At 62.0% G+C, this 54,103-nt stretch carries 59 protein-coding genes and 2 pseudogenes (2 of these 61 only partly in view); 30 read left to right on the plus strand and 31 right to left on the minus strand.

Annotated features, from left to right (window positions below; all coding sequences use genetic code 11):
• The 5 genes from AB3X98_RS15970 to AB3X98_RS15990 all read right to left on the minus strand — a co-directional run.
• Window positions 1–60, minus strand: the beginning of a protein-coding gene (locus AB3X98_RS15970; RefSeq protein WP_368602238.1) for a Gfo/Idh/MocA family protein. The gene continues 999 nt to the left of window position 1, outside the view; only the first 60 of its 1,059 coding nucleotides appear in the window; it begins with the start codon at window positions 58–60; its stop codon lies beyond the left edge, outside the window.
• Window positions 61–63: 3 nt separating this feature from the next.
• Window positions 64–1,131, minus strand: a complete 1,068-nt coding sequence (locus AB3X98_RS15975; protein WP_368602237.1) for an ABC transporter permease — start codon at window positions 1,129–1,131, stop codon at window positions 64–66.
• A gap of 63 nt (window positions 1,132–1,194) precedes the next feature.
• On the minus strand, window positions 1,195–2,757 hold the full coding sequence (locus tag AB3X98_RS15980; RefSeq protein WP_368610283.1) for a sugar ABC transporter ATP-binding protein: 1,563 nt from the start codon (window positions 2,755–2,757) through the stop codon (window positions 1,195–1,197).
• Window positions 2,754–3,422 carry a DUF2291 family protein gene (locus tag AB3X98_RS15985; RefSeq protein ID WP_368602235.1) on the minus strand — a complete coding sequence of 223 codons (669 nt, stop codon included), beginning with the start codon at window positions 3,420–3,422 and terminating at the stop codon, window positions 2,754–2,756. Before AB3X98_RS15985 ends, AB3X98_RS15980 begins: the two co-directional genes overlap by 4 nt.
• Before the next feature lie 82 nt (window positions 3,423–3,504).
• Window positions 3,505–4,443 carry a D-ribose ABC transporter substrate-binding protein gene (locus tag AB3X98_RS15990; protein ID WP_368602234.1) on the minus strand — a complete coding sequence of 313 codons (939 nt, stop codon included), beginning with the start codon at window positions 4,441–4,443 and terminating at the stop codon, window positions 3,505–3,507.
• 298 nt (window positions 4,444–4,741) lie between these two features.
• Here AB3X98_RS15990 and AB3X98_RS15995 point away from each other — a divergent pair, with 298 nt between their 5' ends.
• From AB3X98_RS15995 to AB3X98_RS16005, 3 genes are all read left to right on the plus strand, one after another.
• Window positions 4,742–5,830 carry a DMT family transporter gene (locus AB3X98_RS15995; RefSeq protein ID WP_368602233.1) on the plus strand — a complete coding sequence of 363 codons (1,089 nt, stop codon included), beginning with the start codon at window positions 4,742–4,744 and terminating at the stop codon, window positions 5,828–5,830.
• A 113-nt stretch (window positions 5,831–5,943) separates the two neighbouring features.
• The gene (locus AB3X98_RS16000) at window positions 5,944–6,345 is read left to right on the plus strand and encodes an SRPBCC family protein (RefSeq protein WP_368602232.1); all 402 of its coding nucleotides are present in this window, start codon (window positions 5,944–5,946) and stop codon (window positions 6,343–6,345) included.
• Between the two features lie 309 nt (window positions 6,346–6,654).
• Window positions 6,655–7,074, plus strand: a complete 420-nt coding sequence (locus tag AB3X98_RS16005; protein WP_368602231.1) for a hypothetical protein — start codon at window positions 6,655–6,657, stop codon at window positions 7,072–7,074.
• Window positions 7,075–7,249: 175 nt separating this feature from the next.
• Here AB3X98_RS16005 and AB3X98_RS16010 read toward each other — a convergent pair whose 3' ends face one another.
• Complete coding sequence (locus AB3X98_RS16010; protein ID WP_342947313.1) at window positions 7,250–7,561, minus strand: hypothetical protein; 312 nt, start codon at window positions 7,559–7,561, stop codon at window positions 7,250–7,252.
• Window positions 7,562–7,824: 263 nt separating this feature from the next.
• Here AB3X98_RS16010 and AB3X98_RS16015 point away from each other — a divergent pair, with 263 nt between their 5' ends.
• The 3 genes from AB3X98_RS16015 to AB3X98_RS16025 are packed head-to-tail and all read left to right on the plus strand — an operon-like array spanning window position 7,825 to window position 9,798.
• Complete coding sequence (locus AB3X98_RS16015; protein WP_368602230.1) at window positions 7,825–8,457, plus strand: TetR/AcrR family transcriptional regulator; 633 nt, start codon at window positions 7,825–7,827, stop codon at window positions 8,455–8,457.
• Between the two features lie 58 nt (window positions 8,458–8,515).
• A complete protein-coding gene (locus AB3X98_RS16020) occupies window positions 8,516–9,265 on the plus strand; it encodes a Pr6Pr family membrane protein (RefSeq protein WP_368602229.1) in 750 nt (249 codons plus the stop codon).
• A 23-nt stretch (window positions 9,266–9,288) separates the two neighbouring features.
• The gene (locus AB3X98_RS16025) at window positions 9,289–9,798 is read left to right on the plus strand and encodes a DUF1697 domain-containing protein (RefSeq protein ID WP_368602228.1); all 510 of its coding nucleotides are present in this window, start codon (window positions 9,289–9,291) and stop codon (window positions 9,796–9,798) included.
• 151 nt (window positions 9,799–9,949) lie between these two features.
• Here the strand turns inward: AB3X98_RS16025 and AB3X98_RS16030 are convergent, their stop codons facing one another.
• The 4 genes from AB3X98_RS16030 to AB3X98_RS16045 are packed head-to-tail and all read right to left on the minus strand — an operon-like array spanning window position 9,950 to window position 15,072.
• Window positions 9,950–11,242 (minus strand): MFS transporter, encoded by a 1,293-nt coding sequence (locus AB3X98_RS16030; RefSeq protein WP_069266543.1) that lies wholly within the window; start codon window positions 11,240–11,242, stop codon window positions 9,950–9,952.
• A 17-nt stretch (window positions 11,243–11,259) separates the two neighbouring features.
• Entirely contained in the window at window positions 11,260–11,811 is a 552-nt protein-coding gene (locus AB3X98_RS16035; protein WP_342947309.1) for a GAF domain-containing protein, read from the minus strand.
• A gap of 30 nt (window positions 11,812–11,841) precedes the next feature.
• Window positions 11,842–13,254: an MFS transporter gene (locus tag AB3X98_RS16040; protein WP_368602227.1), complete on the minus strand. Its 1,413-nt coding sequence runs from the start codon at window positions 13,252–13,254 to the stop codon at window positions 11,842–11,844.
• A gap of 33 nt (window positions 13,255–13,287) precedes the next feature.
• Window positions 13,288–15,072, minus strand: a complete 1,785-nt coding sequence (locus tag AB3X98_RS16045) for a gamma-glutamyltransferase family protein (RefSeq protein WP_368602343.1) — start codon at window positions 15,070–15,072, stop codon at window positions 13,288–13,290.
• Window positions 15,073–15,295: 223 nt separating this feature from the next.
• On the opposite strand from AB3X98_RS16045, the gene AB3X98_RS16050 reads away from it, so the two are divergent.
• The gene (locus AB3X98_RS16050) at window positions 15,296–15,946 is read left to right on the plus strand and encodes a FadR/GntR family transcriptional regulator (RefSeq protein WP_368602226.1); all 651 of its coding nucleotides are present in this window, start codon (window positions 15,296–15,298) and stop codon (window positions 15,944–15,946) included.
• Between the two features lie 27 nt (window positions 15,947–15,973).
• Here AB3X98_RS16050 and AB3X98_RS16055 read toward each other — a convergent pair whose 3' ends face one another.
• Complete coding sequence (locus AB3X98_RS16055; protein WP_368602225.1) at window positions 15,974–16,498, minus strand: heme-binding protein; 525 nt, start codon at window positions 16,496–16,498, stop codon at window positions 15,974–15,976.
• A 96-nt stretch (window positions 16,499–16,594) separates the two neighbouring features.
• Window positions 16,595–17,791, minus strand: coding sequence for an NnrS family protein (locus AB3X98_RS16060; RefSeq protein ID WP_368602224.1), 1,197 nt, complete (start codon window positions 17,789–17,791; stop codon window positions 16,595–16,597).
• Here AB3X98_RS16060 and AB3X98_RS16065 point away from each other — a divergent pair.
• From AB3X98_RS16065 to AB3X98_RS16095, 7 genes are all read left to right on the plus strand, one after another.
• The gene (locus AB3X98_RS16065) at window positions 17,790–17,942 is read left to right on the plus strand and encodes a hypothetical protein (protein WP_368602223.1); all 153 of its coding nucleotides are present in this window, start codon (window positions 17,790–17,792) and stop codon (window positions 17,940–17,942) included. The two genes, AB3X98_RS16060 and AB3X98_RS16065, sit on opposite strands and share 2 nt — an antisense overlap.
• A 336-nt stretch (window positions 17,943–18,278) precedes the next feature.
• Window positions 18,279–18,590, plus strand: coding sequence for a DUF2282 domain-containing protein (locus tag AB3X98_RS16070; RefSeq protein ID WP_069266451.1), 312 nt, complete (start codon window positions 18,279–18,281; stop codon window positions 18,588–18,590).
• A 79-nt stretch (window positions 18,591–18,669) separates the two neighbouring features.
• Window positions 18,670–19,563, plus strand: a complete 894-nt coding sequence (locus tag AB3X98_RS16075) for a DUF692 domain-containing protein (RefSeq protein WP_368602342.1) — start codon at window positions 18,670–18,672, stop codon at window positions 19,561–19,563.
• Window positions 19,553–20,332 carry a DNA-binding domain-containing protein gene (locus AB3X98_RS16080; protein WP_342947303.1) on the plus strand — a complete coding sequence of 260 codons (780 nt, stop codon included), beginning with the start codon at window positions 19,553–19,555 and terminating at the stop codon, window positions 20,330–20,332. Before AB3X98_RS16075 ends, AB3X98_RS16080 begins: the two co-directional genes overlap by 11 nt.
• 5 nt (window positions 20,333–20,337) lie before the next feature.
• A complete protein-coding gene (locus AB3X98_RS16085; RefSeq protein WP_368602222.1) occupies window positions 20,338–20,841 on the plus strand; it encodes a DoxX family protein in 504 nt (167 codons plus the stop codon).
• Window positions 20,838–21,479, plus strand: a complete 642-nt coding sequence (locus tag AB3X98_RS16090) for a DUF1109 domain-containing protein (protein WP_368602221.1) — start codon at window positions 20,838–20,840, stop codon at window positions 21,477–21,479. Before AB3X98_RS16085 ends, AB3X98_RS16090 begins: the two co-directional genes overlap by 4 nt.
• Window positions 21,480–21,531: 52 nt before the next feature.
• Window positions 21,532–23,610 (plus strand): NAD(P)/FAD-dependent oxidoreductase, encoded by a 2,079-nt coding sequence (locus AB3X98_RS16095; protein WP_368602220.1) that lies wholly within the window; start codon window positions 21,532–21,534, stop codon window positions 23,608–23,610.
• A 420-nt stretch (window positions 23,611–24,030) separates the two neighbouring features.
• Here the strand turns inward: AB3X98_RS16095 and AB3X98_RS16100 are convergent, their stop codons facing one another.
• Window positions 24,031–25,005, minus strand: coding sequence for an SDR family NAD(P)-dependent oxidoreductase (locus AB3X98_RS16100; RefSeq protein ID WP_368602219.1), 975 nt, complete (start codon window positions 25,003–25,005; stop codon window positions 24,031–24,033).
• Between the two features lie 127 nt (window positions 25,006–25,132).
• Here AB3X98_RS16100 and AB3X98_RS16105 point away from each other — a divergent pair, with 127 nt between their 5' ends.
• The 5 genes from AB3X98_RS16105 to AB3X98_RS16125 all read left to right on the plus strand — a co-directional run bounded on the left by AB3X98_RS16105 (window position 25,133) and on the right by AB3X98_RS16125 (window position 29,327).
• Complete coding sequence (locus AB3X98_RS16105) at window positions 25,133–25,747, plus strand: TetR/AcrR family transcriptional regulator (protein ID WP_368602218.1); 615 nt, start codon at window positions 25,133–25,135, stop codon at window positions 25,745–25,747.
• 275 nt (window positions 25,748–26,022) lie between these two features.
• Window positions 26,023–26,649 (plus strand): tyrosine-type recombinase/integrase, encoded by a 627-nt coding sequence (locus AB3X98_RS16110; protein ID WP_368602217.1) that lies wholly within the window; start codon window positions 26,023–26,025, stop codon window positions 26,647–26,649.
• 655 nt (window positions 26,650–27,304) lie between these two features.
• Window positions 27,305–28,168 (plus strand): SDR family NAD(P)-dependent oxidoreductase, encoded by an 864-nt coding sequence (locus tag AB3X98_RS16115; RefSeq protein WP_368602216.1) that lies wholly within the window; start codon window positions 27,305–27,307, stop codon window positions 28,166–28,168.
• A 48-nt stretch (window positions 28,169–28,216) separates the two neighbouring features.
• Window positions 28,217–28,654 (plus strand): iron-containing alcohol dehydrogenase, encoded by a 438-nt coding sequence (locus AB3X98_RS16120; protein WP_368602215.1) that lies wholly within the window; start codon window positions 28,217–28,219, stop codon window positions 28,652–28,654.
• 16 nt (window positions 28,655–28,670) lie between these two features.
• The gene (locus AB3X98_RS16125) at window positions 28,671–29,327 is read left to right on the plus strand and encodes an iron-containing alcohol dehydrogenase (protein WP_368602214.1); all 657 of its coding nucleotides are present in this window, start codon (window positions 28,671–28,673) and stop codon (window positions 29,325–29,327) included.
• Between the two features lie 247 nt (window positions 29,328–29,574).
• Here AB3X98_RS16125 and AB3X98_RS16130 read toward each other — a convergent pair whose 3' ends face one another.
• The 13 genes and pseudogenes from AB3X98_RS16130 to AB3X98_RS16190 form a co-directional block, all read right to left on the minus strand.
• Entirely contained in the window at window positions 29,575–29,880 is a 306-nt protein-coding gene (locus AB3X98_RS16130; protein ID WP_368602213.1) for a hypothetical protein, read from the minus strand.
• A gap of 248 nt (window positions 29,881–30,128) precedes the next feature.
• Window positions 30,129–30,605 (minus strand): DUF3788 domain-containing protein, encoded by a 477-nt coding sequence (locus AB3X98_RS16135; protein WP_368602212.1) that lies wholly within the window; start codon window positions 30,603–30,605, stop codon window positions 30,129–30,131.
• A 44-nt stretch (window positions 30,606–30,649) separates the two neighbouring features.
• The gene (locus AB3X98_RS16140) at window positions 30,650–31,153 is read right to left on the minus strand and encodes a YkgB family protein (protein ID WP_368602211.1); all 504 of its coding nucleotides are present in this window, start codon (window positions 31,151–31,153) and stop codon (window positions 30,650–30,652) included.
• A 202-nt stretch (window positions 31,154–31,355) separates the two neighbouring features.
• Window positions 31,356–31,804, minus strand: a pseudogene (locus tag AB3X98_RS16145) (GNAT family N-acetyltransferase).
• A gap of 167 nt (window positions 31,805–31,971) precedes the next feature.
• A complete protein-coding gene (locus AB3X98_RS16150; RefSeq protein WP_069269004.1) occupies window positions 31,972–32,442 on the minus strand; it encodes a pyridoxamine 5'-phosphate oxidase family protein in 471 nt (156 codons plus the stop codon).
• An 88-nt stretch (window positions 32,443–32,530) separates the two neighbouring features.
• Window positions 32,531–32,950: a cupin domain-containing protein gene (locus AB3X98_RS16155; RefSeq protein ID WP_342949712.1), complete on the minus strand. Its 420-nt coding sequence runs from the start codon at window positions 32,948–32,950 to the stop codon at window positions 32,531–32,533.
• A gap of 54 nt (window positions 32,951–33,004) precedes the next feature.
• Window positions 33,005–33,700: a glutathione S-transferase C-terminal domain-containing protein gene (locus tag AB3X98_RS16160; protein ID WP_342923972.1), complete on the minus strand. Its 696-nt coding sequence runs from the start codon at window positions 33,698–33,700 to the stop codon at window positions 33,005–33,007.
• Window positions 33,701–33,820: 120 nt separating this feature from the next.
• Window positions 33,821–34,366, minus strand: coding sequence for a carboxymuconolactone decarboxylase family protein (locus AB3X98_RS16165; RefSeq protein WP_368602210.1), 546 nt, complete (start codon window positions 34,364–34,366; stop codon window positions 33,821–33,823).
• A gap of 188 nt (window positions 34,367–34,554) precedes the next feature.
• Complete coding sequence (locus AB3X98_RS16170) at window positions 34,555–35,172, minus strand: nitroreductase family protein (protein WP_342949797.1); 618 nt, start codon at window positions 35,170–35,172, stop codon at window positions 34,555–34,557.
• 451 nt (window positions 35,173–35,623) lie between these two features.
• A complete protein-coding gene (locus AB3X98_RS16175; protein ID WP_368602209.1) occupies window positions 35,624–36,580 on the minus strand; it encodes an AraC family transcriptional regulator in 957 nt (318 codons plus the stop codon).
• A 116-nt stretch (window positions 36,581–36,696) separates the two neighbouring features.
• Window positions 36,697–37,407 carry an SDR family NAD(P)-dependent oxidoreductase gene (locus AB3X98_RS16180; RefSeq protein ID WP_368602208.1) on the minus strand — a complete coding sequence of 237 codons (711 nt, stop codon included), beginning with the start codon at window positions 37,405–37,407 and terminating at the stop codon, window positions 36,697–36,699.
• A gap of 13 nt (window positions 37,408–37,420) precedes the next feature.
• On the minus strand, window positions 37,421–37,705 hold the full coding sequence (locus tag AB3X98_RS16185) for a DUF3331 domain-containing protein (protein ID WP_342923969.1): 285 nt from the start codon (window positions 37,703–37,705) through the stop codon (window positions 37,421–37,423).
• A gap of 15 nt (window positions 37,706–37,720) precedes the next feature.
• Window positions 37,721–38,353, minus strand: coding sequence for an NAD(P)H-dependent oxidoreductase (locus AB3X98_RS16190; RefSeq protein WP_342923968.1), 633 nt, complete (start codon window positions 38,351–38,353; stop codon window positions 37,721–37,723).
• A gap of 383 nt (window positions 38,354–38,736) precedes the next feature.
• Here AB3X98_RS16190 and AB3X98_RS16195 point away from each other — a divergent pair, with 383 nt between their 5' ends.
• On the plus strand, window positions 38,737–40,134 hold the full coding sequence (locus AB3X98_RS16195; protein WP_368602207.1) for a PLP-dependent aminotransferase family protein: 1,398 nt from the start codon (window positions 38,737–38,739) through the stop codon (window positions 40,132–40,134).
• Between the two features lie 569 nt (window positions 40,135–40,703).
• Here the strand turns inward: AB3X98_RS16195 and AB3X98_RS16200 are convergent.
• Together AB3X98_RS16200 and AB3X98_RS16205 are read right to left on the minus strand one after the other, a co-directional pair.
• The gene (locus tag AB3X98_RS16200; RefSeq protein WP_218108684.1) at window positions 40,704–41,165 is read right to left on the minus strand and encodes a carboxymuconolactone decarboxylase family protein; all 462 of its coding nucleotides are present in this window, start codon (window positions 41,163–41,165) and stop codon (window positions 40,704–40,706) included.
• 5 nt (window positions 41,166–41,170) lie between these two features.
• Window positions 41,171–41,602 (minus strand): cupin domain-containing protein, encoded by a 432-nt coding sequence (locus AB3X98_RS16205; RefSeq protein WP_368602206.1) that lies wholly within the window; start codon window positions 41,600–41,602, stop codon window positions 41,171–41,173.
• An 87-nt stretch (window positions 41,603–41,689) separates the two neighbouring features.
• Between AB3X98_RS16205 and AB3X98_RS16210 the strand changes: the two genes are divergently transcribed.
• Window positions 41,690–43,105, plus strand: coding sequence for a PLP-dependent aminotransferase family protein (locus AB3X98_RS16210; RefSeq protein ID WP_368602205.1), 1,416 nt, complete (start codon window positions 41,690–41,692; stop codon window positions 43,103–43,105).
• A 178-nt stretch (window positions 43,106–43,283) separates the two neighbouring features.
• Window positions 43,284–43,910: an NAD-dependent epimerase/dehydratase family protein gene (locus AB3X98_RS16215; protein ID WP_368602204.1), complete on the plus strand. Its 627-nt coding sequence runs from the start codon at window positions 43,284–43,286 to the stop codon at window positions 43,908–43,910.
• A 28-nt stretch (window positions 43,911–43,938) separates the two neighbouring features.
• Here the strand turns inward: AB3X98_RS16215 and AB3X98_RS16220 are convergent.
• Both AB3X98_RS16220 and AB3X98_RS16225 read right to left on the minus strand, forming a co-directional pair.
• A pseudogene (locus AB3X98_RS16220) lies at window positions 43,939–44,946 on the minus strand (MFS transporter); the annotation flags it as partial.
• A 97-nt stretch (window positions 44,947–45,043) separates the two neighbouring features.
• Complete coding sequence (locus AB3X98_RS16225) at window positions 45,044–45,988, minus strand: ornithine cyclodeaminase family protein (RefSeq protein ID WP_368602203.1); 945 nt, start codon at window positions 45,986–45,988, stop codon at window positions 45,044–45,046.
• 178 nt (window positions 45,989–46,166) lie between these two features.
• Here AB3X98_RS16225 and AB3X98_RS16230 point away from each other — a divergent pair, with 178 nt between their 5' ends.
• A complete protein-coding gene (locus AB3X98_RS16230) occupies window positions 46,167–47,273 on the plus strand; it encodes a porin (protein ID WP_035513575.1) in 1,107 nt (368 codons plus the stop codon).
• 160 nt (window positions 47,274–47,433) lie between these two features.
• Here AB3X98_RS16230 and AB3X98_RS16235 read toward each other — a convergent pair whose 3' ends face one another.
• Window positions 47,434–48,978, minus strand: coding sequence for a hypothetical protein (locus AB3X98_RS16235; protein WP_368602341.1), 1,545 nt, complete (start codon window positions 48,976–48,978; stop codon window positions 47,434–47,436).
• Window positions 48,979–49,358: 380 nt separating this feature from the next.
• Here AB3X98_RS16235 and AB3X98_RS16240 point away from each other — a divergent pair, with 380 nt between their 5' ends.
• From AB3X98_RS16240 to AB3X98_RS16270, 7 genes are all read left to right on the plus strand, one after another.
• A complete protein-coding gene (locus tag AB3X98_RS16240) occupies window positions 49,359–50,090 on the plus strand; it encodes a TenA family transcriptional regulator (RefSeq protein ID WP_028205513.1) in 732 nt (243 codons plus the stop codon).
• A gap of 165 nt (window positions 50,091–50,255) precedes the next feature.
• Window positions 50,256–51,710, plus strand: a complete 1,455-nt coding sequence (locus AB3X98_RS16245; RefSeq protein WP_368602202.1) for an aldehyde dehydrogenase family protein — start codon at window positions 50,256–50,258, stop codon at window positions 51,708–51,710.
• A gap of 29 nt (window positions 51,711–51,739) precedes the next feature.
• Window positions 51,740–52,219: a heme-binding protein gene (locus tag AB3X98_RS16250; RefSeq protein ID WP_368602201.1), complete on the plus strand. Its 480-nt coding sequence runs from the start codon at window positions 51,740–51,742 to the stop codon at window positions 52,217–52,219.
• Between the two features lie 19 nt (window positions 52,220–52,238).
• Window positions 52,239–53,255, plus strand: coding sequence for a 2Fe-2S iron-sulfur cluster-binding protein (locus tag AB3X98_RS16255; RefSeq protein WP_368602200.1), 1,017 nt, complete (start codon window positions 52,239–52,241; stop codon window positions 53,253–53,255).
• A gap of 97 nt (window positions 53,256–53,352) precedes the next feature.
• A complete protein-coding gene (locus AB3X98_RS16260) occupies window positions 53,353–53,658 on the plus strand; it encodes a 2Fe-2S iron-sulfur cluster-binding protein (protein ID WP_368602199.1) in 306 nt (101 codons plus the stop codon).
• An 18-nt stretch (window positions 53,659–53,676) separates the two neighbouring features.
• Window positions 53,677–53,991, plus strand: a complete 315-nt coding sequence (locus AB3X98_RS16265; protein WP_368602198.1) for a hypothetical protein — start codon at window positions 53,677–53,679, stop codon at window positions 53,989–53,991.
• A gap of 4 nt (window positions 53,992–53,995) precedes the next feature.
• Window positions 53,996–54,103, plus strand: partial view of a 2Fe-2S iron-sulfur cluster-binding protein gene (locus tag AB3X98_RS16270; RefSeq protein ID WP_368602340.1) — the beginning only. The gene runs 180 nt beyond the window's last position; only the first 108 of its 288 coding nucleotides appear in the window; the start codon lies at window positions 53,996–53,998; the stop codon falls past the right edge of the window.

The raw sequence follows: 54,103 nt of genomic DNA on the forward strand, positions 1-54,103 counted from the left end.
TCCGCAGCCGATCAACGCGCCCTTCAATTGCGCAGGTGTTGCACTCGTGGTCACACTCATCGGTCACGCCCCCGTTGCTGCCTGCTTTTGTAGCGCGAAGCGCTGCTGCGCGCGCCGCTGGATCTGGTCGACGACCACCGCCGCCACGATGACGACGCCCTTGATCACCGTTTGCCAGAACGAACTCACGCCCATCATCACGAGCCCGTCCGAAAGCATGCCGATCACGAACGCACCGACGATGGTGCCGCCGATCTTGCCGCGTCCGCCCGACATCGACGTGCCGCCCAGCACGGCCGCCGCGATCGCGTTGAGTTCGAATGTCTCGCCGCTCATGGGGTGCGAAGCGACGAGTTCGGAAGAAATGATCAACCCGACGATCGCCGCGCAGAAACCGGAAAACATATACACGAACATCTTCACGCGATTCACGCGCACGCCCGAGAGCTGGGCGGCGCGCTCGTTGGCGCCAACCGCATAGATCTGCCGGCCGAGCGGCGTGCGCGCGGCAATGTACGCGGCGACCACGCCTACCACGACCAGCAACCATACCGTGAGCGGAATGCCGAGTATCGTCGCGCTGCCGAGAACCGGAAAGCCGCTGGTACCGTAGGCGGGATTGCCCGTGAGGTTCGGGAAGGTCTCGCCGCCCGAGGACAGCAACGCTGCGCCTCGCGCGATATAGAGCGTGCCGAGCGTCGCGATGAACGGCGCGACGTTCAGCCGGGTGATGAGCAAGCCGTTGATCGCGCCTACCAGCACGCCCACGATCAGCGCCACGACGATCACGGCGGGCACGCTCAGAAAGAGCGTGTACTCGCTGCCGATGGGAATGCCCTTGAGGATGAGCCCGCCCGCCACCATGCCCGTGAGCCCCACGACCGAGCCCACCGAAAGGTCGATGCCGCCCGCCACGATCACGAACGTCATGCCGATCGCGAGAAAGGCGTTGAGCGCGACGTGCCGGGACATGATGAGCAGGTTCTCGATGCTCAGAAAGTTATGGGCGGCGAACGAAAAGAAAACCATGACCGCGAACAATGCGATGAACGTACGCAGCTTCAGCAGCAGGAGCAGCGGCGCCTCGCTGAAGCTCGCTCCGGGTGCCGTGCTCTTGATGGCCAGCGACATGAATGCTCTCCAGATGAATGCAGGCTAAACGTTGGAACCGTGACGACCGTTGAACGCGCTTGCTCAGGCCGCCTGTTCGTGCGCAGCATGGGTGGCATGCGCCGTCCTGTGCCCGACTGCGGAGGCGGCGACGAGCGCGTCCTGCGTAGCGTCGGCGGCATCGAATTCAGCAGTGACACGGCCATTCGACATCACGAGAATGCGATCGGACAAGGCCATCACCTCTTCGAGATCGGACGTCACGAACAGCACGCCCAGTCCCCGGCCGGCCAGGTCGCGCATGACCTTGAAAATGTCCGCCTTCGCGCCGACGTCGATGCCGCGGCTGGGCTCGTCCATCAGCAGCACTTTTGGCGTGGTCATCAGCGCACGCGCGATGACCACCTTCTGCTGGTTGCCGCCGGAGAGCGAACTGACCGGCAGCCGCCAATCGGCGACCTTGATCGCGAGGTTGCGAATGTAATCGAGCACCGAGCGCTGCTCGCGCCGCGGATCGATGTGGAAACCTCGCGCATGTGCCGCGAGACTCGAGAGCGTCATGTTCTCGCCAATCGACATGATGGGCAGCAGCGCGTCGGCCTTGCGGTCCTCTGGAATGAGCGCAAGGCCCTGCACGACGCGTCCCGCGATCGGCTTGCCGTCGAGCGCCTTGCCGTCGAGCACCACGCTGCCGGTTGCGTGCGCATGCACGCCCAGAATGCATTCGAACAGCTCGGAGCGCCCCGCCCCCATCAGTCCGTAGATGCCGACGATCTCGCCCGCGTGAAGCGACAGCGAGACGTGATCCACGAGCAAGCCGCTGCCCTTGCGCGGCAGCGTGACGTCGCGCAGCGTCAGCACCTCGGCGCCGCGCGTGTGGCCGACGGGGCGCGAAAAGTCCTTCGTTTCGCGGCCCACCATTTGCCGCACGATCCACGGCACGTCGATCTGCGCCATCGGTTGATGGCCCGTGATGAGGCCGTCGCGCAGCACCGTGATGTAGTCGCCGATCCTGACCAGTTCTTCGAGCCGGTGCGAGATGTAGACGATCGACACGCCCTGCGCCTTCAGCTCCGCAATCACGCGAAACAGCACGGCCACTTCCGCCGCGCTGAGCGCCGAGGTGGGTTCGTCGAGGATCAGCACGCGCGCATCGTGGGCGAGCGCCTTCGCGATCTCCACGAGCTGCTGCTGCCCGATGCGCAGATCCTCGACCAGCGTGTCGGGGCTGAGGTCGAGTTCGAGCCGCGCGAGCAACGCGCGTACTTTCTCGCGCTGTGCGTCGGCGTCGATATCGATGCCGACACGCGTGATTTCGTGCGCGATGAAGATGTTCTCGGCGATCGTGAGGTTCGGAAACAGGTTGAGTTCCTGAAAGACGATGCCGATGCCGAGGCGTAGTGCCTCTGCGCTGCTAGCCGGTGCGACAGGCTTGCCGTCCAGCACGAGCTTCCCGCTGGTCGGCTGCTCCGCGCCCGCGATGATCTTCATGAGCGTGGATTTTCCCGCGCCGTTCTCGCCCACGAGCACATTGACTGCGCCCCGTCGCACCGAGAAGTTCACACCCTTCAGTGCAACCGTGCCGGGATAGACCTTGGAGACGTCCTCGACCTGGAGGATTACGTCGGCATTGCTGGCGTCGGTCATGACTTGCCCCCGACCGTGACCGCGAGCGGTACGATCTCCGGCTGGTCGCTCGACGAGTCGTACGAGAACGACCCCGTCACCGCAATCGGCTTGCCTTTCAGATCGCTGCGCGGCAGCGGCTTCATGACGTGATTCGCCGCGTAGGCATTGAGCGCCGTGCCAAACTGCGCATACTCGATCTGGTTGCGGAAATTGCTGAACGAAATGAAATCGAGCGAATCGCGCAGCGTGGTCCCGAGCACCGTCGGACCGATGTCGACAATCACGGTGGCCTGCCCGCTGCCATCAACGTCCACGCCCACGGTGCCCTGACTCGACTGTGTGTCCACGTCCACGATCGTGCCGTGCAGCGTGGTCGGAAAGTTCCACGGCGCGCCATCGTCCTTGCCCCGGTAGCCGTACTTGTGGCCGGCGGCGTCGGGGTCCGCCTTGATGGCATCGCGCAGCGTCCGATAGTCCACTGCGCGCTTTTCGATGTCGGGCACGATCTTCGTACTCCACATCGACGCCACCATGGCGTTCGGGTCGTAGCCCGCCGACGCATAGTTGTCGTGCGATCCACCCGAGCCCTGCAGGTCGCTGTTCTTCACCAGCTTGCAACCGTGCAGCGCGCCACCCAACACGGCGGCCACCACGGCAATGACCGCGTACCGAAGCACTCCCATGCATAACCCCATCTGGTTACGGATGTCGTTGCGGAGCGCGCCGCGCCCCGCTCGTGCATTGCTTGTGCTACCGATGCGCGCCTTAACGCAACGCGAACATGTCGAGCTTGCTGGCGTTCGTCTTCGTGATGAGCGAGCAGTTGATGAGCTGCTTTTCGGGCTTGCCCGTCGCGCCGGTCTTCAGATACTTGTCGGCCTGATCGACCGCGTCGTTGGCCGCTTCGGCCGCTGGCTGCAACACCGTCGCGCGGATCTCGCCATGCTTGATCGCGTCACGCACATCATTGCTGCCGTCGAAGCCCACCACGATGATGTCGTTGCGCTTCGCAGCTTTCAACGCGGCTGTTGCGCCCATCGCCATGGTGTCGTTGCCGGCTATCACGCCCTTGATGTCGGGGTGACTCTGCAGGATCGATTCCATTACCGAATAGGCTTCAGTCTGACTCCAGTTCGCCGATTGACGCTCGACCATCTTCATGTTCGAAAACTGGTCGATCACATCGTGATAGCCCTTCGAGCGGATGCCGGCATTGATATCCGCCTCACGGCCGACGAGCTCCACGTAGTTGCCTTTCTCGCCCATCGCCTTGACGAAGGCGCGCGCGCCGAGCTGCGCACCCTGGTAGTTATTCGAAACAATCTGTGAGATCGCGATGCCAGTCGCGTTGATTTCACGATCGATCAGGAACGCGGGAATTTTTGCGTCCTTCGCCTTCTTGACTGCGGCGATGGACGCCTCCGAGCCGGCGTTGTCGAGAATGATCGCCTTCGCCCCGCGGGCGATGGCGGTGTCGATGAGTTGTGATTGCTTATTGGCGTCGTCGTCGTGGACCAGCACGATGGTGTCGTAGCCGAGCGCCTTGGCGCGCGCGTTCGCCGTGTCGGCTTCCGCCTTGAAGAAGGGATTGTCGTGAGAGGGGGTGATGATGGCGATGAGATTGGCCGCTTGCGCGACGCCCGCCGTGCCGAGAACCGCAAATGACATCAACGTCGACGCAAGCCAACGCCTGGGTGCCTTCATGATGCTGTCTCCTGTCTGGTTAAACCCCTTTGTCTGACTACAACCAGCTGACGGTCGTGATTGCCTTTCAACACTCATCACTTATGCCGTCATGATGTCATCATACCAGTAAGCAGGAACTCCGCTATGTTTTTAGATCCAGGGTTTTCTCTCATCTCGCACAAGTGGCAGAATCGGCACTTATCTCCTGCCCAGGTTAAAGATTGATGGGTCCAGGGCCCGCTCGGCGCGCGGCCCGCTTGCGCGCCCATCGCGCGCCTTCTACGCTTTTTATTCCACTTCCCGCTTCCGGCCTGCAATGAAGTCCCATCGGCATACCATCTTCACGGCGCTCCTCGCGGCCGCCCTGTTCGGCATCACCACCCCGCTCGCCAAGGCGCTGCTCGGCAGCGTGTCGCCGTTCATGCTCGCGGGACTCTTCTATCTCGGCAGCGGCTCGGGGCTCGCGGCCGTCCTGGTGTTACGCCGCTTGTCGGCGCGCCGCAGCCACTCAGCCGCCACGCAGGAGCCCGCACAGAACCCGATGCGCCTGGCCGAATTGCCATGGCTTGCCGGTGCGATTGCCGCGGGCGGCGTGGCGGCGCCCGCCCTGCTCATGCTCGGCCTGAACACCACGCCCGCCGCCACGAGCGCGCTGCTGCTGAACCTCGAAGGCGTGCTGACGGCGCTCATCGCCTGGGTCTGTTTTCGCGAAAACTTCGACGCGCAGATCGCGCTAGGCATGCTGGCGATCGTGGCGGGCGGCGTGCTGCTCTCGTGGCCCGGCGCGCATGCCGGCGCCGTGTCCGGCATCGCGCCCGGCGCGCTGCTCGTCGCGCTCGCGTGCCTGTGCTGGGCCATCGACAACAACCTCACGCGCAAGGTCTCCACCAACGACGCGATGGTCGTGGCCTGCACCAAGGGGCTCGTGGCCGGGCCGGTGAATATCGGCATTGCGCTCGCCGCTGGCGCGCACTGGCCCGCCTGGCCGGCGGTCAGCGGCGCCATGGCCGTGGGTTTCGCGGGCTATGGCGTGAGCCTCGTGCTCTTCGTCGTCTCGCTGCGCCATCTCGGCACGGCGCGCACCGGCGCCTATTTCTCCGTGGCGCCGCTCTTCGGCGTGGCGCTGTCACTGCTGCTGTGGCCGGAGCGCCCGGCGCTGGCCTTCTGGCTCGCGCTCGCGTTGATGGCGTTCGGCGTGTGGCTGCACGTGCGCGAACGTCACGACCACCCGCATACGCACGAACCCCTCGAGCACACCCACGCGCACCGGCACGACGAACACCATCAGCACCAGCACGATTTCGCGTGGGACGGCTCGGAGCCGCACACGCATGCGCACCGTCACGCGCCGATCACGCATAGTCACGCGCACTATCCCGACGTGCACCATCGGCACGCGCATTGAGGGCGGCACGCGTCGCGGTGCTTCCCTCGAAAACGACGTCAAGATTTCCCAGGACCGCCGCGCGTGGCACGCGCACGATGCACTCGTCACACAAAACGAAGGAGACAAGTGCGATGGCTACCGTCTACCGGGACGTTCCCGTTGAAGCCTCGGCGCAAGACGTCTGGGACGCGCTGCGCGATCCCGCCAACGTCGACCGCGTGTTCGCCGGCGTGCTGACCGATGCGCGCATGGAAAACGACGTGCGATGGGTGACGTTCGTCGACGGCACCGTGATCGAGGAACGCGTGATCGGCGTCGACGATGCCCGCATGCGCCTCGCCTACACCGTGTGCGGCGGACGCTTCGAGCATCATCACGCGACGCTTCAGGTGATGCCGGACTCATCCGATTCGCCCCAACGTTGCCGCGTGGTCTGGATCAGCGACTTCAAGCCCGACGAGCGGATCCAGATGGTCGAGCCGCTCACGGATGCGGGCTGCGCGGCGCTCCAGCGCAATCTGGCCCGGAGTTGAGGGTGGCGGCCGGGCGGAAGTCGTCTACTGTCTGAAAAGACGCAGCACGCCCACCCGCGCTTCTGCGCCGCGCGTCCTGGAGGCCGGTATCGCTCATGGCAATGGTCGGATTCTTTTGCGGGCGCGCGGGCCAAATTCGATTGCGGTTGCCGGGCTTGACAGTTAGTTGCGCAAATAAGGCGCAGCCGGACTGACAAAAGGCACAACCCAGGCGCCGAGTTGCCGCGAAACACACTGTGCGACGGCGCCCATACCGGCACGCCAATTGCGGTCAGAATAGTGCCAGATGAGTCGACACCGGGAGCCGCAATGCGGGTAGGTAAATTAACGTTGGCCGTGCGCTGCATCGCCGTCTGCGCGGGCCTTGCTGGAACGCCCGCGGCACACGCCGCCGGCACCTTCGACGGCGACTGGAACGTGACGCTCACGTGCCCCAAGGGCGTCGGCGACACACCGGCTTACCGATATCAATTCCCCGTCGAAATCCAGCAAAACGTCCTCCACGGAGAACACGGCGAACGGGACGCGAGTGGCTGGCTCACGCTGGACGGCAAGCTCGAACCGGACGGTTCTGCCACACTCGTCGCCCAGGGCCTGACTGCCACATCGCCGCACGCCAACAATCGAGCGCCCTATTCGTATGAGGTCAGCGCGCAGTTCAACGCGACTTCAGGCAGCGGCTCGCGCACGACCGCACGCAAATGCGACTTTGTGTTCGTAAAGGAATGACTGGCGAGGATGGCTGGCGGCCTGAGCGAATTGGCGCCAGAAAAGAAAAAGCCCGCTGAGAGAGCGGGCTGAATCCATATCAGGAGGAGACATGGAGGAGACGGGTTAAGTATAGGGTTTTCCCCTAATCTGCGCAACTGCTTTTTTCACGAGCTTGCCGCGGCCTGTTTCGACCTCAATCGGCGCGCTTCTCCCGCTGAACCGCGCCGAAATGGAACGCAAGAAAAAGCCCGATGACGAGCGCGCCCGCGAGCAGCGCCGCGACGTCCTCGCGCGTTGCAGGTTGCTCGAGACGTCCAGCGCCCAGCGCGATTGCGATCGCGATATTCACAAAGCCCCAAACCACGTTCACGATGGGCGACGAGTCGCCCCGCCCTCGGGGACGGGCGAAGGGCGTGGGAAAAGGCAGCCCCTGCAGGCCGGAAGCCAGATGTGGAATCGCGTTGCAAAAGAACGCGCCAGCGAAAAAGAGCCACACGTACGGCATGTCATAACCTCGAACGTTCAAACGGGAAGGGGCAGCGTGATGGCGGCAACGGCGGGCGGCAACGGCGGCGATCGCCGCCGCGCCGAAATGCGAGGACAGCCTCGCAAATCATGGTAGTGGGTAGCCTCTCATAAGTCAATTGACCGGCGAGCGGTCGAGACGCACCCTCATTTACGCGTGTTCTTGCGTCCGGCCGACAAAGGCATCCCGCGTGCTAATATGCGAGGAATTCCTCTCATATCCTCGCATTTGAAGATAACGCCATGACGTCATCCACACCCGTTGCGCAAGCCGCTCGCGGCATCGAGCCCAAACGCGAAAGGGGCCGCCAGCGCGTGGCCGCGATCCAGGACGCCGCTGTCGCCGTTTTCACGGAGAAGGGTTACGACGCCGCCACCATGACCGAAATTGCGGCGCGCGCGTCGACGGCGATCGGTTCGCTGTATCGCTTCTTCCCGACCAAGGAGGCGCTGGCCGAAGCACTGTTGCTGCGTTACGCCCAACAGGCGAAGAACGGACTCGCCGAACTGGAGCAACAGGTTCCGGAGATGACGCTCGCGGCCGTCGCCGATGCGCTCGTCGATTTCATGCTGCTGTTGCAATCGCAACGCAGCTTTGCCGTTGCACTCGTCGACGCCCGCAGCGGCAGCGACGACCATCGCAGGCGCTTTCGCGAAGCGATGCGCGGCGGCGTTGCCGACATCCTGAGCCGCGCGATCGCGCATCTGAAGCCGGCCAAGGCAAAAGTCATGGCGATCGTGCTGATTCACATACTCAAGGGCGTCGCCAGCATCGCCAACGAAGAGCCATCGGCGCGCGCCGTGCTGATGGCCGAACTGCGCGATCTCGTGCGCCTGTATCTCGTTGCGGCTGCGCAGCGCGCCGACGGCAAATAGCCGCCACCGGGAAAAGCGGCTTCAGGCGCGCATGATCTTTGTGCGCTACCATCGCTGCATGTCCGAACCACCGCTATCCACACGCGCGGCTGCCGTGCCGCTTGCCGACACGGCGCAGGCGCAGCCCCCAGGCCTCTACGCCACCGCATTGGCGGCTGTGATCGCGCTGCTCGCGTGGGGGGCGCTCGCCGCGCAAACCGACATTACGATCCAGCGCATGGTGCTGCGCGGTTTCGACACGTTCGAGGCCATCGGCAGGCTTTCGGCCTACCTCACCAATCTCACGGTGCTGCTCGTTGCGCTCACCTTCACCTGCATCGCACTGCGCGTGCGCACGTGGCCGGCACGCTTGCTCCGCGCTCCGGGCAGCGTGAGCGCGGTTACGGTGTATATCGTCTTCGTTGGCATTGCTTATAATCTGCTGCTGCGGCATCTCTGGACGCCGCACGGTTATCGCGCGCTGCTCAACGAGAGCCTGCATAGCCTGATCCCGCTGCTATGCGCCGCGTATTGGCTCCTGTTCGTGCCGCGCTTCACCCTGACTGCTCGCGACCGCCTCGCCTGGCTCGTCTATCCGCTGGGCTACCTTGCCGTCACCTTCTGGCGCGGCAGCGAGACTGACTTCTACCCCTATCCATTCATCGACGTCGCTCAGCTCGGCTATGCACATGTGCTCGTCAACAGCGCCTTGCTGCTTGCCGCCTTCATGGTGCTGATGACGGTCTTCGTGACGATCAACGCACGCAGGCGCCCTGCCGTCGTCGCAAACGAGGCCCTCGCCGTCACCGACTTGCGGCGCCCTGACTAACTCCTGGCTTCCCGATCGAACCCATGCCCGTCTATATCGCCCTGCTACGCGCCGTGAATGTCGGCGGAACCGGCAAGCTTCCCATGCCAGAACTTCGCGGCATGTGCGAAGCGCTCGGGTTCGCGCAAGTGCGTACCTATATCGCGAGCGGCAACGTGGTGTTCGAGAGCTGGCTGGCCGAAGCATCGGTGAAAAAGAAGCTCGAGCAGAGCCTCGAGGCTTATGCAGGCAAACCCGTCGGCGTGGTGGTGCGTACGGCTGCCGAATTGGCCGCCGTATTGCATGACAACCCCTTTCCCGCTGGCGCGCCTGATCGCACTGTCGCGATCTTTCTCGACACGCCGCCGCCCTCGGACGCGTTCGACAACGTGAGCGGTCAGCAGGCGGAAGAATTCCAGCTGGGCGAGCGCGAAATCTACGTGTTTTACAAGGACGGTATCGGGCGCTCGAAGCTCAGGATCGCTGCGGCGAAGGCCGGAACCGCGCGCAACATGAATACCGTGGCGAAGCTTCTGGAGATGGCGCAAGCGTAGGCTGCCCTTTTAAGCACGGCCCAAGCCTCTACTTCAACGACCAAAAGAGCGTTGTATCGTGAGTTACGAGCGGAGTTTTTTCAGGCCGGTGTTAGCGTAGCGTAAATGCAGCGACGCATCGCAGTCGATACAATGTGTGTCCCACTACGCGTCACCCTTTGCCAGTCGCCGGCGTCAACGTCCCCTGCCGAGCCTCCCCACTCGCCTGCGCCGGATCGCCTTCGCTCGTATCGTGCAGGCGGTCCGGAATGAACAGCGCCATCACGCCGCTCAGGAAAAACACCGCGCCGACCACAAGAAAACCCATGCCGATCGAAAACTGCGTAGCGATATAGCCGATCACAATAGGCGCCGCGCCCGAACAGAAGCGTCCCACGTTATACGAGCCGCCCACCGCCGTGCCGCGAATGCGCGTTTCGAAGCTCTCCGACATGAACGTCCCGATCGTGCCCAGCGGCACGCCGTAGAGAAAACCGAATACGAGCATCAGCCACGCAATGTTCTCGCGGGTATGGAACAGCACGATCACGGGAAGAAAGACAGCAGCACCGATACAGCCCAGCACATACACGCCGCGCCGGCTCCAGATGTCACCCAGCCAGCCAGCCACGATCTTGCCGATGAACGCCACGACCCACGTCGCGGTCATGTACCCCGTCATCGAGCTGAATTTGATGTGCAATTCGCTTTCCAGATACGTGGGCAACCAGTTGTTCAAGCCATAGAACCCTGAAAGCGCAAACACGGACGCGAGCGACCAGAAAATGAACATCCTGCGTGCCTCGCGGTCCGCGAAAATCAACGCGTAGCGGTTGTCGTGCCAGCGGCGGCCGCTCGGGCGAGCCGCGGCCTCGCTCATGCGCCAGCTCGGCGGCTCGGGCACGAAGAAGTGAATCGCCAACGCGAGCAGCACGGGCGCCGCCGCCACATAAAACAACGTGCGCCAGCCGTAATGCGGCAGGATCCACGTGCTGAGCGCGATCACTGTGATATAGCCTGCGGAGATCGCCGTTTGGAGCACGCCGAGTATCAGCGAGCGTCGCGCCATGGGTACGTATTCGGCCACGAGCGTACTCACCAGCACCATGCAGCCAATGCCCATCGAGCTGAAGAAGCGCACGACCGCGAATTCCAGGAAGCTGTGCGTGAAACCGAGCAGCCCCGCGCCCACCGAGAACAGCACCATCGCCCAGACCACCACGCGCACGCGCCCGAGCGAGTCGCTCGCCCAGCCGCCAAGAATGCCGCCAATCGCCATGCCGAGCAGCGTCAGGCTGCCGAGCGCACCCGCCTCGACATTGGTCAAGCCGAATTCACTCTTGATACGCGAGAGCGTGAGGCCGTACATCATGACGTCGGCACCGTCGACCAGCAGCGCGAGATAGCCGAGCGCGAAGACAAGTAGCCAGCGATTGGCGGTTCCGGTGGATGTCGTTGTGTTCATCGACAAGGGTCCTGCGTTCAGAGACTTGCATGGGCCGCAAAAGACATGCCATGTGCGACGAGCGCAGGCGCGAGAAACGCGCCGAGCAGCAGGCCCGTTTCTTCGTGTTGCGCGGTGTACCAGCCCTCCACGTGCGTGAGGTTCATCGTCCCGACGCAGCGGCCGTCATAGGCAACCGGTATGTTCAGTATCGAGCCTAGCCCCATCGCCGTCATTACCGCGTGATCGTCGAAGGCTTCGCGCAGGCCCTCTGGCGTCGTGGCGCGAAACGGTTCGAGATCCGAAAGAATGCGCTGCGCCCAGGGCGTGCCGCTTTTCCGCTTGCGTCCGCCCGGCGGGTAGACGTCGGGCATGTTCGTGAACATGCGCTCCACCTCCTGGTTCCTGGCGTCGTAGGCCATGATCGTGAAGAGGCGAAAGCCGATGGCTTCGGCGGCGACGGCGCACACTTCGCGGAAAATCGCGTCCGGTTGCCCGGGCTGGCGAATGACGTGCGAAAGGCGCGCGAGCGCGGCAAGTTCGCGTTGGAGTGCGTAGGGTTCGTTCGCGAGGGAAAGGGGCGTTTGCATGGGGCGTACGAGAGTGAGAGTGGCGCGCGCTCAGCCTCGCAGCCCGTCGCGGACAAGCGGCTTGTGCGCATCGAACTCCGCCTGCGCGCCGCTCGCCTCGATGTCTTCGAGCGAGCGATTGCGGGTTTCGATGCCGAGGAAAAACACGACGCAAGCGCCCGCCAGCAGCACAGCGGTCGTCATGGCGAACACCCCGAAGAAGCCGAACGCCGGATACACGAGACCCACCAGAATGGGCGCGCTTACCGAGCCGATGCGACCGAACGAAGACGAAGATCCCGTGCCGGTCGTGCGTACGGCCGTCGGGAATACCTCCGGCGTATAGGCATAGACGCCCGCAAATGCGCCATTCATGAAGAACGAGAGGCACACGCCCGCCACCGTGATCTGCACGCCCGTATGCGAGAAAGCCAGCGCAATCGCGGCGAGCCCGCCAAGCGTCATGTAGGAGGCCACGACGCCCTTGCGCCCGATCCGCTCATTGAGCCACGCCGCCGAGAAGTAGCCTGGAATCTGCGCACCGTAGATGGCAATCGAATAGCCGAAGCTCCTGGTGAGCGTTAGGCCTTCTTTGACGAGCAGGCTAGGAATCCACGAGAAGAACGAGTAATACGCGAAGGCCACGGAGAACCACATCAGCCAGCTCACCGCCGTCGTGCCCACGAGCCGGCGCGAAAACAGTGTCAACACGTTTTGCAGCGCACTGCCGCTGCCCTGCGCGGCGGCGGGAATCGCGCCCACCGAGCCGAGCGGCGCCAGCGCAATGCCCTCCTGCTCGTAGCCCGACTCGATCGCCCGCACGATGCTGTCGGCTTCGGCGGAGCGTCCGCGGCTTTCGAGCCAGCGCGGCGACTCTGGCAACGTCCTGCGCCACCAGAGCAGCATCACGACCGGCAGCGAGGTCAGCACGGCGAGATAGCGCCAGCCGTCCGCGAAATTGCGCACGACGGTATAGCCAAGAATCGACGAGCTTAGATATCCGAACGACATGAATCCGACCAGCGCGCCGCAGAACATGCCGCGATAGCGTCGCGGCACGAATTCCGCGAGGAACGGTGCGATGACGACCGTTTCTGCGCCCGAACCAAACCCCGCGAGCATGCGCAGCGCGAAAAACGTATGCCAGTCGTGCGCCGTGGCGCTCGCCATGGATGCGGCGCAGTAGATGGCTAGCGCGCTCATCATGATGCGGCGGCGGCCAATTACGTCGGCCAGCACGCCCGAGAGAAACGCGCCGAAAAAATAGCCGATATACGTACTGCTGGCGACGAGTCCCGTTTCGGCGCTCGTCAAATGCCATAGCTTGCTCACGACCGGCAGCAAAAAGGCGAGCGACGAAGAGTCCAGCCCGTCGAACATATAGCCGAGCCCGCCGATCAACAGCAGTTTGCGATGGAAGCCCGCGAGCGGCAGTCGTTCGAGTCGGGCGGCGACGGTGGACATGGTGGGTCGGTTCCGGTTGAGCGTGGCGCGTGGTCAGCGGCCGATCGCATAGGCCTGCATCTGGCGCGGCGTGGCCGCGCCGCGCATGAGCCCGTTGCGCATGCCCACCGCGCACACGCGCCCGAGCCCCCATGGCTCGGCCACCGTGAGATCGTGGCCGCGCGCGCGCAATTCGGCGAGCGTGGCTTCGGGAAAGCGCGACTCGGCCGACATCTTGCCGAGCTGCATCGAGCGCGGATAAAACGAGCCGGGGAAATGCGCGGTCTGGAACGAGGGGGCATCCACGGCGGCCTGCAGGTTCATGCCCGCATGCACGTGCCGCAAGAACAGCTGCATCGACCATTGATCCTGCTGATCGCCGCCCGGCGTGCCGAACGCCGCATAGGGCTTGCCCTCGCGCGTGACGAGCGTGGGCGAGAGTGTCGTGCGTGGACGCCGGCCCGGCCCGAGCGACGAAGGCAAGCCCTCTTCCATCCAGAACATCTGCGCGCGGGTGGTGATGTTGAAACCGAGGCCGGGGACCGCCGGCGACGCCTGCAGCCAGCCGCCCGACGGCGTGGCCGAGACCATGTTGCCCCAGCGATCGACCACGTCGAGATGAACGGTATCGCCGCGCAATTCGGGCAGCGGTGCGAACGTCGGCTCGCCCTGCCCGAAGCCGCCCGGCTGCTGGCGCCCTGCGTTGGCGAGGATGCGCGCCGCGCGCGCTTCGCTGTCGAGAAGCGGCCCGGGGCGGAATTCGAACGAGGCCTTGTGCGGATCGACGAGACGGCGGCGCGCGTCGTTGTACGCGTCGCTCAGCAGCGTTTGCATCGGCACGTCGGCAAAGTGCGGGTCGCCATAGAACACGTCGCGGTCGGCAAACGCGAGCTTCGACGTTTCGATGACCGTGTGCACGAAATCCGCACCGAACGGATCCATCGCGTCCAGATCGAAGCCCTTGAGCAGCGCGAGTTGTTGCAGGAACATCGGCCCCTGGCCCCACGGTCCTGTCTTGTGCACGCGCAGGCCCGCGTAGTCGTACGAGAGCGCTTCCTCGTAGGTGGGCTCCCAGCGTGCGAGATCGTCCGCATCGAGCAGGCCGCGATTGCGAAGACCGGAGGTGTCGAGCACGTCGGTCGAGCGGAAATACTGGTCGATCGCGTCGGCCACGAAGCCGCGGTAGAACGCCGAGCGCGCGAGTTCGCACTGCTCCGCGCGGTCGCTTTTCGCGCTCGCCTCCCGCAGGATGCGGCGGTACGTGGCGGCAATGGCGGGATTGGCGAACAACGCGTTTGGAGCGGGGGCGTCGCCGTCGCGCAGCCATTGCTCGGCGGAGGTCGTCCATTCGCTGAGAAAAAAGTCCTTGATCGCGAGAATCGACGCGCACATGCGCGGCAGCACCGGATAGCCGTTCTCCGCGTAGCCGATCGCGTAGCTCAGCACGTCTTCGAGCGGCAGTTGCCCGTAGTCGCGCAGCATCATCATCCATGCGCCGAACGCGCCGGGCACCACGGCGGGCAGCAGGCCGGTGCCCGGCACGACTTCGAGCCCGAGCGCGCGCATGCGTTCGATCGTCATGGTCGCCGGCGTCACTCCCTGGCCGCACAGCACGCGCACACGGTCTTCCCTTGCGCTGTAGAACACGACGGGCAACTCGCCGCCGGGGCCGTTGAGATGCGGCTCGACGATCTGCAGCACGAAGCCGGCAGCAGCAGCCGCATCGAACGCGTTACCGCCCTTCTCGAGCACCGCCATCGCCGACGCGCTGGCGAGCCAATGCGTGGACGCCACCATCCCGAAGGTTCCGATCAGCTCCGGACGCGTTGTAAACGACATCATCCACTCCCTGGGTGAAAGGTTCGGCCTGTAGTCGAACCTTTCGAGATTGGTTCCAAAACCCTTCACGATCAGCATACGAAGGAAGATTTTTGGCTGCACCCCGTGTTAACCCTGTACATCTACGGAGAACCGTAGATTACGTCGATTTGACGAGCGCACGGTTGCGCGGCGCAGCACAACTGATAGAATCAAACCAATTCATATTGGTTCACGCTACATCATGGAAAGGTCCGTGCTCGACAGTCTGCTTGCCTACATCGCACAGCACCGCTTGAAAGACGGCGACGCGTTGCCTCCCGAACGCAAGCTCGCCGAGGACCTCGGCGTGAGCCGCCGCGAACTGCGCACGGCGCTCGCCTCGCTGGAGGCATCGGGCCGGATCTGGCGCGGCGTGGGCCGCGGCACGTATCTGGGCGCGCGGCCGCTGAAGTTCGCGCCCACGCTGCGCGGCCTGCGCTCGCGTACGAGCCCGGCCGACATCGCGGAGATGCGCCTCATGTTCGAGCCGGCATTAGCCGGGCTTGCCGCCGCCAAGGCCACGCCCGAGGATCTGGCTGAACTGGAGAAGTGCGCGAAACGGAACGCGACGGCAAAAAACGATGAGGAGTGGCAACTATGGGACCAGCGCTTTCATCTGCTGATCGCACAGGCCTCGCGCAATCCCGCGATCATTGCCCTCATGGAAGTGATCAACGGCATGCGGGTCAAGCCGACCCAACGTGAAAAGACCACGGATCAGGCCACGCGCCATCATTTCGCACAGCAGCACCAGGCCATCGTCGAGGCAATTCTCGCGCGCGACGGCGAAACCGCCGCGCGTTGCATGCGCGAGCATCTGCTGAAGGTCCAGGGGTACGGCTCGCCGCATTGACGGAAGAAGCTACGGCGTTCCGCGCGCTTACTTCACGGTCGAAGCCGCCGCCTTGCACGTGACGGCATCCTGTTCGCCCGTGCCGCCGCTGCAGCCGATCGCGCCGATCACCTTGCCGTCCTCGACGAGCGGAAAGCCGCCCGGCGAAGCCACGAGGTCCGGCACGAGCGTGGCAACGTAGGCATGACCGCTCTCGAACTGGTTATAGAAAACGCGGGTCTCGCGGCGAAAGCGTGCGGACGTGCGCGCCTTGTTCTGCGAAACCTCGACAGAGGCGTATTGCGCGCCATCCATACGCTCGAAGGCAACGAGATCGCCATGCGGATCGACCACGGCGATGTTCATTTTCCAGTCGTGCCTGCGTGCCTCGGCTTCAGCAAGCGCAAGCAGATGCTTCGCCGCATCAAGCCCGATAGGCGAACCGTAAGGAATGTCGTAAGGCATGCGCTCGGGCACGGCAGCCGCTGGCGGCGCGGAAGCTGACGTTTGAGCCTGCACCGAGGTTACAAAGATGAGACAGGCCGCGCCTGCGATCTGAACAGAGTGATGCATTGCACACCCTCCTTCATCGGCGGGCCAAGGCGTTACGCGCGCGCAGCCCTGCCAGTCAACATACTCGCGCGATACGCCTTGTGCAAGGCCGATGAATCAGCCCTCCTTACCATCGACACGCGGCGCCACCAGCCAGCCTGCGTAGCGATAACAATAGGCTGCGAACGCAACGACCCAGCACGCGCCCGACGCTTCGATCCAGAACGGGAGCCACTGCGGCGCGAGCCAGGGTCCCGCCACGCGAATCAGCGCGGCAAGCACGAGCAACACATAACAGGCGATATCGAAGCCGCCCGCCACCAGTTTGCGACCCGTGTGTCCGCGCGCCGTGCGTGTGATCATCGCCATGATCGCGCCACCGATAGCGCCCACCGTGAACGCGTGAATGGCGAGCGTATGCGCGACCGAACCCATTGCTGCGAGCGCGAGCAGCACAAAGCCGACGGGGATCCAGGCATAGGCGATGTGCAGGATAGTCAGGATCGGCCGGTTGCCGACGCGCCACGAACGCCAACCCCAGATTCGCGTACCTTGTGCGCACGCCGCCGCGAGCGCGGCGATCGCAACGAGCACGCCGGAGCCGAGCGCGGCGTCGAGCACGAACGCCAGCGCGCTGAGCGGCATCACCGCGCGCTCGACCGCGTTCCAGCGCTGTGCCGCGTAGCCGGGCACGGCATTGGCCGTGAACGACGGGATGATGCGCCCGCCGATGATCGTGATGAACAGCACCAGCATGCCCACGGCGAGATACGCGCTGTGCAGCGCCCAGTCCGCGCGGCCCGCCAGCATCGAAAGATGGAACGCCACATTCAGCGCGGCGAGCATGCCGAGCGCGACCGGCAAGAAGATGTTGTGGCTATTCCTGGCGCCGATGAGCACGCGCAGCAGCACGAGCGCGCATGCGGGGAGAAAGAGGCTGTCGACCACGGCGGCGACGCCGGACGGTGCGTAAGCAACGGTGATGCGCCCCGCGAGCCACAACAGCCACAGCGCCGCCAGCGACTTGCCCTGCGCCGGCGTGATCGACGTCCACGCGCGCACGGCGGTCAGCAGAAAACCCGCCACGATCGCCGCGCCGAAGCCGAAAATCATCTCGTGCGCGTGCCAGAACATGCCAGGCAGGTAGGAACTGAGACCCGGCAACGGATGGCCGGCATACGCGGCCATCCAGGCCAGCAGCGCCGCGCCGCCAAAGAGCGCGCCGCCAAGGTAGAACGGCCGGAAGCCGAGCGCCCACAGCGCGAAACCGCCGCGGGCCGCGGGGGTGGATTCTTCGATTCGAAAAACGGTCATGATCGCTCTCGCCAATACATTCATTTTAAATGCATCTTATATGGACTGGCTGAGAATTGCCGCCGGGAAATTGAATGGTGCGGCACAAAAGCAATTAAAAAGTCAGGCAAAAAACCCGAAAACCGGCGTCGGGCGTGGACAATCGACATGAAAATCTGAAAGAGCGGTGTAATGTCGCGCCCCATTCCCTCCTCAAAGACAGCCTGGATGTTCGTCTCCCATTTTTGTTACTCGCTGAACGCCTTCGCCCTAAAACGTCGACCGGGATCAGGTCATCCCACCCGATTCGGCGATTGCGCATCGCGGTTACAAGCTGAAGTTTTTTGCGCGATAAAGCTTGGCAGAGCTTGAAAGGGTTTTGCTTTCCCCCTCCCTTCGAAGCTTCGCGCAAAAATAAATCGATCGCTGTAACCGGCCCACTGCATTGCGCGAATTAGCTGGTGTATCCGCGACGGATACCTCAAATCTCAATCACTGGAGAACGTCCATGTCCGCAAAGACCACTGTTAGTTCCGCCCTGCTTGCAGGCGCCGTTGCCAGCCTGCTGGCTTCAGTCGCACATGCCGCACCGCTCACGAAGGAAGAGATGAACGCCGCCGTCGCCGCGCACAAGGAGAAGTGCTTCGGCGTCGCGCTGAAGGGGCAAAACGACTGCGCCGCCGGTCCCGGCACGACCTGTCAGGGAACCTCGACGGTCGACTTCCAGGGCAACTCGTGGAAGTTCGTTCAGGGTGGCACCTGCGCGAGCATCGTCGTGCCAGGCGGTGGCCACGGCTCGCTCACGCCGATCAAGTCCTGATCGCTACGACCACGAAAGAGAGGGGACGGTCATGAGCACTCCCATGCAATCAGCGGCGCGGCCCGGCCGTCCCCTTCGCATGGCGCCCGGCGCGGCTGCGCTAGCAGGCACCAGCTACAAGCATGAGCATCTCGCGGCGATTCTCGAAGACGGTCTGCAGGACGGCTTCTTCGAGGTGCACGCCGAGAACTATATGGGCGCAGGCGGTCCGCCGCACCGCGCATTGAGCGCGATCCGCGAGCGCTATCCGGTCTCGCTGCATGGCGTGTGCATGTCGATCGGCGGACCGGACCGGCTCGACGCCGGCCATCTCGCGCGCTTTGGCGAGCTGGTCGCGCGCTACGAACCCGCACTCGTTTCCGAACACCTCGCGTGGTCTTCGCACGGCGGCACGTTCTTCAACGATCTGCTGCCACTGCCTTACACGAAGGCGACACTCGATAAGGTCTGCGATCACATCGATCAGATGCAGGCAGCCATTGGACGTCCGATGCTGCTCGAGAATCCGTCGACGTACGTGGCATTCGCCTCGTCGACGATGAGCGAAACGGAATTCATCCGCGCAGTCGCGCAGCGCACGGGCTGCGGGCTGCTGCTCGACGTCAACAACGTTTTCGTTTCAGCGACCAATCACGGTTATCCGGCACACACGTACCTCGCGGACTTTCCTCTCGAATACGTCGGCGAGATTCACCTGGCCGGCTACAGCGAGCAGCACGACGACGAGCATGCGCCACTGCTCATCGACAGCCACGACCGCGCCGTCGCCGATCCGGTCTGGGCGCTCTACCGCGACGTGATCGCACGCACCGGACCCATACCGACACTGGTGGAATGGGACAGCCAGTTGCCTGCGTGGCCCGAACTGCGCGCACAAGCATTGGCGGCCCGGCGCATCGCTTCCGAATTTTTTCGCAACAATACATCGGAGTCCGATACATACCTCATGGAGCGTGCCAGCCATGAAGCCTGAGCCATCCGCGAGCGACTACGCGACGGCCTTCGCGCCGGGACTGACGAACCCCGACCTCGCCGCACCGAACGGTGTCGTGGCGGCGCACGGCAAGGGCGTCGTGAAGCGCTACAACGTCTATCGCAACAACGTCACGGTCAGCCTCATCGATGCGCTGGCCGCGATCTATCCCGCCGTGCAGCGCATCACGGGCGTCGAGTTCTTCCGCGCGATGGCGCGCTCTCACGTGCGCGCTACGCCACCGGCTTCGCCGCTCCTGTTCGAGTACGGACGCGATTTTCCGTCGTTCATCGAAACCTGGGAGTACGCGCGTGACATGCCGTGGCTTGCGGATACGGCACGCATCGAGCGCGCGTGGCTCGACGCCTATCACGCCGGGGACGCCACACCGCTTGCGGCCGACGCATTCGCGGGCGTCGATGCGGATTCGCTAGCGCAACTGCGCTTTGTCCCGCATCCGGCTACTCGCATCGTGCGCTCGCGCTACCCGGCCGCCGCGATCTTCGCGATGAACCGGACGCCCGGCCCCGTCACCCCGCTGCATTCGAGCGATGCGGAAGACGCGCTCGTCACGCGGCCCGATTACGACGTGATTGTCTCGCGCCTGCCCGCGGGCGGCGCTGCGTTTCTGCTCGCACTCATCGAGGGCATGCCGCTCGGCGCCGCCGCGCAGGCAGCCTTCGAGGAGAGCGCCGCCTTTGACCTGCCGGCCAGCCTGGCCGCAATGATTTCGGCGGGCGTGTTCGCCGCCGTTCAACCAGGAGCGTAACCATCATGCAAACTCGACAGGACTCCAGACCGTCTTTCGCGGGCAACGTCGCGCACGCGATCGGGTGCGCCCGGCGCTTCATCGAACGGCTCGCACAACCGTCGTTCGTGCAACTCGTGCTGCGCATTGCGCTTGCCGTGCCTTTCTGGAAATCGGGCATCCTCAAGTGGCACGGGTTCCTGCAGCTCAACGACACGGCCATCGATCTCTTCACCGACGAATTCAAGCTCCATCTGCCCGGCGGTCCGTATCCGTTTCCCGCGCCGGCCCTCTTCGCGTTCCTCTCCGCGTGCGGCGAGGTCGGTTTCCCGGTGCTGCTCGTGCTCGGGTTCGGCACGCGCTTCGCGGCCGCAGGATTGCTGCTGATGACCTGCATCATCGAGCTGACGGTGCCGGACGGCTGGCCGATCCACATCACGTGGGCCGCCATGGCGCTCGGCATCGCCGCCTGGGGCCCCGGCGCGATATCGATCGACTACCTGCTCGGAGACCGCGCGTACCGGTCATGAAAACGCGAGAGCTGGTCACCCGGCTCGCGAGCGACGTGTCGCCCATCGAGCGCAACGCCGGCCCAAGGCGGCTCACGCGCGCACTGCTGCACGGCCTCGCCGGTAGCGCGGCCCTGCTGGTTGCGCTGTACGGCGTGCGCAGCGACATGCCCGAGCTGATCCTCACGACGATGTTCTGGGTGCGCCTCGCGTTCCCGCTCGCGATCATCGCCGCGGCCGTGGCGCTCGCCGAGCGGCTGGGCCGCCCCGGCGCGCACCTCAGGCTCGCGGGGCTCGCGGCGGCGCTGCCGGTGGCCTCCATGCTGCTCGCCGCCGGCAGCGTTCTGCTGGCGACGCCGCCGGGCTACCGGCTCGAGTTGATGCTCGGCACGACATGGCGCACGGCGACGGCGAACGTCGTGCTGCTCTCGCTGCCCTCGCTCGCTGCGATATTGCGCGCGATGAAGCAGCTCGCGCCGACGCGCCTCGCCCTGGCCGGCGCAGGCGCGGGTCTGCTGGCAGGCGCGCAGGGCTTGCTCGTCTACTCGCTCTATTGCTCGGAGATGGCGGTCCCATTCTGGGGAGTCTGGTACGTGCTCGCCATCGTCATCACGACTGCAGTCGGCTCGGCCGTCGCGCCGCATTGTCTGCGCTGGTGAGATTCGCGTCGACGCCGCATGCGCCGTGATGGATCGTTCGAAAGGGTGCCGTATGTTCTGGAACGCCTTCAAACCGCTGATCCGCTTCGCGCCCAAACTACGTGCGCTTTGCATGCCTTGGCTGCTTCTTGCCACTCGCGTCTGGTTTGGGCAGGTCGTGCTCGTGGATCAGATCATGACCATGGCGCAAGGCAATCACAGCGGCTCAACCGCTGCCGGATTGCATGCGCCGTCCAGCGTGGAGGCAGCGCTGCACGGTATCGTGCCGCTCCTGCTCACCGCTGGCCTGCTGACCCGGCCCATCGCGCTTGCGTTGCTCGTTGGCGGCTACGGATCGATCGCCCTCGGCCCGGACGGCACAACGCTTGTTTTGCTCGCCTGGCTGGTCGTGCTGGGTCCGGGAACATTCTCCCTCGACGCGATGTTGGCGCGAGGCCTGGCGTGGGCGCCACTTGGCCCGGCCCGACAGGTCAGCAAATGCTATGAGCTGATCGAGCGGTATGTGTCACCTGTGCTCCTGCTCGTCTCGCGCGCAGGCATAGCGGCGTCGCTCAGTCTCGCCTCCGCATTGACGCCTACCCTTTTCGGGCAGGCTGCCCATCAAGGTCTGGCGGCACTGTTCACCTACCCCACATGGGTCGCTGCGCTGCTCGCATTCTGCATCGCCTTCGGCTGGTTGACGCGGCCGGCGATGTTCGTCTATGCCGCCATGGTTCCACTCGCTGGCATCGCCATGTCCATGGACGACCGGCTGGCCATGCTTCTCCTGCTGCTTACGTTTGTCGCCACGGGGCCCGGCGCCATCTCGGTGGATCATTGGCTCGCCCGCTGGGTGCTCGACCGCCCGGACAAAGAAGAAGGCACGCTGGACGAGTGTCCGCATGTCGTGGTGGTCGGCGGCGGCTTTGGCGGGATCGAGACCGTTCGCGGCCTGCGCAATTCGCGCTGCCGGATCACCCTCATCGACCAGCGGAATCATCATCTGTTTCAACCGTTGCTCTATCAGATCGCGACAGCAGCGTTGTCGCCCGGCGAAATCGCGACGCCGATCCGGAGCCTCTTTCGTGGCCAGCGAAATGTCCAGGTCCGTCTGGGAAGCGTCACAGGCATCGACACCGCCGCCCGCGAAGTGCTGATCGGCGCAGCCAGCCTCAAATTCGACTATCTCGTACTCGCGACCGGCGCGCGTCACAGTTACTTCGGCAACGATCACTGGGCGCCTTACGCGCCCGGGCTCAAGAGCATCGAGGACGCGACCTCGATCAGGAGCCGTCTGCTGCGGGCATTTGAAGAAGCGGAAACGGCCGCCGACGAAGCAGCCCGTGCCGCGTGGCTGACGTTCATCATCGTCGGCGGAGGACCGACGGGCATCGAGCTGGCCGGCGCCATCGCGGAACTGGCGCACCACGGGATGGATCAGGAATATCGCACGATCGATCCGTCGACCTCGCGCGTCATTCTGGTCCATGCCGGCCCTCGCGTTCTGCCGACGTTCCCGCCTTCCCTGTCTGCCGCCGCGGAACGTTCCCTTCGCAAGCTGGGGGTCACGATCTACCTCGATACCAGGGTGCTGGGCGTCGATCAGGAGGGCGCCGACCTCGGCAAGGATCGCATTGCATCCCGAACCATCTTGTGGGCTGCCGGAGTGGCAGCGTCTCCGGTCGCCAGATGGCTAAACCAGCCAGAGGACGCGTCTGGACGAATCAAGGTGAACGACGATCTCTCCGTTCCGGCCGCAGAAGGCATCTATGCGATTGGCGACGCCGCTGCGAGTCTGGGCTGGAACGGAGCAGCGGTGCCGGGGTTGGCGCCTGCCGCCAAACAGCAGGGAAGATATGCAGCGCGCGTGATCGACGCACAGCTTGCGGGTCGCCGTCCGCCTCCGCCGTTTCGATACAAGCATTTCGGCAGCCTGGCAACGATCGGGCGTCAGGCCGCGGTGGCAGAAATCGGCCCCATCCGCATGTGGGGTGCGCCAGCGTGGTGGTTCTGGGGCGCCGCACATATCGCGTTTCTCACCGGAGGGCCGAACAGGGTGAAGGTCATGCTGGATTGGCTCTGGGCCTATGTCACCTACCGACGCAGCACGCGACTCATTACCGAACCGGCTTCCGACAGACCGTCGAGTTGATATCCGCTGTGCGCCCACCTCGGGCAACTGGCAATCAAAGCGTCACTGGGTCGAGTGACGGTTGAGGGTAGCTGCGGGCAGCATATGGGTTAGGCCGTAGGCGGCCAGTTTCCGACACGCGCCGACGTACGCGCGCGGACACTCGAACGGCTGCTACGGCTTGCCACCAGCCGTCGAGGAGCATCTTCACTGTCGCGAGCCCCTTGCCGCTCGTGCCGCCGATAATCACCACCTCTTTATCTTGGTACCGGTTCATATGTGTTTCCCTTGAGAGGGTTACGGTTACTACTTTGGCGATACTTAGCTACTTTGCACTACTATTTATTCAAAAATACCGTATTGCCCGTGGGCGATCATGTAACTACCCAATCGCCCGCTGATTCTGGCAACTGCGACCATTTCGTCGCGACCGGCGCGCCTTCAGGACACCGCGCGTAAGGATTCCGCGTACGACCAGTTGACGCCAGAGACATTGGCAACCGCCTGCCACGCGGCTTCTTGATTAGCGCCATCGAGGAGGTGCGGCTGGCGCTGCGCCTGAATTGGGCCAGTGAATTTCCCTTTAGCCGACGCGAAGAATTGCCCTGAGACGTCGGTTCCAAACTTCGACGCCTGAAGGTACCGACGGGCCGCAGTCTCCGGCGTCTGATTCATGCCGGGAATGAGGTTCACGATTGGGATCATCAGATATTTCACCGCCCAGCCAGCGTTTCGCCCCACATTGGTGGCGGTCGCCGCACCGGGCGAGACAGCGAACACGGCCATGCCGGAGGGCAGCCGACGCGCGAGCGCAGCAGCCCACCAAGCAACAATGAGCTTCGCGTCGGCATACGCATTGTTGGGTACATACTTCACGTTAGGACCGTTGCGCAGCAGGGATTCCATAGCAGCGGTCAGGTCGCCTTGGTGGTATTTGGCGGCGAGTGCGTCCACGTCGGTGTACTTGAACATGGGTACGCCCCCTCGGGCGGGTTCCGCGCCGGCGATAACGATCCGCGCATTGGGGCTCAGCAGGTTGGCGCGGAGCAACCCGACAGTCAATTGGTGATGGCCGATGAGCGGAGCCTGAGAAGCCTCGACGCCCGCCGCAGTGATCACCCGCTGCTTACCTGGGACCATTCCGGCATTTAGCAGTAGAAAATGAATCGGCTGACCTCGCTTTTCCAACTCGGCGAGGGCGGATTGAACGCTGGTCGGCTCGTCCAGCTCCAGCTCCAGCGGCGAAAATACCTGTTTCCTGGTCTGAGCCGCGAGCTGAGCGGCGGTTTCTTGAACCCGGGCCAAGCTGCGCCCGGTGATGAAGACTTGGCGGTAGCCGTTGGCGGCGAGCAAGCGGGCTGCCTCATAACCGACCCCTGAAGTGGTGCCGGTGACGAGCGCGATTGAATGTTCCATGGGCGTCTCCGTGTTAAAGGGTGATGGTCGAGTCATAAGGCCCAGCAAGGCCAAGATCAGTTTGATAATTTAGAACTATTCGGTTATAAATTGGTGCGGAGGGAACTGTCAAGGAGTTTTAAACTAAATGATTCAAAATACCGCTAGGCCAGTAGGTCGACCGCGCAGCTTCGACGAAACGGGGGCGCTGGAAAAGGCGATTCAGGTGTTCTGGTCGAAGGGCTACGACGGAGTGACGATTGACGATCTCGTCACCGGGATGGGTGTGGGACGACCGAGTCTGTATGCCGTCTTTGGGGACAAGCGGGCGATATTCTTGCGCGTCCTTAAGGCGTACGCAGAACGGAAGGGCGCATCAGCCGCGAAGGCACTCCTCTCACCACAGGGTCTTCGCGACTCGATCTTGGGCTTTCTGAGGTACGCCGTCGAAAGTGCGACCGAGAAAGGGTCTGCCCGGGGCTGCCTTATGATATGCGTCGCCCCGCTCGTAAACGACGCTGAGGTTCAGCAATTCCTGCAGAGTGCGGTCGCGGGCGGGACGGCGCTGGTGGAACGTCGTTTTCAGGACGGGATCAGTGCCGGAGAAATCCCACCTGACTTTCCCGTCGCCGCGCGCGCAACCCAAGTCACAGATTTAGCGCGTGGGCTAACCATGCGTGCGCAGATGGGCGCGCCGCGCAAGATGCTCCTCAAAGATGCTGAGGAAGCGACCGACCTAGTGCTCCTGCCTAGGCGCGCCTGACGGGTTATCGGAAACCTTAACAAAAATGGTAACTGCCGCTCAGCTCGATCTCCTGGTGGGCAGCCGGTCCAGAACGTTGAATAGCTGTCAACATACGGCGGCGAGCGTCGGAAGTCCCGGCAGAACTGCTGTCTCTAAACGGTGGTCTGGATGACCGGACCGCTCCGCAAGCTGCCCTTGGGCCGCGACTGCACGACCGGCTGCTGTGGGTCGGTCAGCGTCCACCGGCACGACGCGCACACTGGATCTCCCTTCAACCTTGGAAGGAGATCGTCATGGAGACGCAGAAAGGCGCCGTAGGCATCCGAGTGCCGTGGAACAAAGGCAAGCTCACCGGACAGAAACCGCCTTTGAAGCTTCCGGAAATATGGGCGATTCGAACCCGGCTCCAGATGTCTGCAAACACCCTCGAATTGGCAATGTTCAATCTCGCGATTGATAGCAAACTTCGGGCATGTGATCTGACGCGGCTACTTGTGCAGGATATCTGTCAGGGCTCTCACGTCGGATCACGGGCAATGGTCATGCAGCAGAAGACGCAGCGACCGGTTCAGTTCGAAATCACGGAGCAGACTCGTCAAGGCATTGAAGCCTGGATGGCGGCCCGCAGATTGAAGCCCACCGACTACTTGTTCCCGAGTCGGCTGCATGCATCGCCACATATTTCAACGCGACAATATGCCCGGACTGTCCATCGATGGATCGCCTCCATCGGGCTCGACGATACCGCCTATGGCACGCACACCATGCGTCGCACGAAAGTTTCGTTGATTTACCGGCGGACGAAGAACCTTCGGGCAGTGCAGTTGTTGCTTGGTCATACCAAGCTCGAGAGCACCGTGAGATACCTCGGCATTGAGGTCGACGACGCTCTCGAAATGGCAGAGCAAACAGAGGTCTAACGCGACGGCCGGCGAGAGGACGCTTGCCGGCCATGAACAGACACTGGGCGTCGGTTCGGCGCGGACATTCTAACGGCGGCACCGGCCCAAGTAACGGACACTTGCTACCGCTTCCCAAAAAATTACCTGATGATCAGCACAACCATCCCATGCGGTTATTGCGCCAGGCGCGCGGCGTCATGCCGAAACGCCCGACGACGAACCAGTTCGTGAACGTCCCCTGATGCGCATATCCCACAAGGCCCGACATGCCCGACACTCGTCCGATCGGAAAGCACGAGTTGCTCATGAAGCGCACGGCGAGTTCGTACCGGACTGCTCACTCTCACTAGTCTTCCGTGGTGAGCGGGCGAAGCGGCAGCGAACATACGCACGCGAAGAGTCGTCGGCCACGATCTGCGGTAGACACTCGCTCGGCAACACAATGCCGGGTTCGCAAATCGGCGCCACGAAATATCCGTAGAGCGTTACGACGTTCATCGTTGCATCGCCGCGCATTCGGACCGGTCGGGAACGATACGCCTGACGAGGCAAAAGCCGATTATGCGAAATTCAATGGGTCTGCCTCCGTAGCATGACTCGAGCAAAACAGTCCCCGGAACTCCCGAGGCGATTCAATCGCAAATTTGCACGTCGCCAAGCATGCGTTTTATGAATGCTCGCCGACGAAAAATGTCGTGCAAGCTCCCTGCACCGTACCGAATCCTGCTCGGCTATCCTCATTCCCGGTTCGTATCTCAAACTTAAAAAGGAGACAACAATGTTCGACCTTTCAGGAAAGGTGGCGGTCATTACGGGTGGAGCGAGCGGCATTGGGCTCGGCATCGCTCGCGGCGTGGTTGCGGCTGGTGCGCGTGTTGTGCTGATTGGTCGCGATCGATGGAAGGGCCGTGCTGCAATTGAATCGCTGTCAGGCGGTAGTGCAAACGGCCATTTCATTCAAGCCGACATCACGAATCATGGCGAGTGCACCAAGGCAATCGAGCAGGCCGAGCAGCATTTCGGGTGTCTAAATATCCTTGTGAACAACGCTGGCATGAATATCCGCAAGCAAGGGCACGAGCTAGGCGCCGAGGAATGGCACCAGATTGTCGATACGAACCTGAGCGGCGCGCATTTCTGCGCTCAGGCTATTTATGGTGCGTTCACGCGCGCAGGTGGCGGCAAGATTATCAATATCGGCTCGATGCTCTCCCTGTTCGGCACGACCTACGGTTCGGCCTATGCGGCCAGCAAGGGCGGAATCGTGCAGCTCGGCAAAGCGTGGGCTGTTGAATGGGCACCTCATAACATTCAGGTCAACACGTTGCTGCCTGGCTGGATCGAAACCGATCTGACCGCCGAGGCGAAACGGCTTTTCCCTGACCTCGAAGCGGGCATCTTGAGCCGCACGCCTCAGGGGCGCTGGGGCAAGCCCGAGGACCTTGCCGGCATTGCAGTGGCGCTCTGTTCAAGCGAATGCGACTTCGTGACTGGCGCGGTCATTCCGGTAGACGGTGGATATTCGGTTCAAGGTTAGCCGATACTTTTTGACGCTGCCATATCAAATACAAAGGAGACACCCAGCATGACCAGCGCTTATGCCGGGCCCGGAAAATATATCCAGCGCGCGGGTGAGATCTCGTACCTTTCACAGCACGTTGCACCGTTGGGCCGCAACGTGCTCGTTCTGATCGATCCGTTTCTGTTCGACCGCTTCGGCAGTTCACTACAGCGCGATCTCGAAGGTGCCAAGCTGTCGGTACATCTGGAGAAGTTCGACGGCGAATGTACTCTGGCTGAAATCGCGCGCGTGGCCGCAATCGCCAGAGGCAAGGAGAGCCAGATTCTCGTGGGCGTCGGCGGGGGAAAGACAGCAGACACCGTCAAGATTGCGGCATTCGAAGCCAACGCGCGGACCGTCATCGTTCCGACGATTGCGTCAACGGACGCACCGTGTAGCGCTGTCGCCGTCCGCTATACGTCTGAGGGCGTATACGAGGGGTCCGCGCGGCTTGCCTCGTAATCCCGATCTGGTCGTAGTGGACACCAGCATTGTGGCGAGTGCGCCAGTACGCTTTCTCGTCGCAGGAATCGGCGATGCGCTATCGACTTGGTTCGAGGCACGTTCGAACCTGGAGTCGCGAACGAACAACTACGTCGCGGGAGGGTTCCCTCGGACAGCTGCTGGTATTGCCACTGCGCGAGCCTGCCACGATGTGCTGATCCGAGACGGTCTGAAGGCAAAGCAGGCGGTCGAAGCCGGTCTCTGTACCACGGCAGTCGAAAACGTCATCGAAGCTAATACGCTGCTCAGCAGTATCGGCTTCAAGAACTGCGGATGCTCCGCAGCACACGGCATGCATGGTGGACTGACTGCCCTAAGCGAAACCCACGGCATGCTGCACGGCGAGAACGTCGCGTTCTGGACGCTATGCCTGCTCATGCTAGAAAATCGCCCGATCCAGGAAATCGAGGAGATGATCCGGTTCTGCGAACAGGTCGGGCTTCCTACGACACTCGCCGAACTAGGGCTGACCGGCGACCTGCGGTACTACGCGAACCGGATCGCCGAGGCATCGCTCGCTGAAGGAGAATCTACCCACGCGTGTCCCGTCGATGTTTCCGTGGCCCTCGTGAGTGATTCGATACTCGCGGTCGACGCGACGACGACGCGGATGCGGGCGGCGAGACACTAGCGCCTGTTCACATTCTCACCTGCTGGCCAAAGGCGCACACCAGCTGCGCCTCCTCCGGCCTGCGCTTGCCGCAGTGGGTCAGCGCGTTATTTTTGTGCGCCACCCGCGCCGCTCGCGGCAAATAGCGCCCGCATGGTACGGAGTCGCTGTGGAAAACATCAGAGTGCTGACACCCCGTTCCACAGCGCCGCTACATCCGAGTCTTTGCAACTCAATCCGGCTATCAAAGCCTAAGGCGCCCCACCACTTACCCACGAGCACTGATTTTTAGCGTATTGGCAGCTGCCGAACTCATCTCTTCGTTGGCCACGAATACGATAAGTGCATCTCCATCATTGAGCTTTCCAATCTGTGCGCGCAGTCGCTCGTCGACGCGCTCAATGGAATCTAGAACCACGATTCTAATTTCACCACGCGTCTGGATGGCGTCAAGGTCACTCAGTCTGGTGACACCATCCCCATAGCGAATATCGACGAGAACCTCTCCGCATGGGAAGCTGCATATGCGAGTTTGGCTGTTGGCTCCGGGGTTGGAAACAAGCTTCTGGGGCATTGTAGGTATCTCAAGTTCTGGCGTATCGCCTTTCATAATCGACGACGGGAGAAAACGCTCGCGACGGTTTGGCCCAACTCAGCCGGAGCCCAGATTTACGTGCACCTTGGTGATTTTTACGCAGGTATCCGCGTGACCTTTGCGTGCCGGTCAGCCACGGATGGTCCGCCGAAATTTATATGAGGTGCGGAGCGAAAGCGCAAACAGGCGGTGCGCAACAATGCAGCCACTGCCCATGTGATACCGAGCTACAACCCGCGAAAAGGTGTAAGCGTGGGGCGTTTCATCCTCATGAGATCTGTCACCTCAACTCGGTCATCCACCGACAGGATTGGGATAGTCATCCATTTCCCGTCATGATAAGTCCGGGATTCGTCGTACTGTTTGACCAGCGGCGGACTCCAGAAGTAACGCCTTTCTTCAAACTTCTCTCGTTCGGCCCGGCCTAAGACGACCAATACGGACAACAGCCTGTATGCCGGAAACAAACTGCAAAACGCCCTGTTCTCCTTGTAGCGCAGTGCCCAACCACGCTTCTTGCCGCCATATATCCAATCCGGCGTGAAAACATTGGGGTAAAACTCGTCGATCCAGCTTCGCAGCTCGCCCCAATGTTCGAACGCCTCCGGACCCAACCAGTCGCGGAGAGTACGCTCATCCGGATGCGAGGATTTGTCAGAAATTCTGTCGCCTATCTCAGCGCTTCGTGCGGTTTTGCTTTCCATTCTTCATCTCCTCAGCTTATCCGGATATTTAACTTTCCATTAACTCACCGCCGTGCGTGGCCGTGCGAAGTCCGGAGCGACCCCAGCAAGAGCGTCAATGATGCAGCCAGCAGGACGAGGTCTTTAAGCAGGAACTGGCCGGGCAACGCCGAAATCGCAGGGAAGCCACCTGCCGTCGCTTCGGCGACGCCAGGGGTGCTCAACATGAAGGTAAGCGTAATCAGATAGGTAGCGGCCGACATCGCAGCGCCCAACGCAGAGAAAAAGGGCTGAATCGATCCGATAATGAGAGCGACCGCCGTCGACAGCTCTAGCAAACCAATCACATCACTTGCCCCTTGAACACCGAACGCAGAATTCAACCAGCCCATGATAGGACTATTCACGATAAACGGCGATATTCCAGTCGCTTCATAGTGGGTGAATTTCATTGCTCCGAACCACAGAAAGATTACGACAAGCGCCCACCTCAGCAACAAAAGACCAGTTCGAGACCCAACGCTCCGTTCTGCGATTTGAAAGCGAAACTGACTTGTACGAATGCTCATTTTGATTTCCCGATTCAGTATGTTGAAGGGTTTTTTACCGATTCACAGCTTTACTTTTCCGATAGCGACTCCGGGACTAACTTCGACCGAAATAGTCACGGAAACGTTAGACACACTGGAGATCCGACCCGACGCCACCCGTTATTTCCATCCAGCTCGCGACGCCTCGCTAGTCTCCAAGTAAAGGCAGGACAGGTGAGATTCACTTGAACACCTTCCGGTACTGTATAAAGCCAGAGCGCTCTCCCACGGCGTCGTAGAGGAGCCTGCCTGGATAGTTCGTTTCGTGAGTCAACCAGTGCACCCAAGGAGCTTTTCGAAGTTTCGCAGCCGCGTACACATGTTCGATCAGTGCGCGACCAATGCCACGCCCACGTGCGTCAGGTGAAACAAACAGGTCCTGCAGATAGCAGTAGTCGGCAGATGTCCAGGTCGACCTTGGTAGACCGTGTGCGCGAAGCCGCAAGGTTGACCGCATGTCATGGCGAGCACCGCGTGCATCGGTTCGTTGGGGTCGAGGAAGCGCTCCCAGGTGTTGCGCGTCACAGCGTGCGGTATATCAACCTTGTAAAACCGCTGATAGCCTTCCCAAAGTGGCAGCCACATATCGAAATCGCTATTTTCGATGGCTTTGATCTCAACTGATTGCATAGAGTTATCCCGAAGTCCTATGGCAGTAAAGCGATGAAGCGCAACCATGACCAAACCACAGCATCAAGCAATACGATCATTCACAATTAACTTCAGTCTCATGGGCAATTTCTTTCCTCCGGTCGCGAAGGCGTGATTCGGTCGAACCGCAGGTTGACATTTAAAGTCTATTCCCCGGTTAAGCGCATACCGTACTTCCGACGGTACGTACTCTGTATCTCATCTTGACTGCGAGGCGGCTCGGCAAAGATGTGCGCAGGGGAGAGCAATGAAGACATCGAAGTAACATCAATCCTGACAACGTGTTCGACAGGATATTCAGGCCCGTTGCTTATACGAACCCAGTCCGCGATCGTTGAGTATTCGTCACCGTCAGGCGGCAAAATGAACGCCTTTCCTCTGAACCGGTAACCACGCCTCAGGAACACGTCGACTACGTTGATCTCGACGGCGGCGTTGGCATTCAAATTCCTCAACGTCCCGGGCGACGCGATATCGGCGAAGTAGAGCTTGCCATTCCTGACCGTTAAGGAGGCCTTTGGCGAAAGATTCGGCGTCCCATCCTCATTGACCGTCGCGACGAACGACAGTATTGCCCCTTTTATGATCGCTTCGGCGTCTGCGGTGATTTCAATCATGGATTCACTCGTCTGAAAGGACTTCCTGCGCATTGAGAAAAAACTCTCCAGTGCCTCGCAGGATTCGTGTTTGTCGGAAAAATTCCCGCTATCTGAGCGGCGTGGTTAGCGCTTTGTCGTCCGTGTCGAGGACAAACACGGCAAGCAATTTCGCGGGTTGAGTTTTGCTCGCGTTTCGGCTGATTGAATGTATAGCGCCGGGCGGTTCTGACCAGCTCTCACCCGCGCGATAGATGCGGGTTGGGCCGTCATTCACCTTGGACTCTACAGCGCCCTCGATCACGTACGCGTAAATGAATGCGGATTTCGCGTGGGTGTGAGGAACAGATGCCGCGCCGGGCGCGTACGTAACTTCCAGTACAATCACCGATTTGCCGGGGACGTTGGGGATCGCTGCGTCGAAATTCTTCGTGACGGTTTGTCCGTCACCGTCGTGAGCTTCCGCGGAATCGGCGGCCATCGCAGCTAGTGCAACGAAGCTGGCAATGATGATGTTCCGTATCTTCATGGTCTTTTCCTTCTGCGTGTCAGCGAGGCTATGCGGCTAACTGCCCGGCCTGATTCAGGCTGACGGCATCTCGAGGCCGCGCTGCACAGCAGGGCGTGCGAGACCGCGATCGAACCAACGCTGGACATGAGTGAAGCGATCGAAGCCGACAAGGTCGCGCGCCTCGTAAAAGCCAATCAAGTTACGAACCCACCCGAGCAGAGAAATGTCGGCAATACTGAAGTCATCGCCCATCACCCAGTTGCGTCCGGCAAGCCGAGTGTCGAGCACGCCGAGCAAACGCGCGGCTTCCGACGCATAGCGGTCGCGCGGGCGCTTGTCTTCGTAGGCTTTCCCGGCGAATTTGTTGAAAAAGCCGACCTGTCCAAACATGGGACCGACACCACCCATCTGCCACATCAGCCACTGGATCGTCTCAAAGCGAAGCGCTGGGTCCGTGGACAAGAACTGCCCCGTCTTGTCGGCAAGATAGAGCAGGATCGCACCTGATTCGAACAATGCGATCGGGCGGTTCCCGGGACCGTCTGGATCGAAGATCGCCGGAATCTTGCCGTTCGGGTTGAGAGAAACGAAAGCAGGTTCCTGGTTTTCGTTCGCCAGGATGTCGATACGATGGGCCTCGTACGCCAGGCCCGTCTCCTCCAGCATGATGCTGACCTTCACGCCGTTGGGAGTCGGCAGTGAAAAGAGCTGGAGCCGGTCGGGGTGTTGCGCTGGCCAGCGCGTGAAGACTGGATGCTGAAGGGTCATCTTTTTCCTTGATCGGGGACGGCCAGCCATTTAACGAAACTGGCTGACCGTCCCCGCGAATGGTGCCCCCAAGAACGTCGCTCTCGGGTTACCAACGTCATGGGCGTCGCAGTCTCGAGCTCAGATCGAACCGGCCGGCGTGACAGCGGGGAAATCCATCTCGGGATCGAACACGTTATTGAAGAAATTCGTCAGGGAATACATGGCCACCAGTGCGACGATTTCCATCACGTTTGCATCCGTGTAGCCCGCTTCGCGAACTGCGTTCAGGTCGGCGTCGCCCACCTTCCCACGGGTTTCGATGACCTTGCGCGCGAACTGGACAGCCGCATCGCGCTTCGGATCGGCGGCGTGGCCTTTGCGCGCGAGGATGATTTCTTCCGCCGGCAGTTTCGCCAGATGCTCAGCGGTGAAACTGTGGACCGTCAGGCAGTAGTTGCAACCGTTCACTTCGGAGACTGCCAGGCCGATGCTGTCGCGCGTCTTCACATCGAGCGCCTTGCTCAGGGAGCCGAGCAGGTAGGCCCAGGCGTTGAACGCGATCGGGCTTTGCGCGAACGCAGCCATCATGTTCGGCGTGAAGCCGATATTCTTGGCGAAGCCATCGAGCGTTGCCTTCGATTCGGCGGGTACTTGTTCCGGCGTAAGAATGGTGGTACGGGTCATGATAGGATCTCTGATTAATTCGTACTACTTATTAAGAACGGTTCATTTTTGAACCCTTCTCTCGGATTGCTTCGTGCCCGGGCGCGGGTCGAAGCCGTTCAGGACTTCAGTTGAGCGTCATCTTGCCTACGACTACCCTTTTCGCGGCTGGCTGGACGTTATACGTAGTGAACACTCCCGCAACACGCTTAGACGAGGTCGAGCACTTCGTCCACGGGACGACGCGGCTTTTGCGCCCAGTTGCCTTGACGCTCGGCACCGACAGCGAGCAGAAGCGCGGGCACTTCGTCATCGGCCAAGCCGAATTCGCGATGAACCGCCTCAGCGTCGAAGCCGATCATCGGCGTGGACCCCATACCCAGCGAGCGGGCAGCGTAGATCATTGCCGACGCGCCGAACGTTGCCGTGCGTACGGCTTCGTCGCGACGACGCTGCGGATATGCCATATATAGTTCGCGTGCCGGGGTCTCCCACTCCGACACCATCGTCGCCGGCATGACGCCTGCTTCGACTAGCGGAGCCAGGCGATCCGGAATCACGCTAGTGTCGACCAACTGTCCGCAGATGATGAAGGTGACTGCCGCGTCAGCGACAGCCGGCTGGCTCCACGCAAGCGGAAAGAGCTTGGCCTTCGCTGCGGGCGTGCGCACCGCAATGAAGCGCCAGTTCTGCAGATGAAAGGACGTCGGTGCGCTGGTGGAGATCCGCACCAGCTCGCGGATCTGGTCGTCGCTCAACGTCGCCGACGGGTCGTAATACTTCGTGGCGCTACGGCTGACGATACAGTCGATGACTGCGTTGGTCATGGTCGTCCCGCTGTTCAGGGTGGTTTCGCTGTTCATGATGATTCCTTTGGGTGGAGGGACCTGCTGGGTACAGAAGCGCCTCTTACGAGATCGCGCGGCAAAAAATCACTTTCGTGTGCAGATTGCGGATCACCGTCGCCGCTTTCACCGTGACGTCGCAGTCTCTACTGCGTGTTTGCCGTCAAGTGGTGAGGTGTTTCAACTTTAAGGCCCCACGAGGGCTATTTCGAGAGCGAAAATGCTCAATAAAGTGTCCAAAAGGATCAAACTCCACAAGGACTCATCGGTTCGCTCGATCTTGCGACGCCGTAGCGTTCATCGCGCCGGCGCGATTGAAGTCCCTTGTCCAGATTGCATCGAAGGACGCACAGACGAAGAGCGGCTGCTCCGCGTCGACCTCGCCGGATCGTGTCCGATGTTGGTTAGAACCGGGAGCGACAAATTACGGGGTCTATCGCCCCTGACGTGCGAGACGACGCCATTCACCTGGTGTCATGCCCATCCTCTCTGTGAACAAACGCCGGAATGAAGATACAGATTGGTAGCCAACTGATTCGGCTACGGCCTCTGTGGTCATCGTCGGCTTCTTCAACTCGTTCGCAGCGTGGCTCATGCGGATGTCGGTTAGCAAATCAACCGCTGAGCATCCGAGCGTTTCCTGGAAATGCCGCATGAACGTGGCGCGGGACATATTGCACAAGGCGGCCAGCTCGGGCAGGTTCCAGCAGCGAGCGGGATCGGAGAACATCGCTGAAATCGCGGGGGCCAAACGTGGGTGGCCAGCCAGCGCCAACAAGCCTGTCGGGGCCTGCTCGGATTTACTTGCCTCGCGCAGCACGATGGTGAACAGCGCCGAACTGAGCGAATTAAGGACGGCGTAGCCGCCCACTTTTTCTCCTGTAGACTCATCACGCATGAGCCTTACAAAATTGGCGAGAGGATTTGAGACGGACTCGACACCCGACTCATCGTCGGTACTAGAAGTGCGCACCACCAGATTTGTCGGAAGATAATTGCGAATCAGTCGGTCATGCGGCGGTTCAATAAAAAAACGACCGCATAACATATCGAGATGCTCGCCAACGCCGTCATTCTCGCTAAAGGTCCAACCAGCGAGACCCTGACGCTCGCGAGTAGGTCCGGGCTGAATTCCACTCCCGTCGTGCAGGATGTGCGCCGAGCCGTGGGGTAACAAGACGATATCTCCAGCGACCAGTTCCTTTGCCATCCCCGTCTCGGGATCCTCGATGACTGCCTTGCCCCTGAGCACGACGTGGTACGGGATTTCGTGGGTTGCCGCTTGATCCCACTCGACCCGCCACGGTGCTCCATAGGCGCAGCGGACTTCAGGCCGGCCAGTGACGGTGATCAATTGCAGCAGGTGACTTAACCAGTCGACGTGAGACATAGAATTCCGTAAGGCCTCGGCATGGGGAAATCAGGTGACGGCAAAACTTACAATTTCAGCGCCCGAAAATCTCGACGAGAAGGGATGCTCATTCCTCGCCAACTGCAGGACCGAATCTATCGGCCAGCGCTCATCCCGCCGTCGACATGCAGTACCTCGCCCGTGACGAACGACGCTGAATCAAGAAAGACAATCGCGTCCGCGATATCGCCCACCTCGCCCATGAATCCGAGTGGAACCAACGCGGCGAGATCGTCATGGGCTTCTGGCTTGTGCATAGTCGACCTGATCAAACCCGGAGCCACCGCGTTCACCCGAATTCCCTTGCTTGCATACTCAATGGCGAGCGACTTCGTTGCGGCGTTGAGACCGCCCTTTGTCAATGCCGCTAGTGACGAAGCAACTCCGCTGTACGCGATGTCGGCGACGCTCGCAGTGACGCTCACTACGTGGCCGCGAGAATGCTTCTGCATCTCCGCAATCGCCAGTTGCGTGATGTGAAAGAATCCCGCCATGTTCACATTCATCACCGCTGCGTAGTCCGCCGCGCTATGTTCTGTGAAAGGCTTGCCGATATATATGCCGGCGTTGTTCACAAGCGTGTCGATCCGTCCAAATCGCGCGACCCCTTCGGCGATGACTTGCTGCGCCACAGCAGGATCACCAATGTCGCCAGCTATCGTCAGAACGTCTTTGTCGACAGAGGGTTGTATCGAGCGGGACGTCGCGACGACCGCGTAATCGAGCTTGCGGAACGCCTGAACGATGGCGGCGCCAATTCCCTGCGATGCTCCGGTTACCACCACGACCTTTCGCAATGCGCTCATGATCCAGTCCCCCCTAACATGATGGTTCTTCAGAAAAACAACCTACTGCGGAAGCCAGAATCACCGTATGGCGGTTGACTGGTTTATGCGTTCGACTCACACGAGGGCGAAATATCGGGTCGCCACGGTGTATGGCCTTACCGGACAGCGCACAGACCGCTTCCGCTGGTGCCGATCCAATAGTCCAGATCTGGCTCTCGTAACGTCCCATGCAGGGATCACTCCAGCGGACACTAATCGTCGTCGACGACAGTTTCTCCACAACGGAGACTTGCGAAGGCGTCGGCAGATTTGGCATGAGATATCCGCACGCTCAAACGTGGCTGCACGCGAGAGTGGTCAAAAGCGGCTCAATCGTGGCTATCAGAGAAGCCCGAAGTTGCGCGGATTGATCCTCATCGAGAAATGCAGTTGCCTGCAGCGGCAAATAGTGGATGGTGGTGAAGCCAATGCAAGCCAGTACGGCAGAAAGATAAGGCGTGAGGAAATCCGGCTGGTTGGCGCGTTCGCCAGTAAACACGCCGCCGGAGGCAATGCCGACGAATACCGGACGGTCCCGAAGCATTCCAACCTTGCCAGCGGGCGTCGACTGCATCGTGCGTCCGACGCGGATAAGCTGATCGATCCACGCTTTCAGGACGGACGGAACCGTCAGGTTATTCATCGGAGTACCGATGACGATCACATCGGAATCCTCGACCTCCTGAATGAGTTCCTCCGCGAAAAGTACAGCGCCAGCGGTCCTTCCTGCAGCAGCCAACGTCGCAGGCGTCGAGAGTATGTCGGCGTAGGCGGCTCCGAGATGAGGTATCGGCTCCAGCCCAAGGTCCCGGCGGCGAACCTCCACGCCCGGCAAGAGCGTTTGAATCTTTTCGACGATTCCCGCCGAGAGTTTTCGGCTATGCGATCCCAGTCTAGGGCTGCAGTCGATGTGCAGAATATTCATACAATTTTCTCCAGCAGATTTTGCAGCAGCTTTGGTCGCGCGGCTGCTTGACCAGCAGACGAAATCGGGCGCGTGAAACATCGGGCACCGAGATCGAAGTGCGTCTTAAATGCCTGGTTAACGAAGGCTTTGTGCAGGCTGTTTCCATCTGTGCAACACTCTGCGCCCTTGCGGCTCCAGCACGGCATGAAAATGCCCCGCATTTGCAGCTCGCAGCTTCGACCGAATACGGAGAGAAAATCGGGTGCATGCTGCAAGAGCCACATTCCGTATTGACTTCGCGTTTGTAGCACTGTTGGTAGGGCAGATTCTGTACTATTCACGGTGCATAAAACAGTACCAAGATTGTGATTTTCGTGTGTACCAAGACTATGGCTTCAGACTTGCAGATACAGCTCGACCGGACAGCAAAACGGCCCCTCACAGAGCAGATTTTTGAGAGCATCAGCAGAGCAATAGAGTCTGGGCTGCTCGAATCCGGTACACGGCTGCCATCATGGAAAGACCTTGCGTCGCAGCTCGGGGTCGCGCGCGGGACCGTTAAGGCTGCCTATGAGCTTTTGAATGATTCACAGATGATAGAAACGTTTGGAGCTGGGGGAACGCGAGTCGCTCCGCGGCTTCGCGTCGCCACTGCTCAACGAAAGGCGGCGCGGCTCAGTTCGTTTATGAAATCATATGAGGAGATGAAGGCCGGGCCAGCGATTTTCCAACTCGGTATTCCCGCGTTTGAAGGACTGCCGGAAAAGCTTTTTTCGCGGGCTCGCTCTTCCAACCTGCTAAAAACAGCGGGCCTGTCGTCGCTGCTCTATCCTGATCCGAGAGGCGAATTCGACCTGCGCAGAGAGATCGCAGGCAATCTCTCCATCGCGCGAAACTTCCACTGTCATCCGGAGCAGGTTTTCGTGACGTCCGGATACAGCGCTGGCTTAGGCTTGACACTTCGGGTGCTAGGTCTGGAAGGCCAGAAGGTCTGGATGGAGGAGCCCGGTTTCATGCTCACCCGTAAGGGGCTGGAACTGGCTCGCTTGAATATCGTGCCGATCCCGGTAGACGCAGACGGTATCAACGTCGACTACGGCATCAAGACAGCGCCGGACGCCGCGTTAGCGGTCTTAACTCCTGGTCAGCAAGCGCCTCTAGGCTCGACCTTGTCGTTGAGACGGCGCCTTCAACTGCTTGAGTGGGCGGCTTCAAACGATGCGTGGGTCATTGAAGATGACTACCTTGGAGAACTACAGTTGGAAGGCAGGCCGGCGCCCGCCATGGCATCTCTTGGCGAAGGCAAGCACGTCATCCACATCGGCTCCTTCAGCAAGACTGTTAGCCCTGCTCTTCGGCTTGGCTTCGTTGTTGTCCCGGCCGACCTCGTCAATGCATTCGCGGAGGTGGCCGCGACACTCGCTCCCGCGCCGTCACCGGTCATTCAAGTCGCCACTGCGGAGTTTATGCGGGAGGGCCACTACATCCGACGTGTGCGCCGGCTCAAGCGTCTTTATTCCTCGCAGCGCGATGCTCTGACAGCGGAGTTGTGTAGCCGAAACGCGCAATGGGTAAATGCGGGCCTCGCCGTGCTTCTTCGCCTCCCAGAGGGCGCCCCCGATGTGCGAATCGTTCGCGAGGCAATGACTGCGGGCATCGCGCCATCACCCTTGTCCGCGTGGTTCGCAAATCCATCGTGGACGGTGCCAGGCCTTTTGCTCGGGGTTGCGACCGCGCCCGAACAACACCTTGCCAAATCGTGCCAACGATTGTTCGAGATCATCGAAGGGTACTGCTGACCAAATGGGTCACCCGGCGTTGCCTGATTAGCATAAGTGCAGTTTCGTCGAAAAGCGCAGCTATATGGCTGCTAACTGTTAGCAACGGGGAGGCGCTTTTCCGGCAAGATCGCCGTAGCCATACCACCGTGGGTGGCCATTCTCGAACGTACTTCAGGCTAACTGATCTTACCCACGAACCGCGGACACCTTGAGTTGCTACGGTCTATCGTTTTGCACGAGGCGACAGACCGATCGATATGCTCGCCGAGCGCGAATCCAGACCTTAACCAATCCCGGAGCCTCAGGGCCCGGTTGTACGGCTTCTTCACGGGGTTTTCGCTCAGATGGGGAGTCGTCGGCAATTCGCGTCAGCACGGCCATGCACCGCGATCGCGACCAAGTACCCAAGTCAATCGCGGAAATGATGAAGAGCTGGGACGTCGACGATGGGACGGTGGGCATGCTGACCGATGCGGCGCTGCTGCTAATGGCACGCTAAGGCCGGCCGCAGCAACAAGTTTAGGAAAAGCGCGCCGGACAGGCGCGTTCTTTTGACCGCTTCCGCTCGATTCCACGAGGCGACCGCTTCAGCGTTCCGCAGCCACGGCGGAGTCGGGGGGCCGGCGGAAGCTGATGGCAAGCCGGTTGTAGGCATTCATCAGGCTGATGGCCATCGTAAGGTCCGCTAGCTCCTTCTCGCTGAACGTCGTCGCGGCAAGCTGGAAGTCCTCGTCGGGTACATGGGTGTCGGCCACGCGGGTGACCGACTCCGCCCACGCCAGAGCGGCGCGCTCGCGATCGCTGAACAACGCACCCGCTTCATGCCAGGCTTGCACAAGCGCCAGTTTCGCGGGCGTGACGCCCTTCTTGATCAGGTCGCGGGTATGCATGTCGAGGCAAAAGGCGCACCCGTTGATCTGGCTGACGCGCAGATAGACCAGTTCGACGAGGACGTCTTCCAGGCCCGACTGCCTGACATAGCCATATACCCCCCCAAATGCCTTCACGCCGCCCGGCGATGCCTTGGCGTAGTCCAATCTCATTTTCAAGCTCCTTACTGGTCGTTGGTTGTCAGTGCTGTGTCGTTCGAATCGACGACAAATACGGCCAGCAGTTTTGCCGGCTTGGTCTTGCTCGCATTGCGGCTGACCGGGTGGCGCGAGCCGGGCTCCTCGAAGAACGCCTCCCCGGCCTTGTAGACGCGTTCCGGCTCGTCGTTCACCTTGCTGGCGACGCTGCCTGAGACCACGTACGCATAGATGAACGCCGACTTCGCGTGGGTGTCAGGCAACGAAGCGCCCCCGGGCGGGTAAGTGACTTCCACGGCGATCACCGATTTGCCCGGAATGTCTGGAATTGCGTGCGAGAAGTTCGGCTTGACGATATCGCCAGCGCCATGGTCAGCGGCGCCGTGCGCCGCGGCAACCCCGGACATGGCCAGGCTGCCAGCGGCAACAACAGAAAGTAAGGTTCGTGAAATTTTCATGATCAGCTCCTTGGTGGCTAGAATCATGCATCGGCTATGGTCCACGAAAAAGGACCAAGAACGCGAAAACTTGATGCACCACCCACCATGACAAATATTCTGGATCTGAAGCTCGACCGTGGTTCCAAGACAGCACTTGCGGAACAGATACGCCTGGCGATTACTGGCGTCATCGAGAGTGGTGTACTGGCCCCAGGCGCCAGGCTGCCGTCGTGGGTGGATCTTGCCGCGCAGCTTGGTGTGGCGCGCGGCACCGTCAAGACCGCCTATGAGCGGCTGACTGATGCGCAGTTGATTGTCTCGTCGCGCGCGGGCGGGACCAGGGTCTCCGAGCACACACCCACCGTGAGCCCCATCGCGGAACGGGCGCGATCGATAGAGACGGATTTGCAGTCGGCGCTATACCAGCACTTCCTGCCCGGCCCTGCGGTGTTCCAGATGGGCGTGCCCGCATCGGACTGTTTTCCAAACACGTTGTTTGCACGTCTGCGCGCCCGGGCGGCACGCGATGAAGTTGAAGCGCCCGCATCCTACCCGGACCCGCGCGGCGAACATGAATTCCGCCGGGAAATCGCCGCGCATTTGGCCTTGTCACGCGGCATTGAGTGCCAGCCCTCGCAGATCTACATCACGGCAGGATTCTCGGGGGCGCTCGGTATCGCGCTACTCGTGCTTCAGGCCCAAGGCCGCAAGGCATGGGTCGAGAATCCCGGATATTTGCTGAGTCGCAAGGCCCTGGAAATTGGCCAGATCACGACGGTTCCGATTCCCGTCGACGAAGAAGGCATTGACGTCGGCTTCGGCGAAACGCATGCACCGGATGCCGCGTTGGCGCTGGTCACCGCGGGACAACAGGCGCCGTTGGGTCCGACCTTGTCGCTCGCGCGCCGGCGGCAACTACTGGAGTGGGCGGCCCGGGCGCAGGCATGGATTATCGAAGACGACTATCTGGGCGAGCTGCAGCTGAAACGCCGCGCGGCGCCAGCGCTGGCGTCGCAGGATCGAGCGGGGCGTGTCATTCACATCGGGACGTTCAGCAAGACCATCAGCCCGACGCTGCGACTGGGATTTGTGGTGGTGCCCCCCGCCCTGGTACCCCGCTTCGATGAAGCGGCAGCGTGCCTGTCTTCCGCACCAGGGCCGGCAGTACAGATGGCAATGGCCGAGTTCATGCGTGACGGGCATTACATGCGGCACTTGCGTCGCATGAAACGCATCTACGCGGGCCGCGGCCAGGCACTGATGACCGCGCTCGAGTCCAGGGGAATTGACGCCTATCCGGCTGGTCTGGCAGTGGTGGTTCGGCTCGCCGATGGCGCCGACGACAAGCGGATCGCACGGGAGTCCTATGCCTACGGGATCGCGCCCGCGCCGCTATCGATCTGGTACTGCTCCGAGTCCACGCAGCGCTCGGGGCTGCTGCTTGGCGTTGCGCCGGCGATCGAACAACAGATTCCAGCGGCCTGCGATCGCTTGCATCAGCTGATCCGCAAGCTGAGCTGATGCGAAAGCGCCGGCAGGTCGTGGGCCAGCTGGCACGCCATTTCTTCCGGTCTTTGGTACTTTTTTAACGACCAGTGAACGGACACGATGCCGTTCACTGGCTGGCGCGTCACGTTGCGCTGAGCCATATCGTTAAGTCACCGCTGCACTGCGTCGCCACGCAGTCTTAGGAGGAATCGTGAAGATTTTCGTTGCAGGCGCCACCGGCGCCGTTGGACTGCCGCTGGTGCGCGTGCTCTGCGCGCAGGGTCATAAGGTAACGGGGATGACTCGCGCCGGCGCGGGTGACGACAGGCTTCGCGCGCTTGGCGCCCGCGTGACCCTGGCGGACGCCTTTCATGCGGAGTTCGTGAAGGATGCCATCGCGACGGCGTCGCCCGATGTGGTCATCGACCAACTCACGTGGCTTCCGGCGAATCCTGCCGACATCGTCAAGTCTATGCCCAACGATACGCGCCTGCATCGCGAAGGCGGCGCCAATCTACTGTCCGCTGCCAAGGCGCTGGGCGTCAAACGCTATGTCTTGCAATCACGTGGCTTCTACCTCGAAGCCCCGCAGGGCTCGCTGGCCGACGAGACAGCCGCGCTCCGCTACGACGCGCCCGGCGAGATTGGTGATAGTGCGCGGGTCATTGGTGCCGACGAAAATCGCGTCACGGGCTCGATCGCGCTGGAAGGCGTGGTCCTGCGCTACGGCTTCTTCTACGGTCCCGGTACCTGGTACAGGCCTGGGAGCCGAAAGACCCAGCATCGATACGCGACAACATCGCCAACTACGCAACGCCGCGAAAGGCCCCGAGAGTGACGCGCACGTCGCGCACCGGAACGCACGCTATCCCCGCGCACGGAGCGGCCAGCAAGGCAAATCCGGCGTAGAGCAGCAGATTCGGGTTGGCGATCCGGGTGACGATGCGCGTGTTCGCGATTGTGCCCACTGTGATGCAGACGACGAGCGGCGTCACGGCGACGCCCGCCTGTTCCGCGCCGAGCCCGAGCGCGCCTTGCAAAAGCAGAGGCACGTAAAAAAGCAACGCAAACATGGCGACGCCCATCAGAAGCGAAAGCACGAGCAGCACGACGATCACGCGATCGCGCAGCAGCGCGGAAGGCAGGATCGCTTGCGGCGCGTGACGCTCCTCACGAACCAGCAGCGCCAGTCCCGCGACAAATACGGCCGCCTGGATACAAGCGGTGAGATCGATCCCGTGCCGCCCCACGGATTCGACCAGAAGCTGAGAAGCGCCCAGGGTGAGCGCGATCCACAGGGCTCCGCGCCAGTCGGGATTGAGCTTCCCAAGGTGCACGTGGCGGATGTGCGGCAGGAAGCCGCTCGTCAGGCAAAGGCTGACGAGGCCGACGGGGATGTTCGCGAGGAAGGCCGAGCGCCATCCATAGTGCTGGCTGAGAAAACCGCCCAGCGACGGTCCGATTGCATTGGCGACGCCGAAGGCGCTCGAAAAGAGCACCTGCCACCTCAGCCGCACGAGAGGGTCCGGAAAGAGATCGGGAATCGACGCGAAGCAGGTCCCGACCAGCATGCCGCCACCAACCCCCTGCAACGCGCGGTATGCGATCAGCGTCGCCATGCTGCCGGCCGCGCCGCATAGCGCCGACGCAGCCGTGAAGAGGACGATGGCCGCAATGATCAGGGGCTTGCGCCCGAACCAGTCCCCCAGCCTGCCGAAAATCGGCACGGTGATTACCGATGTAAGCAGATAGGCCGTCGCCACCCACGCATAGAGATCAAAGCCCTTCAGATCAGCGACGATGGTGGGCAACGCCGTCCCTACGACGGTCTGATCGATGGCGACCATCATGACGACGCTGGACAGGCCGAGCATCGCGCATAGCGACTGCGCGAACGTCCGCGCCTGGGCATGCCCGCCGGCATTCAGGGTCTCGACACCCGAGAGGTTCTGCAGGTTCTGACTCATGGCGTCAGCCCGCAGTGTGATTGCCCGCGCGTGCGAGGTAATTGCGCCATACGAGGCCTGCGAGGGCGATGTCCTGCAGACCGATGCCGACGGCTTTGTAGACGATGATGTCGTCTTCGTTCTGCCGGCCGGCCACGCGTGCGCTTAGGACGTCTCCCAGTTCGAGCACGTGGTCCCATTGAACAAGACCAGGCCTCGCGAGCAGCAGATCGCCAGCCTCCACGCGCGCCTGTTCGCGCAGTTCGACAACGATGCGCGCAGCACGCGCAAGCACGGTGTCATCGAGTTCGCGCGTGGTCGGCAGACTTGACCCGATCGCGGCGACGAGCGTGCCCGGTTGCACGCCCGCGCCGTCGATTAGCGGCTGCCCCGCGCGCGTGGCGGTCACGATCACGTCGGCATCGCGCACGGCGCGGGCCGCGTCGCAAGCTAATGCTTCTACGTCGCTCGATCCCTGTTCTTCGTTGAAGCTCGCCACCGCGGCGGCGGCATCGTCGAGACCGACGATACGGAACGATCTCAACCCGGTATGCGCCGCAAGCGCACTAGCATGCGCGCGCCCCTGCACTCCAGCACCAAAGATTGCAGCCGTTTGCGCGCCGCGACGCGCCAGTGAACGCACCGCCAGCACGGTGGATGCGGCCGTCCTGATGCGCGTCAGCGCATTCGCGTCGAGCGTGGCGAGCAGACTGCCGTCGTGCGTCGAGAACAACACGATCATGAAGTTGAAACGGCCGGCGATCGTCGTATAGACCTTCGCACCGGCCACGCCTTCCAGAGGTAGCACGGCGCCCAGCGTGGAGAGCTTGACGCCATCCGCTTCGGTGCGAATGCGCTGCTGTACGGAGGCCCCTCCCGAAGCGAGCTGGACGAACGCGCGCTCGAGGACGGGAATCGCAGAGGAGAAGTCGACCAGCCCGTCGATCTCGTTGTCGGTCAGATGAATCATGTCAGTCCTTGAGTGAATGGCTCGATCATACGAGATGTCGTGCAGTATGTATACAACATACAGATAAATAGACCACAAGGCGTGGAATTTCCTCATTTGACAGCTCATTTTTGAACATATCGTATACCAAATGCGAATCCATCCAGCTTCGCTATCCCCATTTCAGGAGACTCAAGGCATGGCGGTAACAAAACGATCAGTCATCGCCGCTGGTGCGGCGCTCGCCGTAGCCGGCACCGCTCACGCGCAGTCGAGCGTGACGTTGTACGGCATCATCGATGCAGGGTTGGCTTATACGACCAATCAGAAAGGCGGACAGACCTGGCAGGAGATGAGCGGCATCACGCAGGGAAGCCGTTGGGGGCTGCGCGGGAACGAGGATCTCGGCGCTGGCCTCCACGCCGTCTTCGTCCTCGAGAACGGCTTCTCGCTTGCCAATGGCACGCTCGGTCAGGGTGGCCTCATGTTCGGCCGTCAGGCGTATGTCGGCCTTTCCAGCGACCATCTGGGCGCCCTCACCCTCGGTCGCCAATACGAAGAGATGGTCGAGCAGATCTCGCCTGTCACGACGGACCAGTGGGGCGTACTCTTCGAACACCCCGGCGACAACGACAATACCAATCGCGGTTTTCGCGTGAACAACACGATCAAATACGTGAGTCCGACGTTTTCGGGCACCCAGTTCACTGCACTGTACGCACCGGGTGGTCAGCCCGGCTCGATCGCCACTAACAGCGTCTATAGCGTCGGCGCCCACTATTCAGCAGGCGGGCTGTACGCCGGGGCGGCATTCACGCATGTGGACCATCCGGGTGCGCTCGCCGCGGGCACGTTCTGGACCACCGCGAACAGCGTGAACGGCAGCTATGCCATTGCGGCACACGCGTACCAGGTGTTCGGCGTGGGCGCGAGCTATCAATTCGGTTCGGCCAAGGTGGGCGGCGCGTTCACGCAGTCGACCTTCAAGGGCGGCTTCGGCGGCCAGGACGTGCGCTTCCAGAACTACGAGGTCAATGCCTCGTACCGGTTCACGCCCGCCGCACTGCTCGGCGTCGCGTTCGTCTATACCGATGGACGCGTCGACGCAAGCGACAGTCGTCCACGCTACGAGCAGGCCGATCTCTTCTTCGACTACAGCCTCTCGAAGCGCACCGATGTCTATCTGATGGGCACGGGGCAGCACGCGATCGGCTCGGCGAAGTTCGCCCAGGTTAGCCAGTTCCTCTCAGCTTCGACGACGAGCGAGCAGGCGGCCATCGCTGTCGGTATGCGTCACCGGTTCTGACGCCTTCCCAGGTTCACGGCGACGCACGCGGCGCGGCGCCGGTTCGTTTCCCCGTATTCCCACGTGCATCAGAATAAAAACAGCGCCCTCGCACTTTCCGGTGCGGGGCGCCGCGAGAATAAGCATTCAGTCTGCGAGCGTGCGCGTCAACGCGTGGGGCTCACCACACGATGATCGCGATGAAGGTGGACACCACCAGACCGGCGACCACCGGCAGCAGAAGATACCGCACTGCCTGAAGCACCGGCACGCGCGCAAAGCTCGCGACGGCGGCAAGCGCGGACCACGCAGTCAGCGTTTTTCCGGTCCACACAGAACCCATCTGGCCAATTGCGGCGAGCGTCGACACATCGAACCCGACCGCACGTCCGAGCGCGCCCGCGAGCGCCCCGGTTAGCGGCAAGCCCGCAAAACCGGAACCGTCGATCCCCGTTACCATGCCCGCGAACAAGATGCCGTAGGACACGAAGAACTGGTTGTGGGGAATGTATTGCTCGCCCGCCTTGACCAGATCCGCGAGAAGACCCGGCGCGGCCACGCCCGGCGCGAGGCCCAAGATCGGGGCCGCCGTCCCGGCCACGCCGATGAAGAAGAAACCGGCGATCGGCAATACCGAACTCATCGCACGGAAGGAAAACAGGAACCCTTCCGTCACGTGATCCGCAACGCTCTTGCATGCCGAACGATAGTCTCGCGCGGTGGCGACGGCCACCATCAGCAACGCAGAGACGCCACCGACGAGCGCGGCCGCCGCGTTGCCGCTCGCCCCCTTGAAACCCGGCACGACGTGCGGCAGCACCATGAACGCGACGATGGCGGCGAACGCGAGCGGCACGAGAATGGCGAAGCACTTCGACCAGCGCTCCTGGGAAGGCGTCAGCAGATCCCGCGGCGCAGTGATCACCGGCGCCGCATGACCTGCACGGCCGCCTTCACCCACCGACGCGTGTTGCGGCTTGCCGCGGCGGATACGCGCGTGACGCGCCGGAGCATGCGACACAACCGAGTTCGCGGTCACCTGCGTCGCTTCCCAGCGTTCGAGGTGCGCAACGTTCGGTTTCTGGATCTGGCTGCGGATGCGCAGATAGGCAATCGTGAAGGCCACGCCACCGGTAATCAGCGAGAGCAGCAATGCCTTGTCTGCGACGGCAGGCATCGGAACAGCCGCCGCCTTCGCGCTGATACCGGGCGCGACCTTGATGACATAGTCCGACGAAAGCGCCGTACCGAGCCCGGCGATGCCGATACACAGCGCCGCGCCAAGCGGTGGCACGCCCGCGTAGATCGCCGCGGGCAGCAGAATGCCCGCGATAAGCGGAACGGCAGGTGTCGGCCAGAAGAACAGCGAGAGCACATAGCTGACGAATCCGAGCACGAAGAATCCGACATGTCCGTTCACCATGATGCTGCGAAACGGCTGGACCATTCTGACGTCCGCGTTGATCTGCTTGAGCGCGTTGAGCAGCGCGGTCATCAGCGAGATCACAAGGAAGATATTGAAGAGTTCACGCGCAGCTGTGAGAGGCGCGAAGAACACCGCTTCGAAGGCGCTCGACAGATGGCCGGAATAGACGAGCACGGTGGCAAAGGTCGCGATGACCGCCGGTAGTACGACGTTCGCTCTGAGGACGAGGGTGGCAATGATTGCGACGACACCGCAGAGGTAAGTCCAGTGAGCCGATGTGAGCACGACATGGGAGTCCATCATTTCTCCAGGAACGCTTCGTTAGAAGCGCCGGGTTTTAGAAAGGTTTGCGCTTGTTGGTATACTATGTACCAAAAAATTGACCTGCAACGAAAAAAATAATCTCGTTAACCCTGGCCCAGATGACCAATCAGGCCCATCACGCTATCGCGTATCGCCGGGAAGCATCGTGCAAAAAAAGGCCCTCCTGCCCGCTGGTCGGGCTTCCTGTTGATACATCCAGACTGTAAAGAGAGTGCGTGAAGGCAGCACCCGACTTCTTACGACGCGCGCTTCAAATCTTTTCCACTTTTCAAGACTTAGCTTTTTGTATACAGTGTACTTAACGTAACCGCCGCACCCTGCCAGCCGGTAACGTCACACTTCTCAAGGAGTCTCGAATGGCCGAACTGATGTCGCGCGACGCTTTCCGCGCCGCGCTGGAAGAAGCAATCAAAGGAAAGAGCGCTAACCAGGCTCCGTTCAGCATCGCGTGGGCGAGCGGCAAGCTCACGCGTGCGCACCTCGCACGCTGGGCAGAGAATCACTACCACTACGTCGGCCCGTTCGCCGATTACCTCGGTTACCTGTATGCGCGCATGCCGGAGCACATGACCGAGGCGAAAGACTTCATCCTCGCGAACATGTACGAGGAGGAAATCGGCGGCGACCGTCACACGGATCTGCTGATCCGCTTCGCCGAAGCCTGCGGCACGACCCGCGAACGCGTCACCAATCCCGACAACATGTCGCCGACTACGCGCGGCCTGCAAGGCTGGTGCTATGCCGTCGCGATGCGCGAGGACCCGATCGTCGCCGTGGCGGCGTTGGTGGTCGGCCTCGAGTCGCAGGTGCCGTCGATCTATCGCAAGCAAACCCCGACGCTGCGCGAGCAATACAAGTTCACTGACGAGGAGGTCGAATTCTTCGACCTGCACATCGTCTCCGACGAGATCCACGGCGAGCGCGGTTACCAGATCGTGCTCGAACACGCCAACACGCCGGAACTGCAACAGCGCTGCCTCAAGATCTGCGAAGTGGGCGCGCAGATGCGGCTGCTTTACACAACGGCGCTCTACTACGACTACGTCGAGAAAGAGATCCCGCTGCCGGAACTGGGTCTCGCGGCCTGACGAACGATACCGGCCGTACGCGCTACGCGTGCGGCTGGTTTGCGGTGCGTTCCGGCTGCCGGTATCCGGCGGATGAGTCTCTCCGCCGGGCTGCAGCGGCACGTCGCTCTTGTGTAATGCGCAGGCACGGCCATGCGCAGGTCTCTGTCACCGGATGACTCAGTGATGACAAACGATTCCACCTTTTTCAACCACATCGACGGCGAGTGGTGCGCGAGCCTCTCTGGCGCCACCTTCGAGAATCGCAATCCCGCCGATACGCGCGATCTGGTCGGCCACTTCCAGGCCTCGACGGCGGCCGACGCGGCAGCGGCCGTGAAGGCTGCTTCGGCGGCTTTCGCCGGCTGGAAGAAACTGTCGGTCGCGGCGCGCGCGCAGTATCTGCTGAAGGCCGCCGACTACCTCGAACAACACGCCGAACGATTCGGCGACGAACTCTCCCGCGAAGAGGGCAAGCCGCGCGGCCTTGCCCGCGACGAATTCGCCCGTTCGGCTCAGACGCTGCGCTTCTATGCCGTAGAGGCACAGTCGTTCGGCGGCGAAACTTTCCCTACCGACGACGCGAAGATGAGCGTCTACACGCTGCGCGAGCCGCTTGGCGTCGTAACCATCATCAGCCCGTGGAATTTTCCGGTATCGATACCGGCGCGCAAGATCGCGCCAGCGCTCGTGTGCGGCAACACTGTCGTGTTCAAGCCGTCGTCGGATGCGCCGCTTTCAGGGCTGCGCCTCGCGCAAGCGCTCGTCGAAGCGGGACTGCCGCGCGGCGTACTGAATTTCATCACCGGAAGAGCGGCCGAGGTCGGTCCCGGCATCATCGAGGCGCCGGAAATCCGCGCGATCTCGTTCACCGGTTCGACATCGGCAGGCGAACAGATTCATCGCGCCGCGGCGCTGTCGACGCGCACGCAGATGGAACTCGGCGGCAAGAACCCACTCATCGTGCTCGAAGAAGGCGACGCGCCGCTCGCGGTCGATCTGACCATCAAGGGCGGCTTCTCGCTCAGCGGCCAGGCTTGCACCGGTACGAGCCGGGTGCTCGTCACCCCGCAGGCAAAAGCGGCTTTCGTCGCGCGACTCGTCGAAAAGACGCAGACGCTGAAGATCGGCAACGGCATGACGCCGGGCGTGGACATCGGCCCGCTCGCGACCGCCGGGCAGTTCCGCTCCGTGCTGTCCTATATCGAAGCCGGCAATGCCGAAGCTACGCTCGCAACAGGCGGCAAGCAAATCACCCATGGCGATTTCGCGCACGGCTATTACGTCGAACCCACGATCTTCGTCGACGTGCCGCGCGAGGCGCGGATCGCGCGGGAGGAAATCTTCGGCCCGGTGATTGCGGTGATCGACGTCGCCGATTACGACGACGCGATCGCAGTCGCCAACGACACCGAATATGGCCTCTCCGCCGCGCTCGTCACGCGCGACGCTGCGTTGATGGAACGCTTCGCGCACGACATCGAAGCCGGCACCGTGAAGATCAACCGCACGACCACGGGCAATCTCGTCAACGCGCCGTTCGGCGGACTCAAGCGTTCGAGCACGGCAACTTTTCGCGAATCGGGACGCGACGGGCTCGAGTTCTATCTGCAAACCAAGACCGTATATCGCGGCGTTTAGAGCCGCCCCACTCCATCGAAGCCTCGCACATGAAATCATTCTTCAAACTCGAACTGGCCGAAGCGCGCCACATGATCGCCGCGGCTATCGCCCGCTCGCATGAAATCGGCGTGCTGGAATCCGTCTGCGTAACCGACGAAGGGGGCTTTCCTCTTGCGCTCGAACGCATGGACGGAGGTCGCATCACAGGCCCGCAGATCGCCTGGAACAAGGCCTTCACCGCGGCGGGCCACAAGCGCTCGACGCATCTCTTCAGCACGCCGCCGAACGGCCCGGCGCTGCCCGGCAATGAGGCTTTCGGCATTCAGTGGAGCTTCGACGGCAAGTTTGCCGCATTCGTCGGCGGCTTTCCGGTTGTCGTGGACAACCAGGTAGTGGGGGGCATCGGTCTGAGCGGCGGCAATGGTGCTCAGGATACCGAAGCAGCGCTCGCAGGCCTCACGGCGCTGCGCGAGGTGCTGCGGGAGTCCGGTCGCGAAGTGCTGGTTCAGGCCGATATCAAATTGTAACGCGAGGAAAGGTGCCGTCATGGACCATCGGGTCATGTGGATCGAGGAAGGTTGCACGTTCGAGGCCGCCAGCGATGAGAGCGTACTCGACGCCGCCGTGCGCGCGGGCGTCATGCTGCCCTCCGAATGTCGTTTCGGGGCCTGCGGAACGTGTCGCGTCAGGCTGGTGAGCGGCGCGGTGCGTTACGACGAAGCGCCGCCGGGCCTCTCGGAAGCCGAGACCGAACAAGGCTACGCGCTGGCCTGTCAGGCGCGCGCGACCTCGGACCTCGTCCTCAGCACGGACCGGCCGCTGGCAGCACCCATGCCGCCGGCGCGGCAGCGCGCGTCCGTGCATGCGATCGAGCGGCATGATGCTGGAGTCGTGGCGTTGACGCTCGCCATTCACGGCCTCGAGCGGATTGCGTTCCGGCCGGGTCAATACCTGCATGTGCATCTCGGCGAGGCGGGCGTACGCAGCTTCTCGATGGCATCGGCGGCAGGCGCGGCGACCGTGGAACTTCATATCCGCAGGATTGAAGGCGGCTTCTTCACCGACACCCTGCTTCCGACCCTCTCGCCCGGCGACACGCTCGACGTGGAGCTGCCACTCGGCGGATTCGGCTATCACGCAGAGGACTATCGCCCGATCGTGATGATCGCGACGGGCACGGGCATCGCGCCGCTGCATGCGATGCTCGGCGAGATCCTCGCCGATCCCGACCATCCGCCGGTATCGCTGTTCTGGGGAGGCCGAACGCCGTCTGACCTGTACCTGCACGAAGTATTGAGCGCGCTTGCCGCGCACCACGACGACTTCGACTACACGCCGGTGCTCTCGCGCGGTGCTCCGGACTGGACCGGCGCGCGCGGCTACGTGCAGCACGCCGTTGCCGCGCGCTTTTCCGACCTCACGGAATATGCCGTCTACGCGTGCGGCTCGCCGGACATGATCGCCGCGGCCAAACGTGAATTCGCCAGTCGCGGCGTGAGCCCGCGGTACTTCTATGCAGACGGCTTCACGTTCCAGCATGCGCCCTCGGCCGTGCAGGCGTAAGAGCGCCGGTCGTTGCTGACGCGTTATGCAGGTCATGCGAGATGACCGTTGCTTCATGCATTGCGTCGCGGCCAAACGCTGCGGCGAGGAGACAGTAATGCCAAATGTCGTGTTTCACAAAAACGGCGAGACGTATCGCGACTCCGTCAAGGAGAACACCAATCTCGTGGTGCGGGCCGGTATTCGTCAGTTTCCGTATCCGCATCTTCGCTACGAATGCGGCATGGGGAAATGTTCCCAATGCGCCTGTCAGGTACTCAGCGGCGCCGAACATCTGCCCGAGCCGAACTGGAAGGAGCGCAAGCAGCTCGGGGAGCGGCTCGCCCAGGGCTTCCGTCTCGCGTGCCAGTTGTGGATCGACCACGATATCGAGCTCGTCCAGCACGACGCTTTGACATCCTGATTTTTGCACACCTTCTCCATGTACATCATCCTGACCAACAAACCGGGCCGGTACCGTAGCGAGGCGACGGACGGTCTGCGGCCGCTCGAAGCGCTTGCGTACCACTATGAAGGGCGGCACATCGCAACCTTCACGATCGCGGAGCTTCAACGGGAAACGCGCGTGAGGATCGTCGAGGAGACGGCGCCCGCCAGCATCAACCTCGTACCGACGCGGTTCTTCGAGCATTTCGACACGCGCGAAGCGGCGCTCGGTTCGCTAACCCGCCTGGTTAGTGCGAGCCATGCCGATGCACGGCTCGTTGCACTCGCCGAACCCGTCATCGTTTCTTGAGCGTATCCACTCCATGATTCAGGTTACTTTCATCAGCAACGGCGGCAAGACGGTAGCGGCACCGCCCGACAGCAATCTGCTGCGCGTGTCCCTGCGCGAACAGGGCGGGATT

Origin of the sequence: Paraburkholderia sp. BR14312, assembly GCF_040948675.1 — a bacterium.
In the GTDB taxonomy this organism is placed as follows: domain Bacteria; phylum Pseudomonadota; class Gammaproteobacteria; order Burkholderiales; family Burkholderiaceae; genus Paraburkholderia; species Paraburkholderia nodosa_A.

What these genes read in the sequence shown, in the direction of transcription:
- AB3X98_RS15975 (WP_368602237.1), bottom strand. Translation starts at nt 1,131, where the DNA reads ATGTCGCTGGCCATCAAGAGCACGGCACCCGGAGCGAGCTTCAGCGAG.
- AB3X98_RS15980 (WP_368610283.1), bottom strand. Translation starts at nt 2,757, where the DNA reads ATGACCGACGCCAGCAATGCCGACGTAATCCTCCAGGTCGAGGACGTC.
- AB3X98_RS15985 (WP_368602235.1), bottom strand. Translation starts at nt 3,422, where the DNA reads ATGGGAGTGCTTCGGTACGCGGTCATTGCCGTGGTGGCCGCCGTGTTG.
- AB3X98_RS15990 (WP_368602234.1), bottom strand. Translation starts at nt 4,443, where the DNA reads ATGAAGGCACCCAGGCGTTGGCTTGCGTCGACGTTGATGTCATTTGCG.
- AB3X98_RS15995 (WP_368602233.1), top strand. Translation starts at nt 4,742, where the DNA reads ATGAAGTCCCATCGGCATACCATCTTCACGGCGCTCCTCGCGGCCGCC.
- AB3X98_RS16000 (WP_368602232.1), top strand. Translation starts at nt 5,944, where the DNA reads ATGGCTACCGTCTACCGGGACGTTCCCGTTGAAGCCTCGGCGCAAGAC.
- AB3X98_RS16005 (WP_368602231.1), top strand. Translation starts at nt 6,655, where the DNA reads ATGCGGGTAGGTAAATTAACGTTGGCCGTGCGCTGCATCGCCGTCTGC.
- AB3X98_RS16010 (WP_342947313.1), bottom strand. Translation starts at nt 7,561, where the DNA reads ATGCCGTACGTGTGGCTCTTTTTCGCTGGCGCGTTCTTTTGCAACGCG.
- AB3X98_RS16015 (WP_368602230.1), top strand. Translation starts at nt 7,825, where the DNA reads ATGACGTCATCCACACCCGTTGCGCAAGCCGCTCGCGGCATCGAGCCC.
- AB3X98_RS16020 (WP_368602229.1), top strand. Translation starts at nt 8,516, where the DNA reads ATGTCCGAACCACCGCTATCCACACGCGCGGCTGCCGTGCCGCTTGCC.
- AB3X98_RS16025 (WP_368602228.1), top strand. Translation starts at nt 9,289, where the DNA reads ATGCCCGTCTATATCGCCCTGCTACGCGCCGTGAATGTCGGCGGAACC.
- AB3X98_RS16030 (WP_069266543.1), bottom strand. Translation starts at nt 11,242, where the DNA reads ATGAACACAACGACATCCACCGGAACCGCCAATCGCTGGCTACTTGTC.
- AB3X98_RS16035 (WP_342947309.1), bottom strand. Translation starts at nt 11,811, where the DNA reads ATGCAAACGCCCCTTTCCCTCGCGAACGAACCCTACGCACTCCAACGC.
- AB3X98_RS16040 (WP_368602227.1), bottom strand. Translation starts at nt 13,254, where the DNA reads ATGTCCACCGTCGCCGCCCGACTCGAACGACTGCCGCTCGCGGGCTTC.
- AB3X98_RS16045 (WP_368602343.1), bottom strand. Translation starts at nt 15,072, where the DNA reads ATGTCGTTTACAACGCGTCCGGAGCTGATCGGAACCTTCGGGATGGTG.
- AB3X98_RS16050 (WP_368602226.1), top strand. Translation starts at nt 15,296, where the DNA reads ATGGAAAGGTCCGTGCTCGACAGTCTGCTTGCCTACATCGCACAGCAC.
- AB3X98_RS16055 (WP_368602225.1), bottom strand. Translation starts at nt 16,498, where the DNA reads ATGCATCACTCTGTTCAGATCGCAGGCGCGGCCTGTCTCATCTTTGTA.
- AB3X98_RS16065 (WP_368602223.1), top strand. Translation starts at nt 17,790, where the DNA reads ATGATCGCTCTCGCCAATACATTCATTTTAAATGCATCTTATATGGAC.
- AB3X98_RS16060 (WP_368602224.1), bottom strand. Translation starts at nt 17,791, where the DNA reads ATGACCGTTTTTCGAATCGAAGAATCCACCCCCGCGGCCCGCGGCGGT.
- AB3X98_RS16070 (WP_069266451.1), top strand. Translation starts at nt 18,279, where the DNA reads ATGTCCGCAAAGACCACTGTTAGTTCCGCCCTGCTTGCAGGCGCCGTT.
- AB3X98_RS16075 (WP_368602342.1), top strand. Translation starts at nt 18,670, where the DNA reads ATGGCGCCCGGCGCGGCTGCGCTAGCAGGCACCAGCTACAAGCATGAG.
- AB3X98_RS16080 (WP_342947303.1), top strand. Translation starts at nt 19,553, where the DNA reads ATGAAGCCTGAGCCATCCGCGAGCGACTACGCGACGGCCTTCGCGCCG.
- AB3X98_RS16085 (WP_368602222.1), top strand. Translation starts at nt 20,338, where the DNA reads ATGCAAACTCGACAGGACTCCAGACCGTCTTTCGCGGGCAACGTCGCG.
- AB3X98_RS16090 (WP_368602221.1), top strand. Translation starts at nt 20,838, where the DNA reads ATGAAAACGCGAGAGCTGGTCACCCGGCTCGCGAGCGACGTGTCGCCC.
- AB3X98_RS16095 (WP_368602220.1), top strand. Translation starts at nt 21,532, where the DNA reads ATGTTCTGGAACGCCTTCAAACCGCTGATCCGCTTCGCGCCCAAACTA.
- AB3X98_RS16100 (WP_368602219.1), bottom strand. Translation starts at nt 25,005, where the DNA reads ATGGAACATTCAATCGCGCTCGTCACCGGCACCACTTCAGGGGTCGGT.
- AB3X98_RS16105 (WP_368602218.1), top strand. Translation starts at nt 25,133, where the DNA reads ATGATTCAAAATACCGCTAGGCCAGTAGGTCGACCGCGCAGCTTCGAC.
- AB3X98_RS16110 (WP_368602217.1), top strand. Translation starts at nt 26,023, where the DNA reads ATGGAGACGCAGAAAGGCGCCGTAGGCATCCGAGTGCCGTGGAACAAA.
- AB3X98_RS16115 (WP_368602216.1), top strand. Translation starts at nt 27,305, where the DNA reads ATGCTCGCCGACGAAAAATGTCGTGCAAGCTCCCTGCACCGTACCGAA.
- AB3X98_RS16120 (WP_368602215.1), top strand. Translation starts at nt 28,217, where the DNA reads ATGACCAGCGCTTATGCCGGGCCCGGAAAATATATCCAGCGCGCGGGT.
- AB3X98_RS16130 (WP_368602213.1), bottom strand. Translation starts at nt 29,880, where the DNA reads ATGCCCCAGAAGCTTGTTTCCAACCCCGGAGCCAACAGCCAAACTCGC.
- AB3X98_RS16135 (WP_368602212.1), bottom strand. Translation starts at nt 30,605, where the DNA reads ATGGAAAGCAAAACCGCACGAAGCGCTGAGATAGGCGACAGAATTTCT.
- AB3X98_RS16140 (WP_368602211.1), bottom strand. Translation starts at nt 31,153, where the DNA reads ATGAGCATTCGTACAAGTCAGTTTCGCTTTCAAATCGCAGAACGGAGC.
- AB3X98_RS16150 (WP_069269004.1), bottom strand. Translation starts at nt 32,442, where the DNA reads ATGATTGAAATCACCGCAGACGCCGAAGCGATCATAAAAGGGGCAATA.
- AB3X98_RS16155 (WP_342949712.1), bottom strand. Translation starts at nt 32,950, where the DNA reads ATGAAGATACGGAACATCATCATTGCCAGCTTCGTTGCACTAGCTGCG.
- AB3X98_RS16160 (WP_342923972.1), bottom strand. Translation starts at nt 33,700, where the DNA reads ATGACCCTTCAGCATCCAGTCTTCACGCGCTGGCCAGCGCAACACCCC.
- AB3X98_RS16165 (WP_368602210.1), bottom strand. Translation starts at nt 34,366, where the DNA reads ATGACCCGTACCACCATTCTTACGCCGGAACAAGTACCCGCCGAATCG.
- AB3X98_RS16170 (WP_342949797.1), bottom strand. Translation starts at nt 35,172, where the DNA reads ATGACCAACGCAGTCATCGACTGTATCGTCAGCCGTAGCGCCACGAAG.
- AB3X98_RS16175 (WP_368602209.1), bottom strand. Translation starts at nt 36,580, where the DNA reads ATGTCTCACGTCGACTGGTTAAGTCACCTGCTGCAATTGATCACCGTC.
- AB3X98_RS16180 (WP_368602208.1), bottom strand. Translation starts at nt 37,407, where the DNA reads ATGAGCGCATTGCGAAAGGTCGTGGTGGTAACCGGAGCATCGCAGGGA.
- AB3X98_RS16185 (WP_342923969.1), bottom strand. Translation starts at nt 37,705, where the DNA reads ATGCCAAATCTGCCGACGCCTTCGCAAGTCTCCGTTGTGGAGAAACTG.
- AB3X98_RS16190 (WP_342923968.1), bottom strand. Translation starts at nt 38,353, where the DNA reads ATGAATATTCTGCACATCGACTGCAGCCCTAGACTGGGATCGCATAGC.
- AB3X98_RS16205 (WP_368602206.1), bottom strand. Translation starts at nt 41,602, where the DNA reads ATGAAAATTTCACGAACCTTACTTTCTGTTGTTGCCGCTGGCAGCCTG.
- AB3X98_RS16210 (WP_368602205.1), top strand. Translation starts at nt 41,690, where the DNA reads ATGACAAATATTCTGGATCTGAAGCTCGACCGTGGTTCCAAGACAGCA.
- AB3X98_RS16225 (WP_368602203.1), bottom strand. Translation starts at nt 45,988, where the DNA reads ATGATTCATCTGACCGACAACGAGATCGACGGGCTGGTCGACTTCTCC.
- AB3X98_RS16230 (WP_035513575.1), top strand. Translation starts at nt 46,167, where the DNA reads ATGGCGGTAACAAAACGATCAGTCATCGCCGCTGGTGCGGCGCTCGCC.
- AB3X98_RS16235 (WP_368602341.1), bottom strand. Translation starts at nt 48,978, where the DNA reads ATGGACTCCCATGTCGTGCTCACATCGGCTCACTGGACTTACCTCTGC.
- AB3X98_RS16240 (WP_028205513.1), top strand. Translation starts at nt 49,359, where the DNA reads ATGGCCGAACTGATGTCGCGCGACGCTTTCCGCGCCGCGCTGGAAGAA.
- AB3X98_RS16245 (WP_368602202.1), top strand. Translation starts at nt 50,256, where the DNA reads ATGACAAACGATTCCACCTTTTTCAACCACATCGACGGCGAGTGGTGC.
- AB3X98_RS16250 (WP_368602201.1), top strand. Translation starts at nt 51,740, where the DNA reads ATGAAATCATTCTTCAAACTCGAACTGGCCGAAGCGCGCCACATGATC.
- AB3X98_RS16255 (WP_368602200.1), top strand. Translation starts at nt 52,239, where the DNA reads ATGGACCATCGGGTCATGTGGATCGAGGAAGGTTGCACGTTCGAGGCC.
- AB3X98_RS16260 (WP_368602199.1), top strand. Translation starts at nt 53,353, where the DNA reads ATGCCAAATGTCGTGTTTCACAAAAACGGCGAGACGTATCGCGACTCC.
- AB3X98_RS16265 (WP_368602198.1), top strand. Translation starts at nt 53,677, where the DNA reads ATGTACATCATCCTGACCAACAAACCGGGCCGGTACCGTAGCGAGGCG.